This is a genomic window from Micromonospora sp. DT41 (genome assembly GCF_049841715.1).
Classification (GTDB): Bacteria; Actinomycetota; Actinomycetes; order Mycobacteriales; family Micromonosporaceae; genus Micromonospora; species Micromonospora profundi.
Window position 1 is genome coordinate 1 of sequence record NZ_JBNCKU010000010.1, and the last position, 57671, is coordinate 57671.

Genomic DNA, 57671 nt, shown 5'->3' on the forward strand with positions numbered 1-57671 from the left:
ATGCCACCGGCGAAGGCGAGACCGGCAACGGACAGCATGCTCTTACGGATGATCGTGTTCATGGGGGTAGCTCCTTCGGGGGTAGGAAACACCCACACACCCCGGGGGGATCGGTGCGCGGGTGTGAGCACCTCGTCCGGCGCTGCACAAAAACAGGGGGGAAGGTCGTTCACGGCGGCTGGGCGCGGGGGCGCCTCTGGCGGCCGGTCCATGTGTAACCACCCGGCGGCCGGAGCCATTCCCGGGGGACGGGCCATCCATCGGCAGCCTCATCGAGCCGGCGCCACGGTCGTTCGGAGGTCTACAACCACCGGGCCGGGCCAGGCATTCCACCCGCGCCGGCCAGTCGCGCATCCCGCGTCGGGGTCGGGCAGTCGTGCGTCCCTGCGCCGATCGGGCCAGGCAATGCACCTCCACGAGGCGCGCCTGCGGCCGGTGGTACTGCGATCGTCAGGGTATGTAACCCGTCCGAGGCCGCCACGATTCCGGCCTGAGGATGCCACCGGTCACACCCAGAAAACCCCACCAGCGTACATACCACCCAGGCGTCCCGCCGCCGGCCGCCGATGAACGGCCCATCCAGGCGATGATCGACCACCAGACGCACCGCACAGCACCTCCCACCGCCAGCCTCGACCCATATCGCCCTTTTGCACCGGACGGGCCAGCCGAACGCTGAACTCCAAAAAACCGCGATCAGCGCGCGGTGAGCGACACCGACTCCGGTGGGCGATACCCTGACAGCATGCAGGCCGTCTCCCCCACCGCGACCGACGTGGCCTTCCTGGCCCGCCCGGGTCGCCCTGCCGTGGTGGCGCGGACGCTTGCGGAACTGTCCGGCCCGACCCGTGGCGTGGTGGAGCTGCCGGTGCGGTTGATGTGGAACGCCGAGCGCACCTTCGATCTTGGCGACCCGGACCAGCTGCTCTGGATGTACGAGAACGTGCTGCGCGAGACCACCCGCGCCGAGGACCTGCGGGTGCTGATCAACGGGCGGACACTGCGCCGGGTGTGGCGGCTGCTGAACCTGCCCCGGGGCGTACGCCTGGCGTGGGAGAGCCGGCACCGCGGCCTGCGCGCGGCGTGACCGAGCCTCATCTGCACGAGTTCTACCGGGAGGTGGCCCGGGTCGCGTTGACTGCCGCCGGACCGTACCGGTTCGTGTTGGGTGGCGGAGTGGCCTGGGCCGCGCACGGGTTGGTCGCCCGCCCGACGGAGGACGTCGACCTGTTCGCCGACGTGGAGGGCGCTGCCGCGGCTGCCTCCACCGGGGTACGCGTGGCGCTGGAGCGGGCCGGGTTCACCGTCACCGACGCCGACCCGGACAGTGAGCTGGCCGACCTGTTCGACGGGTACGAGCAGGACATGAAGGACTTCGTGGTGAGCCGGGACGGGCGGCAGATCCGGCTCAGCCTGGCCCGGCTCGACCGGCGGCAGAGCCCGGTGGTGATGGACCTCGGCCCGGTGATGGACGTCCGTGACCTGGTCGCCAACAAGATCGCGGCGTTGGTCAACAGGCGGGAGGTCCGTGACTTCATCGACGTGGCGGCAGCCCTGGAGCACTACGACGTGACGGAGTTGCTGGTGCTGGCCCGGCAGGTCGATCCGGCCCTGGATCCGGCCGACGTGCGGGCCGCCGGCCGTTACCTCGACCGGTTGTCCGACAAGCGCTTCGGCCGCTACGGGCTGAGCACTACCGACGTCGCGCAGGTCCGGCGGCGCTTCGCCACCTGGCCACGCTGACACATCCGCCCCAGCACCGCAATGACACGCGAGCGGCACCGACTCAGGCCAGCGCACCACCGAAGAACAACCACACCGAGGACCCAGCCACCGCCGGGTGGGCGACCAGAAGGCGCCCACCCGGCGGCGAATCACTTGGTCGGTCGACCGCCGGTGACACCCAGGATCTCGCCGGTGACGTAGCTGGATTCCTGGGACGCGAAGAAGACGTACGCCGGCGCGAGTTCCGCTGGCTGACCAGGCCGGCCCTGCGGAGTGTCGGTGCCGAACTGCTCGACCTTCTCCTTCGGCATGGTGGCCGGAATCAGGGGCGTCCAGATCGGACCGGGGGCGACCGCGTTGACCCGGATGCCCTGCTCGGCCAGGTCGGCGGCGAGCGCCTTCGTGAAGTTGGCGATGCCCGCCTTTGTGGTGGCGTAGTCCAACAGCTGCGGCGACGGGTCGAACGCCTGGATCGACGCCGTGTTGATGATCGCCGACCCTTCGGGCAGGTGCGGGACGGCGGCCTTGCACAGCCAGAACATCGCGTACAGGTTGGTCTTGAGGACGCGGTCGAACTGCTCGGTGCTGATGCCGAGGATGCCCTTGTCCTGCGACATCTGGTAGGCGGCGTTGTTCACCAGGATGTCGATGCCGCCCAGGTCGCGTACCGTCCGGTCGATCAGTTCCTGGCAGTGCGCCTCGTCGGTGATGTCGCCGCGTACCGCGATGCCCCGCCGGCCGGCGGACTCGACGAGTCGGATGGTCTCCCGGGCGTCGGCGTCCTCCTCCTCGCCCAGGTACGAGATGAGCACGTCGGCGCCTTCGCGGGCGAAGGCGATGGCGACGGCCCGGCCGATCCCCGAGTCACCGCCGGTGATCAGCGCCCGCTTGCCGTCGAGCTTTCCGCTGCCCCGGTACGACTCCTCGCCGTGATCCGGCTTGGGCGTCATCTCGCCGGTCGAGCCGGGCGGCGTCTGCTGCTGGCCGGGCTGGCCGGACTGCTGGCCGTACTGGTTGGTCGGGTCCTGTTGGGTGTGCTGGTCCTTGCTCACCGACATCTCCTCCTGCGGCGCGGCTCCGGTCCCTGACTGCCCTACCCTGCGCTGGCCTGCGGAAACCGCAGGGTAGGTGGGCGGGCATGGCGGCGGCGACCGGCTCTGGTTATGGTGCGCGAGGCGCTCACGAGGCGCATCGACCCCCATGGAAGGGCACGACATGACCTCTCCCTCCGGCCCGTCGCGTCGCCGGGTGCTCGCCGCCGCGGCTGCGGCGGCCAGCGCGCCGCTGATCGCCGCCGCCCCCGCGCAGGCGGCCGGCCCGGCCCGGCCACGTACCTGGGACCTCACACTGCTGGGCACGTCGGACACCCACGGAAACGTCTACAACTGGGACTACTACCGCGACGCCGAGTACGACGACAGCAGGCAGAACGACGTCGGCGTGGCGAAGCTGGCCACCCTCGTCAACCAGATCCGCGCCGAGCGGCGTGGTAAGGCCACGCTGGTGCTGGACGCCGGCGACACCATCCAGGGCACTCCCCTGGCGACGTACTACGCCAAGCAGGAGCCGATCACCGAGACCGGCGAGAAGCATCCGATGGCCCGGGCGATGAACATCATCGACTACGACGCCGTGACGCTTGGCAACCACGAGTTCAACTACGGCCTGCCGCTGCTGGACCTGTGGATCCGCCAGCTCGGGTTCCCAGCACTCGCCGCCAACGCCGTCAACGCGAAGACCGGCAAGCCGGCCTTCCTGCCGTACGTCATCAAGAAGGTCTCCCTCGGCTTCGCCGCGCCGACCCTGCGGGTGGGCATTCTCGGCCTCACCAACCCCGGTGTGGCCATCTGGGACCGGGGCAACGTCGAGGGCAGGTTGCGCTTTGACGACATGATCGCCACCGCGGCGAAGTGGGTGCCGGTCATGCGTGCGCGCGGCGCGGACCTCGTGTTGATCTCCGCGCACGGCGGCGACAGCGGCACCTCAAGCTACGGCCCGGAGCTGCCAAACGAGAACCCGGTGGCCCTGATCGCCCAGCAGGTGCCGGGGATCGACGCGATCCTCTTCGGTCACGCGCACAGCGAGGTGGTGGAACGCTTCGTCACCAACGAGCGGACCGGCGCGCAGGTGCTGCTCTCCGAGCCGTCGAAGTGGGGCCAGCGGCTCACCCGGATGGACTTCACCCTCGCCCGCGAGCGCGGCCGGTGGACGATCACCAAGAAGTCCGCCACCATGCTGAACACCAACACCGTCGTCGAGGACCCGAAGGTCCTCGCCGCTGTGCGCAGGCAACACCAGAAGACCGTGGCGTACGTCAACCAGGTGGTCGCGCAGTCCACAGTGGAGCTGTCGGCGGCGGAGTCACGCTACAGGGACACGCCGATCCTGGACTTCATCAACCACGTGCAGACCGAGGTTGTCGACGCGGCGCTGTCCGGCACCGCGTACGCCGACCTGCCGGTGCTGTCGATCGCGGCGCCGTTCAGCCGTACGGCGGTGTTCCCCGCCGGCGACGTGAAGATCCGCGACGTGGCCGGGTTGTACGTGTACGACAACACCCTCGAGGCGGTGGTGCTCAGCGGCGCCGACGTACGCGCGTACCTGGAGTTCTCGGCGAAGTACTTCCGCACCCTCGCCCCGGGCGCCCCCGTGGACCCGGAGCAGATCAGCGACCCGGCCGTGCCGGACTACAACTACGACGTGATCTCCGGCCTGGACTACGACATCGACATCTCCAAGCCGGTCGGCCAGCGGATCACCCGCTTGGTGCTGCCGGGCACCGACACCCCTGTCGCTGACAACGCGCAGTTCGTGGTGGCGGTGAACAACTACCGACGCAGCGGCGGCGGCAACTTCCCGGGCATCGTGAAGACCCAGGTCTACAACGCGCAGCAGGAGATCCGCCAACTGCTCATCGACTGGGCGCAGGCCAGGGGCACCATCGACCCGGCCGACTTCTTCCAGCCCAACTGGCGGCTGGTACGCGAGGGCGTACCGGTCTTCTGACCGCAGGGCACGACCGGCGGGCCGTGGGTGGCGACACCCCGGCCCGCCACGCGTTTCTCAGCCCTGCACGTTCCAGCGCACCGGATCCTCGGACCCCTGCGGTGAGTCACGCCCGGGATCAGCCTCGGTCAGCGCGACCCGCTCGTCCGGACGGACGGCGGGCGGCAACTCCCCGAAGCGGATGTGGCGCAGGAATGCGTACTCGTCGTCGGTGAACGGCTGCTCGGCCATCGGGCACCTCCCCTGCTCGCCTCATTGTCGGGCGGCTCACCGGCGCGGCGCCAGTGCTCCGGCTCGCGCGCTTCTGCTGGGTGGCTCCGCGCACACCGCGTAAGGCGTCCTAGGATCCTGGGTGTTTGGTGAAGAGCCGACTGAAGAGCCGCCGCTGACCAGGATCAGCTGGACGAGATCAGCCTGGCGCGTCGGCGAGCTGCGCGCGGCGCGGGTCCGGCAGGCGCTCCAGCGCCGTAAGCGCCACCCGGACCGGCCGACGGTCCATCATCTCGTCGAAGCTCGCCCGCCCCTGACAGAACCTGACGAACATCCGCCACCCCGGCGGGGTCGCCAACAGGGCGTGGAACACCGTCGGGCGATCGGTGAACAGGTCGAGCAGCCGGAACCCCGCCCGCATCGACGGCACCAGGCGCTCGGCAACCGCACGCTCATAGCCGGCCAGGTCCCCGTCGGCGACCGCCGCGCCGGCCAGCTCACCGGAGCGCAGCGCGTAGCTGATGCCCTCGCGGCTCCACGGTTCCAGCAGCCCCGCCGCGTCCCCCACCACGAGCACCCGGCCTCTCCGCAACGGCGAGTCCTCCGCACGGCAGCGGGTCAGATGACCCGAGTCGTGCTCCGCCGGAAGCCCGGTCAACCCCAACCTGTCGACGAACTGCCGCAGGTAGGCGCGGGTCCCCTCCCCCGCGCCCCGCCCCGCGATAACGCCGATGGTCAGCCTGTCGCTCTTGGGGAACACCCACGCGTACGAGCCGGGCAGCGCGCCCCAGTCCAGCAACAGCCGGCCCCGCCAGCGCTCCTGTTCGGCGGGCGGCACGGGCACCTCCAACTCCAGCCCCAGATCCACCTGCCGGTACCGCACCCCCACGTGCCGGGCGGTCACCCCCGACGACCCGTCCGCGCCGATCACCGCACTGGACGTGAGCGTCGTACCGTCGGCAAGCCGCAGGCGTACCCCCTCGGGGTCCTGCTCGATGGCGCGGACCGCGACCCGTTCCCGCATCTGCGCGCCGGCGGCGACCGCCGCCGCGCGCAGCCGGTCGTCGAACTCCTCGCGGCGCACCATTGTCAGCACCGGGCTGCCGTTGCGGCGGGTGAACTCCCGCCGGCCGTCGCGGGTGAACGTCACCCGGTCCACCCGGTCGGCCGCCGGCACCTCGATGCGGTCCCGCACCGCCGCCAGGGAGGTGCCGATCAGGCCACCGCCGCACGTCTTGTACCGGGGGTGCGCGGCCCGCTCGACAACAAGGGTACGGAGGCCGGCGCGGGCTGCGGCGTGTGCCGCGGAGAGCCCGGCGGGGCCGGCGCCGACGACGACCAGATCCCAGACGATCACTGATGCAGCCTAGGGCACCACATGCCACCCGACCGGGGTACGGCAGGCCCGCCGACCGCCCGATCGGGTGGGCATCTTCGGCCACCCAGGGGGTAACCGACGCGGCGTAACCGTCCGCGCTGAGGCGGGCGAGCAAAGGAGGCGATCATGCAGCAGGTGCAGCTGTCGGAGATCGAGCAACGGGTGTACCAGGCGGTCACCACCCTCGAAACACGCGGCCAGGTCCCCTATCCGGATCTGATCGCCGAAAGTTGCGGGCTCACCGAGGAGCAGGTGCACGAACCGCTGCACATGCTCACCGAGAAGGGCCTGCTGCACCGCGAGGACTCGCCGATGGCAGGCCTCGACTTCGGCCCCCGGTTCTGCGCCCGCCAGATGGCGTGACCCGTCGCTCCACCCGCGACGGTTCGCCCCCCGCTGACCGGAGAAGCGGTCAGGCAAGCGTGACCGGCCGCCAGCGGTGGGCACGATGAGTGACGCGGTGGACGATCGCAGACGCTGGCAGGCCGTCGGCGTCGGACTCGTCGCCGCGTTCATGACGCTGCTCGACGTGAGCATCGTCAACGTGGCGGTGCCCTCCATCGACCGGGCGCTGCACGCCTCCCCGAGCGACCTCCAGTGGGTCCTGTCCGGGTACGCGCTCACCTTCGGCCTGGTCCTCGTGCCCGCCGGCCGCTTCGGTGACGCCCGGGGCCGGCGCAACGCGTTCGTGCTGGGCATCGGGCTGTTCACCGCCACCAGCGCCCTCGCCGGCCTTGCCACCTCCCCCACCTGGCTGGTCGCCGCCCGACTGTTCCAGGGCGCCGCCGCCGGCGTGGTCAACCCGCAGGTGACAGGGCTCATCCAGGAACTGTTCCGAGGGCCGGAAAGGGCCCGCCCGTTCGGGCTGCTCGGCGCGACGATCGGCATCTCCACCGCCGTCGGGCCGCTACTCGGCGGACTGCTCATCGCCCTCGGCGGCGAGGCACACGGATGGCGGTGGGTCTTCTTCGTCAACGTGCCCGTCGGCATCGCCGCCATGATCCTCGGCTGGCGCCTGCTGCCCGCACGCCCTCTGGGAAAAACCGGCCAACGCCGGCTCGACCCGATCGGGGTGCTGCTGCTCGGCGTGGGAGTGGTACTGATCCTGCTGCCACTCGTGCAGCAGCAGCAGTGGCGGACCCCCTGGAAATGGGCACTCATCCCTGCCGGCCTGGCTGTGCTCGTCGCGTTCGGACTCTGGGAGCGGCGGTACGCGCGACACCACCAACCCCTGTTCGACCTGCGGCTGTTCACCTTCCAGTCGTACACACTGGGATCGATCATCGCGCTGGTTTACTTCGGTGGCTTCACAGCGATCTTCTTCATCTTCACGTTGTTCCTCCAGAACGGCCTCGGCTACAGCGCCCTCGTCGCCGGCATCGCCATCACACCGTTCGCCCTCGGCTCGGCCGCCGCGTCCGCGCTGGGCGGCCGCATCGTCAACCGCTTCGGTCGCCCCCTGGTGGCCATCGGCCTGCTCGCCGTCGTACTCGGGCTGGCCGCCACAGTCCTCGCGCTGCAGCTCTGGCCGCACGCCCCCGCACCCTGGGTCACCGCCGGGCCGCTGCTCGTCGCCGGCATCGGCAGCGGCCTGGTCATCGCCCCCAATCAGACACTCACCCTCGCCCAGGTGCCCGTACCCCAGGCCGGTAGCGGCGCCGGCATGCTCCAAACCGGCCAACGCATCGGCGCGGCCGCCGGCATCGCCGCCGTCGGGTCGATGTTCTTCTCGTCGCTCGCCGGCAGCCGCGGCAACTGGACCACCGCCTTCGAGACGTCCCTCCTGCTCGCCGCCGGAATCATCGCGCTAGCGCTGGTCGCCGCGCTGATCGACATCTTCCGCAGCCACAACCACGCAAAGACCTGACAACCCCAGGTGTACGCCCCCAGCGCCGCCCTCACCTTGCGTGTGCCGCTGCCCGGCATGGCCGATCTTCGGGGTGCGTGTATGCCCTGCCCGGCACCTGATTCGGGGTGCACCGGCCCTCAGTCGTGGCTGTCATGCCGATGGCCGGCACCTTCGGGTTCGAGGCGCCGGCCATCGGTCGTGCATTGTCATGCCGATGGCCGGCACCCCTCTTGTTGGGGGGTGCCGGCCATCAGTCAGTGCGTCATGCGGGTGGGGTCAGCTGTTCCAGTGCTGGGCGACGAGGTCGGCGGCCTGCTGCTCCCACTGGGCGTAGGCGTCCGGGTAGGCCGATACCTGGACGGTCTGCGCGGCCACGGTCAGCGGCATGTCCTGCCAGCCGTCGACCTGCTTCAAACCCTTGAGGAAGGCGGTGGTGGAGTAGTCGGGGTCGGTGATCTGCTCCACGGTGCCCCAGCCGGAGCTCGGGCGCTGCTGGAACAGGCCCTGCGAGTCGTGGTCGTTGCGCTCACCCAGGTGACCCAGGTTCTCCAACTTCGACTCCTGCAAGCTCGTGCCGATGGAGATGACCGCGGCGCGCTCGGGCATGCCGGCCTTCTTCGTGGCGGCGATGATCGCCTTGACGTTGGCGGTCTGCTCGTCGTTGAGGGCGATGTGCGACTGCGCGCCCTGGGTGCCGTGCGGGATCAGCTTGGCGGTGTCGGGCTTGTCGGCCTGCACGACCGCGACGGGCTTGCCATCCACCGGCGCGGCGGAGTGGGCGGCGATGGGGCCGGCGAAGACACCACCGGCGAAGGCGAGACCGGCAACGGACAGCATGCTCTTACGGAAGATCGTGTTCATGGGGGTAGCTCCTTCAGGGGTAGGAAACACCCACACACCGCGATCGGGGGAACAGCGGATGTGGGTGTGAGCACCTCGTCCGGCGCTGCACAAAACAAGAAGGGGGAAGTCGTCGTCCACGGCGGCCGGGCGCGGGGGGCGCCTCTGGCGGCCGGTCCATGTGTAACCACCCGGCGGCCGGAGCCATTCCCGGGGGACGGGCCATCGTTTGCCCGAGCCGATCGGACAAGCCCGCGAGTCAAGCCCGTGGGTCTAGGCCCGGGGGCTAGGCCCGTAGGTCTGGCCCATGTGTCTAGCCCGTGAAGCCGCTGGCGCGGGGCCTTAATCTGCTGCTCACGGACCTCGGGGCATCGCCCGTCCTGCTGCGGTCGGTCAGTGTGTAACCACCGGGCCGGGCCAGGCATTCCATCGGGCCGAGCGGGCGGGCAGTGGTGCATCCCTGCGCCGATCCTGGCCGACCGGCCTGTGGCCGGGCAGTGCATCCCGGCGAGGGGATCGCCTGCGGCCGGTGGTACTGCGACCGTCAGGGTATGTAACCCGGCCGGGGCCGCCACGATTCCGGCCTGAGGATGCCACCGGTCACACCCCGAAAACCTCACCAACGGACATATCGTCCACGCCCCGCCTCCAGGCGCCGCCGAACCGGGCAGCCGGGCGGTGATCGACTCGGGTTCCTTGAAACCGGGGCATCCATCGCAGTCGGACACACCGATTACAAGGAACCCGAGTCGATCAACCACCAGAGGCGCCGAGCAACACAGACTTAACTGCATACCTCGACCCATATCGCCGGTTACGGCCATTTTGCCAACGCCCCTTTGCCGGCGCGCACGCCAGCCCCGCTCAGGGAAGCGATGGGCGGCTTGGTAGAGGTGGTCGCCGTCGGCGAGGGCTACTCGGGGGGCCTCGTCCGCTCACCAGCACACGAACGCGCACCATCGGGGCGGGATCTCGTACCCCGTGCAGGGATCCAAGCCCGACCACCCGAAGCCGGACTCGGCGTGTCCGGACGGGTTGTCCGGGACACGGCGGGCCCCCGCCCCGAACACCCGCCACATCACGTCAACCACCTACGGGAACGACGCGCCACCCCCAGACACCGCACAAGGTTGGCGCCCGCCGAAACACCCCGCGCGCACCAACCTGACGCGCAACCCAGACGCCGCACAGGGCTGGGGTCCGCCGGAACACTTCGACGCAGCACCAACCTGCCGCGCAACCCAGACACGGCACAGGGCTGGCGCCCGCCGGAACACTCCGACGGGCGCCAACCTGACGTGCGATCCGGGCACTGCCCGGTGGGTCATGCGGATCAGTGCGCGGCTCCACCGAAGCGCTGGCGGCGACGCCAGGCCAGGGTCAGCAGCAGCATGATCGCGCCGGCGCCGACGAGGCCGCCACCGAGCTTCATGGGCGTACCCATGCTGTCACCGGTGACGGGCAGCGGCTGCTTCTTGTGCAGCACCCGCAGCTCGGCGGTGGCGGTGCGGCCGGACTCCCGGCCGGTGGCGGTGAAGGTCAGCAGACCGGTCACCGACGGCCGGTAGGACCTGGTGAACCGACCCTGGGCGTTGGTACGCGCCGTGAAGTTGAGCGGTGCGCTCGCCTGGTAGGCGACCGGGGCCATGGCCACGGTGCTGCCGTCGCTGCGGCGGGCCGGCGCCTGGCCGGGAGCCGGGGCCGCCAGCGGGGTGACGGTCACCGAGATGTCGACGGTCTCGTTCGGACCGAAGTTGGTGCCGGTGAGGACGACCGTCTCGCCCAGGTAGATCGTCGGACGGTTGACTGTCAGCGACGCGAGCTGCGGCGTGTACGGCGGCGGCTGGGTCGGGTCCGTGGTCGCGGACGGCGTCGGCTGCGGCTGTGCCGCCCCCGCTGCGGTCGGCACGGCCACCACGGCCAGACCGACCGTGAGCGCCATGATGATGCGGGATAGCCGCATGATTGGTTCCCTCCTACTGGTCACATCGTGGTGCGGAATGAACTTGGGTGGTCCATGGGCTGGCGGTCGGGGTCAGCCACAGCTCGGCCTGTCCGACGCTGGTTTTGGCGGTCAGGACCGTCATCTCCAGCGTCCGTTCGGCGCCGGGGCCGACCTCGACGTTGGCCGTGGCGACCTGGCGGCGTCGTTCGGTGCCGCTGCCGACAGCCGTTTCCGAGCCGTCGAGCCGGGCCTCGAGGACCGCGCCCCCTGCCGGGCTGAAGACCGACACCAACGTGCGAGCGGTGTACGGGTCGCCAGCCATTCCGAGGCCGAGGACGGACTCGCTGAGTCCTGACTTCGGCGCCGTGGAGCGCAGGGTCACCCGCAGCCGGAGCTCGCGGCGGCCGTCGGGCCGGCATTCGCCGACCGTCAGGTTCGCCGTCGGCCGCAGGTAGTAGCCGAGCTTCGCGCCGCTGCCGTCGTTGAGGAAGACGCCGACCGTCGGCACGGTGTCCTGTTCCGGGAGCGTCCCGGCCATCCGGCTGTCGCTGAATGTCCGCTGTTCTTCCGGTCGAGCACTCCAGAACAATATCCGGCGTTCCGTGATAGCACGGTCGAATGCGGACAACAACACCCGTGGGTTGACATTCTTCGTGAAGAAGGCGTCAAACACGGCTGCGGCGGAGGCGGCGAAGAACTTGTCCTGCTGCTTGATGTCCAGCCGCTGATAGCTCTCATTGAGCAGTGTCTGCACGACCTTTTCGCTGGCCAGCGGGACGCCGCCGGGCACCGTGACCGGGCCGGTGGCCTTGAGCAGGTACGACAGCACCACCGGGTCGACGGCGAGCACGCCGTCGACGGTGGTGCCGGTCCTGCGCCGGAACATCTCCCGGTACAGGGATGCGGCGGTCGGGAAGTGCGGGGTGAGGTTGACGTCGGCCGGGTACATGCCGGGCAGGTCGGTCCAGAGGGCCCGGGTCTCGGCGGGCAGCTTCAGCGGCGGAACGAACCTGTCGAAGGAGGCGCTGCTGCCCTGGCGGCCCATCCGGACCGAACCCTTGTCGGCCTCGATCAGCGCGTACGCGCCGAACATGCCGCCGGTGGCGCGCAGCTCGGCCAGGTTCTGCGAGACCAGCAGGTAGCGCCGCGAGCCGTTCGCGCCGAGCAGCGGCGGCAGCAGTCGGGCGCCCTGGTCGGCGGCGGCGGTGAGGCTTGCCAGGCGGTCGATCTCACCGCGCAGGTCGGTGAGCGCTTGCCGGATCTGGCTGACAAGCCGGTCGGCGGGCACGGCGGCCAGGTCACGGCGGGTGCTCTGCACGGCCTCGTCGGCCTGGGACAGCTCGGCGGAGACCGCTGTGAGTTTCGCCAGGTCCAGCCGGCCGCCGGAGGGCACCAGGCTGGTCAGGTCGGCGCGCAGCAGCGTGGGGAACGCGTGCCGGGCCAGGTCGTCGATGGCGGCGGCGATCCGCCGGATGGCGTCGACGTCGTCGCCGGCGAACGGGGTCCGCCGTGCGACGTGCCAACTCGGGTCAGTCGTGGCGGATCGGGCGGCGCCGGCCTGCTCCTGGAGGGCGGCCAGGGTGCGCTGGGCACGATCGGTGTCCCCGCCCACCACCTGCGCGCTCAACTCCCGGGCCAGACCTGCGGCGTTGAGCAGATGGGCGCGCGCCTGCCAGCCCCGGAAGCCCACCCACCCGCCGCTGGCAAGCAGTAGCGAGCCGACCACCAGGCCAGCGAGCAGCGCCCGGCGCACTCGCGCCCGGCGGCGACGCCGGGATCGGCTTCGCCGTCGACGTGGCCGTTCGGTCTCCGTCACACCACACTCCATTCCACGGAATCGGACAGTAGGTCTGATTCCCTGACGTTCTTAACACGCGCAAGGCAGCTTCGTACGCTTATAGGGATTTTGGTCCGTTACGCGAAGTCTTCTCGCGGATGCCCCACTGCCTGCGGGGCCTGGCCGGCCGCCTCGTGCAGCAGACCCTCGATCCGGTCAACCCCGGCCGGCAGGGACATCTCCCGCAGGTACGCCTCCCGGCCCCGGCGCCCCATCTCGGTACGCGCCGGCGGCGGGATGGTCGCGGCCAGCCAGAACCGGTCGGCCAGCGCCGCCCAGTCCTCCGGCGGGCAGGACAGACCTGCTCGCATGCGTTCGACAAGCTCGGCGGTGTCGCCACCGGCCGAGGCGACCACCGGCACGGCGCAGGAGAGCGCGGCCTGGAGCTTTGCCGGCACCGTGCCGCGAAGCTCCGGAAGGTCGCGCAGCATGACCAGTTGGTAGTCGGCGGCGGCGTACAACTCGGGCATGTCGACAGGCGACCGCCGCTCCAGGAATCGGACGTTCTCCGCGCTCAGCTCGGCGGCGAGCCCCCGCACCCGCCGCTCGTCAGCGCCCGAACCGACAAGGACCAGATCCATCGTGCGGTCCAGGGCCGCGGCGGCCCGTACCGCCGTCTCCAGACCCTGCCGGGCGCCGATGGTCCCGGCGTGCATGACCACGCACCGGTCGTCGCGGCGGACCATCTGGCGGGCCGCCGCGCTTGGCGTCGCCGGGTGGAAGATCCGCTCGTCGGTCCAGTTCAACACCAGCCGGACCCGCCCCGGGTCGGCACCGGCGGCCACCACCAGGTCCCGCATCGACGGCGCGGTCACCGCGACCCGCGCGGCGGACCGGTAGATCCGGGTCATCGCGGCGCCCAGCCGCGCCGACCAGCGGTCGTCACCCGCCTCGTCCGCGCCGTCGCGCGCCCAGACGTCCTGGACGTGCAGCACCGCCGGCACCTTCGGCAGCAGCCGGAGCACGGCGGCGGTGGCGAACGTGGTGGCCGGCAACTGGAAGACGTAGAGCACGTCCACGTCGCCCAGGAACCGACGGGCGGCGAGCGAGGCGCTGCCGGCGAAGGAGAGGTAGCTGGCCATCCGCGCGCCGGTGGAGCCGGCACGGCCGGAGTAGCGCGGCACGCGGCGGACGGCCAGCCGCTGGCTGTGCGTCTCGTGGTGCCAGCGCTGCCGCCAGCCCGGGTAGACGTGGCCGCCCGGATAGTCCGGGAAGCCGGTGAGCACCCGGACGTCGTGGCCCCGCGCGGACAACTCCTCGGCGAGGCTGCCCGGGATGAAGGCCGGCTCGGGCGGGAAGTGGTACGACAGGATGCCGACCTTCACGGCGCCACCGCCGTGGGCTCCGGATCGACGCCGGTCGGCGCGGCACCGCGGCCGGAGGGCACCCGGCCCGCGTACGATGCCGACAACCCCTCACCGCGCGGCCACCGACGTCGACGCATCACCCTCGCGGTGCGGCGACAGGCGTCCGCACCGACGAGAGGGCTCCCGATGGTCGACCGCGTGCTGTTCGTCTGCCACGCCAACCTGTGCCGCTCACCGATGGCCGAGTACGTGGCCCGTCGGCTGCTCGCCGACCGGCCGGTGCTGGTGTCCAGCGCCGGCACCGACGCGATGGACGGCATGGCAATGCATCCGTACGCCATGGAGGTCCTGGCCGAGCACGGTGCGGACCCGGCGGCGTTCGCCAGCCGGACGCTGCGCCCCGAGTACCTGACCGAGGCGACGCTCGTGCTGACCGCGACCCGGCGCCAGCGTTCGGTCTGCACCGCGCTGGCGCCCGGCGCCCTGCACCGGACGTTCACGCTGCGCCAGTTCGGGCGGCTGGCCTCGGCGGCCGAGCCCCCCGCCGAGCCGTCCGTCGACCCGCTGCGGGCCGCGATCGCCGCCGCCGCCGAGGCCCGGGGGCGGCTGCAACCCGCCGCCCCCGACGCCGATGACCTGCGGGACCCGATCGGCGGTACGACCGCCGACTTCCGACGCTGCGCCGAGGAGATCGAACGTTCGCTGCGACCCCTCGCCGCGCTCATCGGGGCAACCGGGTGAGTTCCTGGGTGCGGTCGCTGACGCCGTTGACTCCGGCGTCCTCGCTGTGCCGGGCGGACGTGGCCCGGTCGGTCGGCACCGACGGCGTCGCCGTGGAGGCGACCACCCGGTAGGCCTCGTACTGGTAGGCCTCGGCCTTGGGCACCTTGGCCATGTTCAGCACGCAGCCGAGCAGCCGCACCGACACCGAGTGCAGCGAGCGGGCAGCCGCGGCGACCTGGGTCCGTGACGTACGGCCCTGCTGGCTCACCAGCAGCGCGCCGTCGGCCTGGACGGCCACCACCACACCGTCGGTCACCGCGAGCAGCGGCGCGGTGTCGATGATCACGATGTCGGCCGACTCGCGCAGGGCAAGCAGGAGGTCCGCCATCGCCTTGGAGCCGAGCAGTTCACTCGGGTTCGGCGGGGCCGAGCCGCTGGGCAACACGAGGAGGGACTTGTCGCCCCAGCGTTGCACCACGTCCCCGACCTGCACGTCGCCGACCAGCACGTCGGTGAGGCCGACCCCGGCGTCCAGGCCGAGATAGTCGTCGACCTTGGGGCGGCGCAGGTCCGCGTCGACAAGCAGCACCCTCCAGCCCGCCTCGGCCAGCGCGATGGCCAGGTTGCAGGAGAGCGTGGTCTTGCCCTCGCCCTGCAACGCGCTTGTCACGGCGATGACCCGGGCCGGTTCGTGTACGTCCACGAAACGCAGGTTGGTGCGCAACTTGCGGACCGCCTCGGCCCGCGCGGAGGTCGCTGCCTCACCGACGATCAGTGGAGCGGTGCGGGCCGTGGCCTCGAACGGGATCTCGCCGAGCAGTGGGCTTCCGGTGGCGCGTTGCAGACCGGCGGAGTCCCGCAGCCGGATGTCGGCGACGCCCCGCAGGATCGCCAGGCCGACGCCGAGCAGCAGACCGAGCAGTCCACCCAGGACGAGGTTGCGCACCGGCTGTGGGGACACGGGGCTCGCGCTGACCCGGGGGCCGCTCACCACCTCGATCTTGATCGGCGTCTTGCCGTCGGGCGGGGTCTCTACCTTCTGCACGAGGTCGACGAACCTCGCGGCAAGGGTCTCGGTGATCCGCAACGCGCGGGTCTGGTCGGTGTCGGTGACCGAGGCGCGCAGCAGGACAGTGCCGGCTTCGGTGGAGGTGCTCACCCGGCGCTGCACCTCGTCCGCGGTGAGCCCGACGGGAGTCTCGGCCACCACGCTCTGCGCCAGGCGGTCGCTGCTGAGCAGGTCGGCGTAGGACTTGACGCGCTGCTGCAGAAAGAGGCCACCCTGGTAGGCCTCACTGACGCCCTGGTTGGGGGTGGTGACGAAGAAGGTCACCGAGGCGACGTACCGGGGCTGGGCCCGTACGGTCAGGAACGCCGAGACGCCCAGGGCCACCATGACCGTGACCAGTACGACCCACCAGTGCCGACGCACGTGGCGCAATTGGCGGAGCAGGTCCATCAGGAGCGCCTCCGTGCCGGTCCGGTTACGCCAAAGAACTTCACGAAAACCCCCAAGGTCGTTTGTTAACTCGTGAAACCATTAAAGCCGCTCATACGCCTTATGTCCGGAGTTATGTATTTTCGGCGACGACAAGCGCGCCCGCATGCCCAACCCGGCAAACGGCCATTCGGCAGCGGTGACAACGCGGAAAAGTCCACAAACGATCGGGCGGCAACCGATCGGCTCGGGTGCCGGACCGCCGTCGGATCGAGCTGCAACGACACGTCGCCCCGCGGTCGCCGCCCCGCCGACGACACGGATAGGGTCGACAGCGGTGTGCCGGGAAGTCTGGTCGGCGAGTGGATCCCTGCCGTCCCGATGACCCGAGGTGACACCGCCCGATGCACGACCACACCCCGCCGCGCCGCCGGCTGCTGACACGATCGTCGTGGCCCGAGGCCCGACACGTGGCCGACGTGCTGCGTACCGAGACCGTCGGCGGCGCCCTGCTGCTGGTAGGCGCCGTCCTCGCGCTCGTCTGGGCGAACTCGCCGTGGGTCGAGTCGTACACCCGGCTCTCCGCCTGGGTGCCCTGGCCCGGCGGCGCGCGCTGGCACCTCGACCTGTCAATTGCCACCTGGGCCGCCGACGGCTTGCTTGCCATCTTCTTCTTCGTGGTCGGGCTGGAACTCAAGCGTGAGTTCGTCGCCGGCGACCTGCGCGATCCGCGACGCGCGGCGCTGCCGGTGGTCGCCGCGCTCGGCGGAATGGCGCTGCCCGCCCTGATCTACGTGGCGGTCGTCCTGACCGCGGGCGGCGACGGTCTACGCGGCTGGGCGATCCCCACCGCCACCGACATCGCGTTCGCCCTCGCCGTGCTCGCGGTGATCAGCTCGCACCTGCCCCAGGGGCTGCGCGCCTTCCTGCTCACCCTCGCCGTGGTCGACGACCTGTTCGCGATCACCATCATCGCCATCTTCTACACCGCCGACTTCCACCCGCTGCCGCTGCTCGCGGCGCTCGCACCCATCGGGCTCTTCGCGTGGCTCGTACAACGCGGCCGGACCTGGTGGTGGGCGCTCATCCCCCTCGCGCTGGCCACCTGGGCGCTGGTGCACGCCTCCGGGGTGCACGCCACTGTCGCCGGCGTCCTGCTCGGGTTCACCGTTCCGGTGCTGGCCCGCCGACGCGCCGGCGCAGCGCCCGCCGACACCAGCGAGCAGGTCGGCGGGCTCGCCGCGCACCTGGAACACCTCTGGCGACCGGTGTCCGCCGGCATCGCCGTACCGGTCTTCGCCCTGTTCGCCGCCGGCGTGACACTGCGCGGCACCGACCTGGGCGCCCTGCTGACCGACCCGGTGGTGATCGCCATCGTCGCCGGCCTCGTGCTCGGCAAGGGCCTCGGCATCTTCGGTTCCACCTACCTGCTGGCCCGGTTCACCCGCGCCCAACTGGACGAGGACATCACCTGGTCCGACCTGCTCGGCATCGCGCTGCTGGCCGGCGTCGGGTTCACCGTGTCGCTGCTCATCGGCGACCTTGCCTTCGGCTCCGGCAGCGTTGCCGACGACCGGGTCAAGGCGGCAGTGCTCATCGGCTCGGTGATCTCCGCCGGCCTGGCCGCCGCCGTGCTGGTCCGCCGCAACGCCGCGTACCGGCGGGTGGCACTGCGAGAACAGGTGGACGCCGACGGAGACGGGGTGCCCGACGTGTTCCAGGAACCGCGCCGGGACTGACCGCCGCCGCACCGGCGAGGCCGGCCGTCACGCCCCGTGCTGCGCCTCGGCCACCTGCTGCTGCTCCTGTCGGATCTCCCGGCCCAGGAAATAGTTCAGCGCCGTCCGGATCGCGGCGATCGCCGCCAACTGGCCGATCTGGGCGAACGACGGCGACACGGCGGTCCGCAGCACGTCCGCCGCCAGCTGGAACTCCAGGCCAAGGGTCAGGAACCGGCCCAGGGACAGCCGGATCGGAGTGAACACGGCGGCGGTGCGGTGTCGCAGCCCTTCGACCACGAACCGCACCGCCGCCCAGATGGCACCCACGAAGATCACCAGGGCTCCGGCGACCTCCACCACGGCGACCAGCACCTCATCGCCCTGGCGTAGCAGCTCCGCCGGCTCCACAGGGTGCCGTTACCCGCCGCCGGGGCGGGTAGTCGACGCTCAGGTCAGGTCCTTCACCGCCTCCAGGACCAGCCAGAGGCCCGAGATGGCGAAGAGCACCGCCGCGACGTACTTGATGGTCTTCTCCGGTAGCCGGCGGCCCAGCATCCGGCCCGCGAGGATGGCCAGCGCGTCCGCGGCCACCATGCCGATCGTCGAGCCCAGCCAGGTGCCGAACCAGCCGTACTGGGTGGCCAGGGTGATCGTCGCCAACATTGTCTTGTCGCCCAGCTCGGCCAGGAAGAACGCCACCGAAACCGCAACGATGGCGGTCTTGTCGGTCTTTTCGGCCTTTTGCTTCTCCTGCTCGGTGAGCTTGTCGCCGCGCAACGTCCACGCGCCGAAGCCGAGGAACGCCACACCGGCGACCAGGGAGATCCACTCCGTGGGCAGCACGGCGCCCAGACCCGACCCGATGGCGACCGACGCCAGGTGCACCACCGCCGTGGCGATGGTGATGCCGATCAGCACCGGAATGGGCTTGAACCGCGTGGCGAAGGTCAACGCCATCAGCTGGGACTTGTCTCCCAGCTCGGCGACGAAGATGACGCCGAAACTGACGACGAGCGCGACGAGGAAACCCTCCATGACGTCCTTCCCGATCACACCGGGAGGAGGTACAGGGGCGCCCTCGACCCGGCTGCAACAGCCTGAGTCGAAGGTCTCGCCCGCCTCGGAAACCGAGGCCGCGTGGCCGGATGCGAAACGCACCAGTATGTCGACCACGACATTGGGGGCTACTCCCCTTCGCGCGTCCAGCCTAGCCGATCACCGTCGGACCCGACGAGACGGGTGACCCGCCTCAGCTCGCCCGGGCGAGGGTCACCCCGAACAGCCCCTCCGGGTCGGTCCAGAACTCCGACGCGACGAAGCCGGCCGCCTCCAGCTCGGCGGCGATCCCCTCCCGGCGGAACTTCGCCGACACCTCGGTACGCAACTCCTCCCCCTCGGCGAACTCCACTGTCAGGTCCAGCACCCGCACGCGCATCGGTCGCGTCGCCCGCAGCCGCATCTCGATCCACTCGTGGCTCGGATCCCAGCGCGCCACGTGCGCGAACGCCTCCGGGTCGAAATCAGCGCCCAACTCCCTGTTGATCACGTGCAGGACATTGCGGTTGAACTCGGCTGTCACCCCGGCCGCGTCGTCGTACGCGGGCACGATCACCGCCGGATCCTTCACCAGGTCGGTGCCGAGCAACAGCCAGTCGCCGGCCTCCAACGCCTCGCGCATCGCGGCCAGGAACCCGGCCCGCTCGGCCGGCAGCAGGTTGCCGATGGTGCCACCGAGAAACACCACGAGCCGCCGACCGCCGGTGGGCAGCCGGTCGAGTTGCCGGGTGAAGTCACCGACGATGCCCCGGACCCGCAGCCCCGGATAGTCGGCGGCGATCTGCGCTGTCGACCCCGCCAGCGCGCTCACCGACACGTCGAGCGGGACGAACGTGCCCAGCCCACCCTGGCGGGTGAACGCGTCCAACAGCAGCCGGGTCTTCTCCGACGAACCCGAGCCGAGCTCGATCAGGGTCTTGGCACCGGTCACCGCAGCGATGTCGTCGGCGCGCTCCGCCAACACCACCCGCTCGGCCCGCGTCGGGTAGTACTCGGGCAACCCGGTGATCTCCTCGAACAACTCGCTGCCCCGGGAGTCGTAGAACCACTTCGGTGGCAGCCACTTCGCCTCCGCGGTCAGCCCGGCCCGGACGTCCTCGCGCAGGCCACGCTCCAGATCCTGCTGCTCAAGGTAGATCTCCAACGGCTCAGCGGTCATCGGTCCTGCCTCTCTGCTCGTCAACACGTCGCGTGCCCTCCCGGCCGGCTCACCGGGCCGGCAACGGGCGTACCCGCACCTCGTCCACGGTGGCGACGACCAACTGCCCGTCGGGCACCGGTTGCCACAGCGGGTCGTCGTCGTGTGGCTCGGAGGCGAGCAGCACCGAACCCGGCTGCGCGCGCACCGACAGCGCGTGCCCGGACACACTCGCCACCACCTGCCGCCCGTCGGTGAGCAGCAGGTTCAACCGCGACCCCGGAGCCGCCGCGGCGACGTCGGCCACCGTCCGGGCCACCGCCTCCGCCGGATCGTCACCGGCACGCAGCCGATGGCGCACCAGCGCCCACAGCAGCGCCGAGTCGGTGGCCGCGTCCAAGGTCAACAGGTCACGCACCGGCAGGCCCTCGGCGAGCGGCACCACAGCGTCCGGCCAGCCCCGGACCACACCGTTGTGGCTGAACAACCACCGCCCCTCGGCGAACGGCGCGGCAGCCCCGTCGAGCACCGCCATCCCGACCGTTGCCGAACGGACAGCGGCCAGCACCGCGCTGGCGCGCGTCACCGCCGCGAGGTCGGCGATCGTCGGGTCACTCCAGATCGGCTGGGCACGCCGGTACCGCACCGGATCACCATCGCCCGGGTACCAGCCGACACCGAACCCGTCGGCGTTGATCGTGCCGCCACCCCGCATGTCGCGCGGCGCCCACGACTGGCGCACCAGCGAATACGGCGGGTCGAACAACACCTCGGCCAACGTGACCGGCGGACCCAGGTAGGCCAGATGACGACACATCAGCGCGGCCCGCCCGCCCGGCGACCGCTCACCGGCCCGACTCGTCCGGGCCGGCGTCACGGGCGCAGCGGAAACCGCTGAAGATCTGCCGCCGAATCGGATAGTCCCAGTTACGGAACGTGCCCCGGCAGGCGGACCGGTCGGTGCCGAACGAGCCACCACGCAACACCCGGTAGTCGTCGCCGAAGAAGACCTCCGAATACTCCCGGTAGGGAAACACGGTGAAGCCCGGATGCCCACCGAACGTGCTCGACGTCCACTCCCAGACGTCCCCGATGAGCTGGTGCACACCCAACGGCGACGCCCCCGCCGGGTACGCGCCCACCGGCGCCGGCCGCAGATGACGCTGATCCAGATTGGCGTACGCCTCGGTCGGGTCCTCGTCGCCCCACGGGTAACGCCGCGACCGCCCGGTCGCCGGATCCCACCGGGCAGCCTTCTCCCACTCCGCCTCCGTCGGCAGACGCTTACCAGCCCAGGCGGCGTACGCCTGCGCCTCGTACCAGCACACGTGCACCACCGGCTCGTCGGCGCGGACCGGCTCCCACCTGCCGAACCGCCGGTACGCCCAGCCGGCCCCGTCCCGACGCCAGTGCATCGGCGCCACGAGCTGCTCCCGGACCCGGTGCTCCCAGCCGGCCGCGCTCCACCAGCGCGGATCGGAGTAGCCGCCGTCGTCGATGAAAGCCTGATACGCGCCGTTCGTGACCGGTGCCGCGTCGATGACGTACGCGGGCAGGTCGACACGGTGCGCGGGCCGCTCGTTGTCCAACGCCCACGGGTCCGTGTCGGTGCCCATTGTGAACTCACCGGCCGGCACCAGCACCTCCCCGCCGACAGCCAAACGCGGCTCGGGCGGCGGCGGGGCGTGCAGCACCGCCGGCCCCGAACGCAGCTGATGGGTGGCGAGCATCGTCTCGTCGTGCTGCTGCTCGTGCTGGACGATCATGCCGAAGGCGAACCCGTCGGCCACCAGCGGCCGATCGGTGAAACGCACAGTGTCGAGCAGGTCGTGCACCTTGTCGCGGACCGTGCTCAGATAGGCGCGCGCCTCTGCCGGCGGCAGCAACGGCAGCGCCGGACGATCCCGGCGGGGCTGCTTGAACGCGTCGTACAACTCGTCGATGTCACACCGGACCGGCTCCCGACCACCGACATCACGGACCAGCCACAGCTCCTCCTGGTTACCGACATGCGCCAGATCCCAGACCAGCGGCGACATCAGCGGGGAATGCTGACGCATCAGGTCATCGTCGTCCACCGCCTCCGTCAACAGAGCCGTGCGGGACCGGGCGCGCGCCAACTCCGCAGCGATCCGCCCCCGCAACTGCTCACCCTCCACCACACCCGCACCCGACTGCGGGGCTCGCAACCCCGGCTCACTCCTCGCGGTCACCGCACCGCCCTCCGCACCCGACTGCGGGGCTCGCAACCCCGGCTCACTCCTCGCGGTCACCGGACTCCCCTTTCTATGGCGGCCGACCGCCGCCTTACTTCTGCACGGATCTCGTCGTGGATGCCGCTCGGCAGCTCCAGCCAGGGCAGGGCGGACAGGGCCAGGTCGAGCAGCGCCGCCGCCGCGGCGGCCAGCTCGCTGTCGGCCAGGCCGTGCCGGGCCGCGGCCGACCACCGGTGCGCCGTCGGGGCGCCGATCGCGTACGCCGCGCGGACAGTCCCGGGATCGGCGAACAGGGCGCTCAGCACCGCAAGCGGCAGACGCCAGGACCCACCCGGCTGGGCGTCCAGATACCGCAACTCCAGGTAGCCGCGCGGACGCACAGGCGGAAAGAGGGTGCTGACGTGGTAGTCGAGGTCATCGGTGGTCGGCGGGCCGGGCAACGCCCCGTCGATCCAGTCGGCGAACGTCACGCCTGGCGGCGGCGCCCAGTCGGCGCCCGGACGGCGCAGGCACAGCAGCGGCGCCGCCAGCACGTACCGGATCCAGGTGGCCGTCGGATCGTCGTCGGCCTGGCCCGGCACCCAGACCGGGCGGGTGCGGGCCGGATCGATCGCCAACCAGGCGGCCATCCGCGCTGAGGCCCAGCCGGTGCGTCGGCCCGCGTGGCGGTCGGCCGAGGCGAACACCGCAAGCAGCGGCGGGCCCACCGCGTGGGCAGCCGCCCACCGTGCCGCCACCTGGTCGGGCTCGCCGGCGTCGAGACAGATCTGCAGGCCGGCGGTGCTGTACATCATCGTCCGGCCGGCCGGGCCACGCCTGTCGAAGGCACCGCGCATAGCGCGGTAGCGGGGAGTTTCCACCACCGGGCAGGGCCTGCGGTGCGGGTCGATGCCACTGCGGCCGAGGACCAGACCGGCGGCGGCCAACAGGTCGGTGACCTGGGCGATGTCGGCCTCGGTGGCGCGGATCAGCGCGTCGATCGAGGAACGCGGCGGGGTGGAGATCTCCAGTTGGCCACCCGGCTCCAGGGTCACCAGGCCGCCGTGTCGCAGCGGCACGGCGGGGCTCGTGGCGTCGAGCGTGACGGGGCTGTGTCGGCCCAGCGCCGCCCGCAGGCGCGTCAGGTCGACCGGCCGAGCGGGATCGTCGGCGTCGTGCACGGTCCATTCCAGTTCGACACCAGTATGCGTCGGCGGACCGGTCTTGAAGCAGATCCGGGCGAGGTGCCGGCCTGCGGCAGCGGACTCACTCAGGATCGCGCTGCGGTCCAACTCGGGCGATGTCACCACCGGTGGTGCCTCCTCTGCGTGCGCCACATCCGAAACACTCTGCCACCGTAAACCCACCCTGTGACACCGTCGCGGCGTCGGCGACGCCACCAACCCCTGTCTAACAGACGAGTTTCCCGGTGCAGGGCGGAACGAACCGTGCCGGCCGCCGCTCAGGCCGGACCGGGCTCCGCCGACCGCGACGGCTTGACCTTCGCCGATTCCGGCGGCGTCGACGGGCCGGGCGGCGTGGGCTTGCCGGGCTTCGCCTCCGGCACCAACCGCTGGCAGTACGCCTCGACCTCGGCAGCCCCGCCGGCGGCGGTCACCAGCCGCTGGAAGGACGGCGTCCGCAGGGCTTTCTCCCGCTGCGCGGGCTTCTTGGCCTGCCAGGCGCGGCACAACCCGTGCAGGTGGCTGTTCGGCGACGCCCCGGCCGGCGGTGTGGGCGGGGCGGGCTGCGTGCCGCGCCGCGTGGTCGACGGCACCGGCCGGCTCGGTGCGACGGAGGGGGTCGCCCCGGTGCCGCCGGAGGTGGACGGCGCGCTGGTGGGTGCCGGCGGCTCCGGATCCGGCGTCAGGTCCAGGCCGGCCGCGGCGAATGCGGCGCCCGCCGTGGCGGTCGCGGCCACCGCGCCGATCCAGGCCAGCGCGCCGGTGGTCAACCGGCGGCCATGCGGCCGGCGGGCCACCGGCGGCGCAGCGGTGACCCCCTCGGCGGCGCGGGCGGCCCGGAACGCGGCGACGGCGGCCTCCGCACCGGCCAACTCCCCCGGTCGGGCCGGTGCGGCGGCGGCGGCGAGCAGCCGGGCCACCGGGTCGGTCGAGGCAGTCTCGGCCGTCGCCTCGGCATGGGCCGCGTCGAGCAGCCGTTCGGTCTCGGCGCGGTCGGCACGCCGATCCGGCCGGTCCGGGTTCATCGGGATTCCCCTCACGTCAGCCGTCCGCCTGCTCGGCCTGCGCCGTCGGGCGGGAGCCGCCGGTCCGCGTGCGGGGTGCCGGCACTGCCTCGACCGTCTCCGGCGCGGCACCGTCGGCGGCCGGCATGGTCGTGGCGTCGGCTGCCGAGGGGCACACCGTCGGTGGGAGCGCGACGGTGGCGGGCGACGGTGTGGCCGTCGCCGACTGGTCCAGCAGGGTGGCGAGCCGTCGCAGACCACGGTGCGCAGCGGTGCGGACGGCACCGGCCCGCCGGCCCAGCACCCGACCGGCGGACTCCGCGTCCAGCCCGATCACGGCCCGTAGCAGAACGGCTTCGGCCTCGCGGGGCGGCAGGGTGGCGATCAGCGCCAGGGCCGCCTCGGTGCCGATCGTCTCGCCCGCCCGTTCGGCGGTGTCGGCGTCGCCGGCCAACTCGGTGAGCGCCTGCACCGGAACCGGCAGCGATGGCCTTCGGCGCAGCCGGCGCAGGTGGTCCATTGCCCGGTTGCGGGCGATCGTGACCGTCCAGGCGCGGAACTCGCCGCCGGTGAAGCTGGGCAGGTCGCGCGAGATCTGCAACCAGGTCTCCGAGGCGACGTCCTCGGCGTCCGCGCCCACCAGGGCGGTCAGATAGCGCAGCAGGCCCGGCTGGAGGGTCCGGTAGAGGAGGCGGAAGGCATCCTCGTCCCCGGCCTGCGCGGCGGTGACCGTCTGGGACAGCTCCCGCACCCGCACCGCCCTCCGCCGAAGTCCGATCCTGCCCGCCTCCGGGCCGGCCGGGCGGGGTGTCGGGGCCAGCGCCACGGTGGTCAGCTCTCGACGCGCTGCCCGCCGGGCGGCCCGAGCCGGGCTAACGGTAGGAGGGGACCACCGGGGCGACAAGTTGGGGCCGTGTCACGGATGAGTGACAATTCTCAAGCCGCGCGGTCGGCGTGCCGCCGTAACAGACGGTACGGACCGGACGCTTCGCGCCGTCGCGGGCACCGAGCGGTGGCGATCGGTCGACCGTACGCAGGACTGTGTCGCACATTCTCACGGGATGCTGTCGTGGCGTCACACACCGACCGCGTCCACAGAGGTCCGGACGTCGCTGGCGGTGAGTACGGCCACCTGGCCGACCGGTCGCGGCGCGCCGTTCCGCGCCACTCTGGGTACGGTAAGGCTGTGTTGTCATCGGAGGTTGTGCTCAGCGGGCGGTACCGCCTGGACGAACGTGTCGCCACCGGCGGCATGGGTGACGTCTGGCGTGCCACCGACCTGGTCCTCGGCCGACAGGTCGCGGTCAAGGTCCTGCTGCCGGCGCTTGTCTCCGACCCCGATTTCATCGCCCGCTTCCGTGCCGAGGCACGGATCATGGCGGCGCTGCGGCACCCCGGCATCGTCCAGGTGTACGACGTCGGCGAGGACGACCTGCCCTCCGGCGGCCGGGCGGACTATCTCGTCATGGAGTTCGTCGACGGCGAGCCGCTGTCCAAGCGGATCGAGGCGGCCGGCCGGCTGGACGTGGCCGAGACGATGTCGATCGTGGCCCAGGCGGCCCACGCCCTGAGCGCGGCGCACCGGGGCGGCATCGTGCACCGCGACGTCAAGCCCAGCAACCTGCTTGTCCAGGAGGACGGCACTGTCGTCCTTGTCGACTTCGGCGTGGCCCGTTCGACAAACGTGACAAGCATCACCAGCACCAACGCGGTGCCGGGCACGGCTCTCTACATGGCGCCCGAGCAGGCCGCGGGCCGCCCGGTCAGCGGCGCCACCGACATCTACGCGCTCGGCGCTGTCGCGTACTGCTGCCTCACCGGCGGTCCGCCGTTCACCGGCGACAACCCCCTCCAGGTGGCGGTCCGGCACCTGGACGACGAGCCGCCGGAGTTGCCGCACGACATCCCGGAGGCGGTTCGCGCCCTGGTGTCGCGGGCGCTGGCGAAGGACCCGGCCGACCGGTTCAGCAGCGGCTCGGCTATGGCCGAGGCAGCCCGTACGGCGGTGACCGGCGGCGAGCCGCCGACGGCGATGGCGTCGGCGGTCCCGCTGCGCGGAGCCGGGCCAGGCACCAGCACCGACGCGCCGCTCGGCGCGGCGGTGGCGACCGAAGCGGAGTCCCGGCGGCGTCGTCGTCGCGGGCCGCTTGTCGGTGCGGCCGGAGCGGTGCTTGTCGCGCTCGTCGGTCTCGGGGCGGCGTTGAGCGCGGTGGGCAACGCCGGCGACGAGCCGGCGGTCAACCTACCGACCAACGCACCGTCGCAGAGGCCGACCGAGCAGGTGGAGGTGCCGGCGGCCAACGAGCAGATCACCGAGGATCCGGGCCGCCCGAGCCGGCCGAACACTCCGGATCCCACCTCGTCGACCTCGATCACCCCGACGCCGAGCACGCAGCCCAGCGAGCCGGCCACCAGCCCGTCGCCGACGGCGAGTCCCCCCGGCACGCCGCCGACCACGCCGAGCGTCCCGCCACCGCCGACGCAGACGCAGGCCCCGCCCGACCCGGTGCCCACCACGACCGCGCCGACGGATCCGGACGCCCCTCCGGCCGGTCTGTGATTCCCACGGGCACCACTATCCCCAAAACGGACTTACGTCGCCGTTCTTCTCTCTAGGCTCTGAGCAGGTCATTTCCACCTGCTGCGGGAGCCTGCGTGAGCGCTGAGAAGTTGGTCGTGATCGGCCAGGGGTACGTCGGACTGCCGTTGGCGATGCGCGCCGTCGAAGCCGGGCTCGACGTGGTCGGCCTCGACGTCGACGCGGACCGTGTGAAGCGGCTCGCGTCGGGCGAGTCGTTCGTCGAGGACATCCACACCGATCGGCTGGGCCGGGCACTGGGCAGCGGCCGATACCACCCCAGCACCGAGTACATCGACGCTGAGGGCTTCGACATCTGCGTCATCACCGTCCCCACGCCGCTACGCGACGGCACCCCGGACCTGAGCTTCGTCGAGCAGGCCGGCGTCGGCATCGGCCCGTACGTGTGGCCGGGCTGCACGGTGATCCTGGAGTCGACCACGTACCCGGGCACCACTGAGGAGTTGCTGCGCCCACTGCTGGAGGCGGCCAGTGGGCTGACCAGCCCCGGCGACTTCCACCTCGGCTACAGCCCGGAACGGATCGACCCGGGCAACCCGACCTGGCGTCTGGAGAACACCCCGAAGGTGGTCTCCGGGGTGGACCCGGCATCGCTGGCCCGGGTGGACGGCTTCTACAAGCGCCTGGTGGAGCACACGGTGCCTGTGGACTCCACAAAGGTCGCCGAGCTGACCAAGCTGATCGAGAACACGTTTCGCCAGGTCAACATCGCGCTGATCAACGAGTTGACCATGCTCTCCCACCACCTGGACATCGACGTGTGGCAGGCGATCGAGGCCGCCGAGACCAAGCCGTTCGGCTTCCTGCCGTTCCGGCCGGGCCCGGGTGTCGGCGGGCACTGCCTGCCGATCGACCCGTGCTACCTGTCGTGGCAGGTCAAGCGACGCCTGGGCCGGCAGTTCCGGTTCATCGAGCTGGCCAACGACGTCAACCACGAGATGCCCGAGCACGTCACGCAGCGGATCACGGCGGGTCTGAACCGGGACGGTCGGGCGGTGAAGGGCGCCCGACTGCTGCTGCTCGGGCTGGCGTACAAGAAGAACACCGGGGACATGCGCGACTCCCCCGCGGTCGACGTGGCCCTCCGCCTCCAGGCGCTCGGCGCCGAGGTCCACGCCGTCGAGCCGTACGCCGAGGCGCACCACATCCCGGCCGGCATCACAGTGGTCGGGTTGACCGAACGGGAGGTGCGGGACGCGGACGCGGTGGTGGTGGTCACCGACCACGACAGCTTCGACTACGACCTGGTGGTCGAGCACGCCCGGTACGTCTTCGACGCCCGCAACCGGTGCGTCGGCCCGATGGTCGAGCGCCTCTAGACCCGGCACCGCTGGCCGGTCCCGCCGCCGGGGAAGACGGCGGGACCGGCCGGTGGATGTCGACACGGGCCGACGGGGCCCGCTGAGGCGCCGGTCACTGCTCGCCGAGCGCCTCGACCACGGGTCGGGAGAGCGCCCGGCGTGCCGGCAGCACCGAGGCGAGCAGGGCGGCCAGCACCGCGACGCCGAGGATCAGCCCGAGCTGCCCCAGCGGCAGCACCACGTGGAAGTCGCCACCGAGGCGGGCGAGCACGGCCATCGCCGCGGCGCTGACCCCGGTGCCCAACCCGATGCCGAGCACCGCGCCGACAAGCGCCATCAGCACCGCCTCCACGGCGAGCATTGCCCGCATCCGGCTCCGGGTCATCCCGATCGCCCGCAGCACGCCGTTCTCCCGGGTGCGCTCCACCACCGAGAGACTCAACGTGTTCGCCACGCCCACCAGGGCGATGACCACGGCGAGGCCGAGCAGCGCGGTGACGAACGCCAGCAGCATGTCGACAGTGCCGGTGAGCATCTTCTTGTACGCGCCCTGGTCCAACAGGTTGACCGTCGGGTAACGGGCCAGCACCGCCTCGATCGCGTCGCGGGCCTGTTCGACGCTCACTCCCTGGGCGGGGTCGATCTCGGCCAGGAAGCCCCGCTGGTCGGGAAAGAGAGCTGTGAAGTCCGCTCCGGTCAGGTAGATGACGTGCCCTGCGGGCACGGCACCGGCGACCGGCGTGCTCCCGTCGTCGACGACCACGGCGCCCACCCGCAACGACCGTCCCGCGATGGTGAGCGGGGAACCCGGCCGCCAGCCGCGCGCCTGCGCCAACTCTCTGTGTACAAGCGCCCGCCCCGGCCCGAGCCGCCCGACGTCGCCGCTGAGGGTCCGGCCGACAAGCGCCGGGTGGGCGGTGCGGATCCGGACGCCGCCGCTGATCATGGTGCGCTGCTCGTGGACCACGCCCAGTTCCGGCCGCGCCGCCAGCTCTCCGGCGAGTGGCGCGGGCAGGTCCTGCCCGATGCCGGTGACCACGAAGTCCGTCCCGATCTGCGCGTCCACGCTGCGCTCGATGCCGTCCTTGGTGCTGCGCGCCCCGACCACGAACGCCGACACCAGCCCGATCCCGATGACAAGTGCCGTAGCGGTCGCGGCGACTCGGCGCGGATTGCGGACCGCGTTCTCGACAGCAAGCCCGGCGGTCGTTCCGACCAGCCGGCGGACGGGCCAGCCGATCACCCGGACCAGCGCCGGTACGAGCACCGGCCCGAACAGCACGATGCCGAGGAACGCGAGCACTCCGCCCAGGGCCACCAGCAGCACCTGCCCAACGCTTGCGGCGCCGACAAGTGTCGCGATGCCGAGGCCGAGCACCACCGCGCCGAGGGCCAGTCGCAGCAGGCCGGCGCCACGGCTGGGCTGCACCGCGGCGTCGGTGAGCGCGGCCACCGGCGCTACCCGGGTGCCCCGCCAGGCCGGCAGCAGCGCGGCGGCCACTGTGAGCGCGGTGCCGAGGAGCAGGCTTGTCAGCACTGTCGAACCGGCCACTGTCAGCCCGCCGCTGAACGGCACGTCCAGCCGGGACATCAGCAGCCGCATCACGGCGGCGAGGCCCACACCGAGCAGCACACCGAGTGCGGAGGCGACAAACCCGACCAACGCCGACTCCAGCAGGGCGGCCCGGAAGACCTGCCCCCGGGTGGCGCCGACAAGGCGCAGCAGCGCGGTCCGCCGGGTGCGCTGGGCCAGCACGATGGCGAAGGTGTTGGCGATCACGAAGCCGGCCACCACCACTGCGACACCGACGAAGGTGAGCAGCAGCATTGTGAACTGGTTCAGGTCGCGGACCGCGTCGTCGACGGCGTCGTCGAGGATCTGCTGGCGACCCTTCACCTCGACGTCGGCGCCGACTGCCGCGCGTACCCGCTCGGCCAACGCCGCGCCGGAGGTCCCGGTCCGCGCCGCCACCATGATGCGGCCGTAGCCGCGCCCGTCGATGACCGCGAGGGCGTCCGACCCGACCAGACCGATGAACGGTCCGCCGACGTCGCGGATGGTGCCGGCCACGTCGACGGTCCCGACCAGGGTGTACGGGCGGGCGGCGCCGCCGGTACCACCGATCTGGACCGGGGCGCCGAGGGTGAAGCCCTCATCGGCGACTGTCGGCGCGTCGAGCACAACCTCCCCGGCGCTGTCGGGCAGCCGGCCGGCGACCACGTCGTACGAGCGTAGGGCTGGTTCGGTGGGGATGGCGGCGAGCACGGCGAACCCGAGCACCGGACGGCCGTCGACGCCGAGAATCCCGGCTGTGCCGGTCAACTCCCCGGCTGCGGCGGCCACCCCGTCGACGGTCCGGACCCGCTCGACAAGGCTGGCCGGCAGCGGCGTGTCGCCGCGCGGGTAGACACCGAGGTCGGTGTGCCTGTCGAACACGCCGGCCCGGTCGTACGCGCCGGCACGCATCCCGTCGGCGAAGATCAGGGTGCCGGCGATGAACGCGACGCCGAGCACGACGGCCAGCGCGGAGAGCAGCATGCGCAGGGCTTCGGCGCGCAGCGAGCGCAGCGTCATTCGGATCATGGGGAGGCTCCCGGTGCAGGCGTGAATCAGTCCCCCCGACGCTATGGCCGGTGCGGTCCGATCGTTCTCCACCTGCGCGCTCGACCCGCGTACGCCCGGAGTAGCCCTCGGCCCTCCGGCCGTACGACCCGGGTCGTACGGCGGGTCACCTGCCGGGGGTGACCAGTCCGCTCTCGTAGGCAAGCACCACTGCCTGGACGCGGTCACGGAGCTGGAGTTTCGCCAGGATCCGACCGACGTGGGTCTTCACCGTCGCCTCGGCCACGTGCACCTTCGCGGCGATCTCGGCGTTGGACAACCCCTGGGCGACGAGCAACAGCACCTCCCGCTCCCGGTCGGTGAGTTGCGCCAGCCGGGGGTCGGCGGTGGGGCCGGCGTCGAACTGGCCGGCGAACCGGTCCAGCAGCCGACGGGTGATCGACGGCGCGACCACCGAGTCGCCCTGGGCCACCACCCGGATCGCGGCAAGCAACTCCTCCGGCGGGACGTTCTTGAGCAGGAAGCCGCTCGCCCCTGCCTGGAGGGCGGCGAACGCGTCCGCCTCGGTGTCGAAGGTGGTCAGCACCAGCACCCGGGGCGGGCCGGTGGGGCGCTCGGCGCAGATCCGGCGGGTCGCCTCCACCCCGTCCATCGTGGGCATCCGGATGTCCATCACGACCACGTCGGCGTCGGTGCGGGCGAGCACGCGCAGCGCGTCGGCGCCGTCGATGGCCTCTCCGACCACCTCCAGGTCGGGCTGGGAGTCCAGCACCATCCGGAACCCGGCGCGTACCAGCGCCTGGTCGTCCACGATCACCACCCGGACCGTCATGCCGCGATCACCTCCGTTGCGGGTTCCGACCGTAGCGGTAGCCGGGCCTCCAGCTGCCAGCCCCCGGCCGGTCGGGGGCCTGCGGTGAGGGTGCCGTCGTACACCGTCACCCGCTCGCGCATGCCGAGCAGGCCGTGCCCGCCGGACGGCGCCGGGCTCACCACCGGGCGGCCCTGGCCGTCGTCGACGACCCGGACCACGACGGCGTCGTCGGTGTAGGCAAGGGTCACCTCGACGTCGGCGTCGACTCCCGCGTGTTTGAGCGCGTTGGTGAGCGCCTCCTGCACCACCCGGTAGACGGTCAGCTCCAGGCCGGGAGGCATCGCCGGCGCGGCGCCGGTGACGGTGTCCCGCACGCGCAGCCCGGCGTCGCGGAACCGGGCCAGCAGATCGGGCAGTTCGGCCAGGGCGAGGCGGCGGTGTTCCGGGTCGGCCACCACCGCCGATCCGCCTGCGTCGGACGGACCCGCGTCGCGCAGCACCCCGACCAGCCGCCGCATCTCCTCCAGCGCCGCCCGACCGGTGTCGGCGACCACCTTCACGGCGGTGCGCGCCTGCTCGGGGTCGCGGTCGAGCATGAACCGCGCCCCGTCCGCCTGCACGATCATCACGGCCATGCTGTGCGCCACCACGTCGTGCAGCTCGCGGGCGATCCGGGTGCGTTCCTCGGCGACTGCCGCCCGGGACTCGGCCTCCCGCTCGCGTTCCAGGGTGCTGGCGCGTTCCTCCAGGCTCAGCACGTACAGCCGGCGGGTGCGCACGTTCAGCGCGACCAGCCACACCGCTCCGGTGACGAGCGCGTACCACATCGCGGTGCCCCACCAGCTGATGCCGGCGGGGGTCTGCGCGGCGGCGAGCAGCACGCCCACGGCAGCGACCGCACCGGCCAGGACGCCGTCGCGCAGGCGTCTGCCGTACTTCACCACGCTGTAGAGCGCGATCAGGACGGCGACGTCGAAGGCGAGCGGGCCCCACCCGGCGATCACCTGCAACAGGGCGAGCGTCCCGACCACCACTGTCACAGCGCTCGGGTGCAGACGGCGGAACAGCAGCGCCACGGCCATCGCCGCTCCGACGCCGCTGGCGGCCCAGCCGCCCGGCTGGTTGGTCGCCCCGGCAAGACCGAAGAGCAGCACCCCGGCCGAGACGGCAACGTCGAACGCGACCCCGCGCAGCGGGCGACCGAACAGCGTGCGGCTCACGGTCACCCAGCGTACGCGCCGGTTGGCCGCCCTTTCGCTCAGCCGGCGAGGGCCTGGCGCATGCGGTCGATCTCGACGGTCTGTTCGGTGGCGACGGAGTTGGCGAACTCGCCGAGCGTCAGGTCGGAGCCGACCTTGAGCAGGTTGGTGGCCATCTCGATGGCACCCTCGTGGTGTTCGGTCATCATCCGGACGAAGAGCCTGTCGAACTCGGCTCCGCGGGCGGCGGCCAGTTGCCGCAACGCCTCCGGTGACTGCATTCCGCGCATGGTGCCGTGGTCGTGCCCCGGGGCGTCCTCCGGGAGGCCACGGGTCTGTAGCCAGCCGCGCATCAGGCCCATCTCCGGGCCCTGGCTCGCCCGGATCCGGTCGGCGAGGGCGCGGACTGCCGGGTTGGCGGCGCGGTCGGGCGCCAGTTGCGCCATCTCCAGGGCCTGCGCGTGATGCGGGATCATCATCCGGACGAACCAGACGTCGAACGAGTTGTGCGGGGCGGCGCCGGCGTCGCGGACCTCGTGGGCCGGCCGGGTGGCCGCGGGCTCGCCGGGCCGACCGGGTGCGATGACCGTGAGGTCGGTGGGTACCGGGCTGACGGTCGGCGCGGCCGTGCTCGGCGCGGAGACCGGCTGCGCGGCGGGCGTCCCTGAGGTGGTGTCCCGTGCGCGGAGGACGACGAACGCCACTATCGGCAGCAGGAGCACCAGTGTGACAATCGCCAGCAACCGTGCGCGCCGACTCGTCATGGGCCACTCCCTGGGGTCGAGGTAGTCGCGATGCTATCCATTGACAAAGCGCTTGGCATGTGACGCAGCTCACATCGACACCTGTCTTCCGGCGGTAATGTGCGCACCATCGTCTCCCCGTGCGAAGGGCCCCGCCGATGATCAGACTCCACAAACCACAGTTACGACAGATTCGGATCGTGGCGCTCGCCGCCACCGGCCTCCTCGTCGCCAGCGTCCTCACCGCACCGGCAAGCAGCGCCCAGGTCGTTCCACAGTCGGCCCCGGTGCCCGCTGCCGCCAACACGATCCCCGGCGTCGACGAGATCGTGAGCAGCCCCAACCTCCGCCAGATCGCCAACGTCCCGAAGGTCGCGCCCCTCGACGGCACCAACAGCGACCTCGCCTTCCAGGGCAAGTACGCCTTCGCGGGCAACTACAACGGCTTCGTCATCTACGACATCTCGCGGCCCAGCGCGCCGAAGGTCACGTCGCGGGTGTTGTGCCCGGGGTCGCAGAACGACATCTCCGTCCACGGTGACCTGCTCTTCCTCTCCACCGACTCGTCCCGCAGCGACGACTCCTGCAACAGCACCACGCAGCCGGCGTCGGTGAAGGAGTCGTGGGAGGGCATCAAGATCTTCGACATCAAGAACAAGGCCAACCCGCAGTACATCAAGTCCGTCGAGACGGCCTGCGGATCGCACACCCACACGCTGGTGCCGGGCAAGGACCGCAAGGCGGTCTACCTGTACGTCTCGTCGTACAGCCCGCGGGCCGAGTTCCCGGACTGCCAGCCGCCGCACGACTCCATCTCCATCGTCAAGGTGCCGCTGAAGAAGCCCACCGACGCTGCCGTGGTCTCGACGCCGAACCTGTTCCCGGATGGCGGTTTCCCGGGCAGCACGAGCGGCTCGGCGACCACCGGTTGCCACGACATCACCGCCTACCCGGAGAAGGACCTGGCCGCCGGCGCCTGCATGGGTGACGGCATCCTGATGGACATCCGCAACCGGGAGGCGCCTCGGGTGATCGACCGGGTGCGGGACACGACGAACTTCGCGTTCTGGCACTCGGCCACGTTCAACAACTCCGGCACCAAGGTGATCTTCACCGACGAGCTGGGTGGCGGCGGCGCGGCGACCTGCAACGAAGCCATCGGCCCGAACCGGGGCGCGGACGCCATCTACGACGTCACCGGTCGCGGTGACGCCCGGAAGATGAACTTCCGCAGCTACTACAAGATCCCCCGCAACAACGCGGACACCGAGAACTGCGTGGCGCACAACGGCTCGCTGATCCCGGTGCTCGGGCGGGACATCATGGTCCAGGCGTGGTACCAGGGCGGCATCTCGGTCTGGGACTTCACCGACTCGGCCAAGCCGAAGGAGATCGCCTTCTGGGAGCGCGGTCCGCTCTCGGCCGACACGTTGGTCGGCGGTGGCACCTGGTCGGCGTACTACTACAACGGCTACATCTACTCGAACGACATGGTGAAGGGCCTGGACGTCCTGGAGCTGAACGACTGGCGCACCTGGACGGCCAAGCTGGTCAAGTACAAGGAGCTCAACGTGCAGACCCAGCCCAGCTACCTGAGCTGGTAGGCGTCACGCACCCATCTGGCAGGCACCGCGCATGACGCCGGGCCCGGTCCCCGAACCTCGGGGGCCGGGCCCGGCCACGTTCCAGAGCCACGGGGGTCAGCTCATCGGCAGCGGCCGGCAGAGTCCTCCGCACATCCGTCTGACGCTCTGGGGCCGATCGACGGTTACCGACCGAAACGGTGCGTCTGTCGGGGTCCGTCGCGGCGGTCCAGCGCGACGGGTCGGAGCGCGCGGTTCCCGCGCTGGTGGGACTGGTCACCACGACGGGCGGCGGGCCGGCGTTGATGCGAACGTGGTCAGACGTGAAGTCTGTCGCCGTCGCCGACGCGCCGCTCTCCCCGCCCGAGCCGACCCGGCGCTGGCGTCCCCATCCGCTCGACCTGGTGGCTGTCGTCCTCGCCGTGGCCGGCGCGGCCTGCGCGCTCGGCGGGCTGCTCCCCCGCGCGGAAACCGCCGCCACAGTGCACCGCGTCCTGCCGCTGCTGCTGTTCCTCGGCACGGTGATCGTGCTCGCCGAGTTGACCGCCGTGGCCGGCGTCTTCGACGTGCTGGCCAGCCGGCTGGCCGGCGCCTCCCGGGGCAGTTGGGCGGCACTGTTCCTGCTCTGCGGCGGCCTCGCCACGGCGACCACCCTCGTGCTCAACCTGGACACCACTGCCGTTCTGCTGACCCCGGTGCTGCTCGCGCTGGCCCGCAGCCTGCGCGTCCCGGCCGGCCCGCTCGCCGTCACCACGGTCTGGCTGGCGAACACCGCCAGCCTGCTGCTGCCGGTGTCCAACCTGACCAACCTGCTGGCCGCCGACCGCGTGGGGCTACCCCCGCTGGCGTACGCGGCGCGGATGGCGCTGCCGCAGGCCGCCGCCGTGGCGGTCACCATGACGCTGCTCTGGTACGCCTGGTGGCGGCGGGAACGGCCGGACGGCGGGCGCTTCGTCCCACCCGCCCGGCACGTACCCGCCGACCCGGTGCTGTACCGAACCGCCCTCGCGGGCTGCCTGCTGTTCGTTGCCGGCATCCTCGCCGGTGTGGAGATCGGTGTCGCCTCCACCGTCGCGCTCGCGCTGGTGCTTGTCGGGTTCCTCGTCCGCTCCCCCGCCACGCTCCGTCCCGCCCTGGTGCCCGTACGCCTGCTGCTGCTCGTCACCGGCCTGTTCCTGGTGGTGCAGACCCTCGGCCGCTACGGGCTGGACGACCTTGTCGCCCGGCTACTCGGCACCGACGGCGGGACGGCCGGTGCGCTGCGCGCCGGAGGCACCGGGGCGCTGCTGGCCAACGCGGTAAACAACCTGCCGGCGTACCTGGCCGGCGAGTCGGTGCTGCCGGCCGGCGACGGGACCCGCCTGCTGGCCCTGCTCATCGGCACCAACATCGGCCCGCTGGCCGCGCCCTGGGCGTCGCTGGCCACCCTGCTGTGGTTCGAGCGGTGCCGGGCGGCCGGGGTGACAGTGCCGATGCGCCGGTTCGTGCTGAGCAGCGCGCTGCTGGCCGGCACCGGCACCTTCGCCGCGGTCGGCGCGCTGCTGCTGGTGAGCTGAGCGGAGGCGCCCGCGCCGCTGCCCGGCCGGGCGCCCGCACCACGAGGGAAGAGATCAGCCGGTGTCCCGTCAGCCCCGGTACACGGCGAGCTGAAGTTCGGTGATGCCCTTCTCCGGGGTGTCCTGGCAGTACTCCAGGTACACCTCGCGGGCGAAGCCGTCGGTGCGGTAGCCGTTCTCCTCGATCCACCGGGCGAGGGCCTGCATGCTGGGCTCGACGTCGTCCATCGCGCCGTGGTGGATGATCGTCGCGGCGCTGCGCAGCTCCGGCAGGTCACGCACCGCGACGTCGGCACCCGTGGACACCTCGGCATCGACGATCACCCCGGCGTGTACGACGACCTCGTCACCGTCCGGGTTGGCGGGCTCGTACCAGGCGATGGCCGGCCCGGTCGGGGTGACACCGGCGGCCGACAACCGGCCGAACAGCTCGGGGTAGAGCGGCTGGATCACCGGGCCGATGTCCTCGGCCTGGTAGCTCGGCGCGACGGCGGTCAGCTCCGCGAGGCGCACCGGCGCGATCTCCTTGAGTACGACGTCCTGGGTGGTCATCCGACCCTCCGATTCGATCATCCGGAGCCTCGCCTCGACGGCCCTCAACCGGGCGGTGTCGGCGGCCAACTGTTCGGCAAGCTGGCTGCGGCGCAGCCGCAACATGCCGCGCAGCTCGGCCACGTCGACGGCGTCGTCGACGATCGTGCGTACCTGCTCGAGGGTGAGGCCCAGCTCCTTGAGGGCGATCACCCGGTTGAGCCGCCGCAGCTGGTCCGCGCGGTAGAACCGGTATCCGGTGTGCGGGTCGACGCTTGCCGCCCGCAGCAGGCCGATGCTGTCGTAGTGGCGCAGCATCCGCACCGACACCCGGCCGAGTCTGGCGAAGTCTCCGATGGTGAACATGGTCCCCCCACACTCGCCCCTGACATCGTGTCAGAGTCAAGCGTGGCCCCGCAGTGATGTCAGCGGCGGGGTGGGCGCGGGCCGACGAGCCGGCGGACCATCGGCGCGGCGTTCCACTTGGCCGCGCCGACCAGGTCGCGGGCATGTTCCAGGACCGTGTAGTCGGGCCGGTTCATCCCGTCGGCGATGGCCCGGTCCAGGTCGTTGCCGCACCGGCTCAGCACGGTGTCGAAGTCCCGGCGGACCGGTTCCAGCAGGTCGTAGCCGAACGCCCGGTGCATCCGGGCGAACAGCGGCTTGTACAGCCGGACCCGCTCGTGCAGCCCCGACGAGTACGACATCGGGTTCTTCGGCCGCCGCAACACGTAGTCGGGCAGGGCGTCGGCGAACGCCCGCCGGACGATCCACTTCTCCTGACCGTCGCGCAGCTTCAGGTCCAGCGGCAGCCGCATCGCCAACTCCACGACGCTGAGGTCGAGAAACGGCACCCGGGCCTCCACGCCGTGGCCCATGGCCGCGCGGTCGACCCGCTGCAACTCGGTACGGCACAGGTTGCGGATGCGGTGCAGGAACAGCCTGCGGGACGCGACCGGGTCGACCTGGTGGTACATGGAGTACCCACCGAACAGCTCGTCGGAGCCGTCGCCGGTGAGCACCACCTTGACGCCGAGATCCCGCAGCCGCCGGAAGATCGGCACCGATACGACAGCGTTGATGATGTCGCCGTACTCGGTCAGCTCGGAGATCCGGATTGCCTCGCGCACGTCGGCCAGCCGGATGTCCCGCGGTTTCAGTTCGACAACGACGTGCGGCACGTCGAGGTCGGCGGCGAGCCGCCGGGCGTACGTCACGTCGGGGCTGTCCGGCACACCGACGGTCACCGCCACACAGTCCGGGTGGATGTCGCGCACCTGCCGCAGCGTGAGCGAGCTGTCCAGCCCGCCGGACAGCACCACCCCGACTGTCAGATCGGTGTCCACCCGCATCCGGATGGCGTCGCTCAACGCGGCGCGGACGAGCACCGTGGCCTCGTCCGGGTCGTCGATCACCGGTAGGCCCTCACCGATGGTGAGCAGGTCGACGTACGGGCGCAGGCGCACCTGCCCGTCGGGCTCGGCCCAGCCGTGCTGCCCCGGCGGCACCTCGACGATCGGGGCGCGATGCCCGACGAGCGCCTTGACCTCGGACGCGAGGTGCAGACAGCCGGGTCGCCGCGACCAGTACAGGGGCTTCACCCCGAGCGGGTCGCGGGCCAGGTACACCCGGCCGGTGGCCCGCTCGACGATGGCGAACGCGTACTCGCCGCGCAGGCGGGTCACCGCCGCCTCGCCCCACTGCTGGAACGCGGCGAGCAGCACCTCGGTGTCGCTGTGCGTGCGGAACACCTGCCCGAGGTTGGTGAGCTGTGCGCGCAACTGGAGATGATTGAAGATCTCGCCGTTGAAGCAGAGCAACAAGCGCTCGTCAGTGGAGGTCCAGGGCTGCACGGCCCGGTCCCGGTCCACGATCCGCAGCCGGCGGGTGCCGGCGAGCAGCCCGTTCTCGGAACGGGTCTCGGTGACCTCGCCTCGGGCGGCGAGGGCGGCGAGCATCCGCCGGAAGGTGGCCGGGTCGGCCTCGGGGCCGATACTCAACGCGATGCCACACACGGGCTCAGACCCCCAACTCGGCCTCGTACGCCCGGCGCAGGCGGCGCCGGGCGGTGGGTGCCAGGCACAGGTGCCAGGCTTGTCCCTCGTCGATCACGTTCAGCTCGCCGGCCTCCTGCCGGGCCAGCAGCAACTCGGCGAGGGCCTCCCGGGCGCCGAACCGTTCGAACCAGGCCAGTTCGACGTCGACGGAGTAGCCGAGGCAGTGTCCGCTGGGCAGCATCGCCGCGTAGCCGAGGCGGCGCAGGCGGTACTGATGCTCCGTACTGCGGACAAGGCTTGTCACCCACAGTGGCGGCGTGGCCGGGGGCGCGGTGGCGGCGAACTCCCGCCCGAGGTCGTTGAGCAGCGCCACGACCTCCCGCCGGGCGCGCCGGAACAGCAGTCCGGCGGTACGCGGTGTCGCGTCCGGCCGCAGTCGGCGGCGTAGCCCGCGCGCCGCGCGGCCCAGCACTGTGGCGGGCTGCTCCTGGTAGCGGAAGCTCAGCAGGTCGCGGCGGCGCAGCCACTCCAGATCGACAAGGTCGGCACTGCCGTTCACCTGGTCGTCGGTGACGAACACCGGCGCGTCCTGCCACCACAGCACGTCGATGCGGGAGAGCAGGTAGATGCGGACCAGCGCGGTGAGGTCCCGAGCCGAGGTGCGGTCGTTCGGCTGGTAGCGGGCCATCTCCAGCAGCAGCGTCTCGCGCGCGCCGAGGAGACCCTGCGGGGTGGCGTCGAGCACCGCCGCCAGGGCGGGCTCGCGCAGCCGCTGGTCGATGAGCACCTGCCGGGCCCGGGTGCTGGCCGCGTCGGCAAGGGCGCCCACCTCGACAAGCAGTTCGGCCACTGCCGCCCGGTAGGCGGCGAGGTCGGGTGCGGTGGCGGCGAGCCGTCGAGGGCTGCTGCCGAAAGGCTGGCGACGGGCCGGTGCGGTGGGCGACGCGGGCGTGCCGGGCTGCTGTCCCGGGCTACGACTGGGCACTCGCATGACGGGGTCCCTTCTCCGGTCACGGCACTGGCAGATCGCCCTGAAACACACCGTAATCATCGGGACCGGCATGTACCGAACAATCCTCCTATCTGCCCCGAACGGGAGCGGGTGGGGCGAGGCGCCGTAGGCACGACACACGGGAGCGGGTCAGGCGACTGAAGGCGACGGGCCGCGCCGTCAGGCACCGGCCGCCGTCGCCAGGCCCTGCACTTCGGCGTACGACGGCAGGCCCGCCGGGTCGACGACCCCGTCGGAGCGCACCACGTCGGCGGTGTCGAGCGCGGCGGCCAACGCGGCGCGGAACAGCAGGGAGCCGGTGCTGACCCGGGCGACCCCGGCGCTGCCCAGCTCGGCCACGCTCGGCCCGCCCGGTTGGTACAGCGCGTTCACCGGCGCGTCGATCCGCCCGGTGAGGACACGCAGCGTCACCTCGTCGACGACGCCGGGCACGAAGATCCCGTCCGCTCCGGCGGACCGGTAGATCCGGGCGCGGGCCAGACCCTGCGGCAACGGGTCGGCCACGCCCAGCCACCACGTGTCGGTACGGGCGTTGACGAACAGGTCCGGTACGGCCGCCTTCACTGCCGCGATGGTGTCGGCCGTGCCGTCGGGGTCGGCGAGGGTGCCGTCGGGGCGTCCGTCCTCCAGGTTGATCCCGACCACGCCGAGCCCGGCCAGCTCCGACACGTACCCGGCGACGGTCGCGGGGTCGTCGCCGAACCCGGCCTCCACGTCGACGGTGAGCAGCACCGGCAGCCGGGCGACCCGGCGGGCCAGAGCCAGCGTCTCGACGGAGGTGGCCGCGACGCCGTCGGGTCGGCCGGCGGCCGCGGCGACGCCGAGGCTTGTGGTGCCGATCGCCGGATGGCCGCGCGCCGCGAGGGCCGCCGCCGAGGCGTGGTCCCAGGCGTTGGGCAGCAGCAGCGGCCGGCCGGACCGGCCGGCGTCGTGCAGGGCGTGGAACGCCGCACGCCGCGCGGTGTGGACAGAGGTGCCGGTCATCGGAGCGTCACCTCCAGCGCCGTCGGCACGCGCAGTGTGGGGTGCGGCTCATGCCGCAGCGCGGCATCGGTACGCCGGCACCGCTTCCGCAGCACGTCGAACACCCCGGCCGCGAGGGCGACGGCGTGCCTGTCACCCGGGCAGCCGCGCTCCCCCGCGCCGAAGGTCACCATCCGCGCTCCGGGCCGACCCGGCCGGAATGCCTCCGGGTCGGTGAACTCCTGCGGGTCGCGGTTGGCGGCGTCGAAGCGCAGTAGCACCGGGCTGCCCGGCGGAAGGTGACGACCGCCCAGGCGTACCCCGGTGACCGTCACCCGGCGGGTGGCCCGCACCGGCGGGTCGAGCCGGAGCACCTCGGACAGCATCTCGGTGGTTTCCGCCGCCCAGGGCGGTCGGGGCGCGGCCGGTGCCAGCAGGTGGTGGGTGGCGGCGCCGATCAGACCGGCGGTGGCGTCGCACGCCTGGACGAGCAGGCCGATCAGGTTCGCCCGCACCTGCGGCGGGCCAGCCGGTGCCAGCATCAGCAACGTCGCCACCGCCCGGTCGGCCCGCTCCACAAGCGACGGGCCGGCCCCCGGGTGGTACGCGGCGGCGACGACCTCCACCGCCGACGCGGCGGCGACCGGATCGGCGTAGTCGAGCCGCCGTGCCAGCACCCGCAGCGGCACCGCCCTGGCCAGGTGACGCATCACGTCGAGGCGGTCACCGGCGGCGTCCAGGACACCTGTGGTGAGGTGGCCCGCCTCGTGTCGCAGGTCGTCCGGATCAAGGGCGGCCAACGCGTCCACTCCGATCGCCCGCCGCCCGGCGTGCCGCTGTGGCGGGCTGAACCTGCTGACCTCGGAGCGCAGCCAGGCGAGTGTGCCGGCCGGACCGGTGTCGACGGCCGGCACCTGGAAGGCCGGATCGGTGAGCGCCACCCGGACGTCGGCGTGGCGGGTCACCCACCAGCCACGGGCGGGCTCGAACGAGGGTGGGCCACATGCCGGGGTTGCGGCGGCGGGCGCGATGACGGGCCAGGTGTCGGTCACCGCCCGACCGTAGGACCCGAACCGTTCGCCCCCGACCGAACAGTCCGCCCCTGCGCCCGCATGATCGTGCTCGATCCAGGATCCGGTGGCCTCGACCGCGAGCGATACCAACTGGATCCTGGATCTTGTGCCCACTTTCGGGCGGGGGAACGCCCCCGTGGCGCGAACGGGTGCCGTTCGGGTCGGGGCGGTTACTTGACTCGCGCCGGCGCGTTGAGTAGTGCGGCGGTCTGGTGGTTGGGGCTGGTGCCGGCTGCCGGAGATCGACATCCAGCCCGGGTGCAGGTTCGGGGGAACCAGTTGTGACGGTGGCGGTGTGGGCGGGTCTGACGATTCAGGCGGCGGCCCTGATCTGGGTGCACACAGTGGTCCGAGGTGAATGGGGGCGCAGGCCGGGGGCGTTGATGCTGGCCGCTGCCGTGGTCTTCCACGGCGTCACAGAGGTCATGCAGGCGATGTGGCCGGGGCGCAACTTCTTCCGCACGTACGTCGATCAGCAGTTGATCGACAATTGGATACTGCTCGTCTCCGTCGCCATCGCCTGCTACGCCGTCACCTACGGGTCGGTCGTGATGCACTCGCGTCGCCGCAAGCCGGCCGCCCACGCCCACGACGAGGCCGGTCTCGCACGGCTGCGCCTACCGTGGCTGCTCCTTCTGGTCCTGCCGCTCCTCGTGGCGACCGGTCAGGGCAAGGGTGCGCTGCAACCGCTGGCACCGGTGGCCGCCGATAGCGACATCCCCGAGCGTGGCGGGGTGCTCGTCGATCTGGCCGGTGAGTTCCTGGTGCCGGTGGTCGGCATCATCGGAGCGGTCATCCTGGTGCGCTGGGGGATGCGGTGGCTCGTGCCCGTCCTGGCGGTGCAGGGCGTGCTGCTCGCGCTGGCGGGCACCCGGGCAATGATCGTCTTCGCGGCGGTCCTCACCCTGATCGGCGCAGCGTTGCACGGCCTCCGACCGTCTCGACGGCAGGTGGCCCTCATGGTGGTGATCGTCGCCGCGTTCACCGCGTTGATCTCCTCCACCCGCGCGGTCGCCGGCCGGGAGGTCTTCGACGCAGGTGCCGGTAGCGGGCAACGCGTCGAGGCGCTGCTGGACGGCGCGACGTCGATCCACACCGCGCAGAGCCGGGAAGCGATCACCAACGACGTCATCTACAGGTTCGACGGAAACACCTTCGGGGCTCTCGTGTTCGACAGCCTTCGCGGCGCGGGCCAGCCCGTCGGCTCGGAAACGATTGGCAACAACCTGGCGATGCTCGTTCCCAGTTTCCTCTCCCCGCAGAAACTGCAGAACCGCAGCTTGGAGCAGCGCAGTGAAGAGGCGTACATCGACTCGGCACACGGGCTGAGTCAGTACGTCGACTGGTTGCCCACCATCCTCGGGTCGGTGGTCGCCTACTACGGGCCGGTGGGGCTGCTGCTCATCGCCCTGCTGCTCGGGTTGGGCTTCGGGGCTGCGGAGGCGTTCGCGCTCCGCTCGATGAGCACCGTACGGGTGGTGTTCGCGATGGGGCTCGGGCAATGCGCCCTGCAGTACGGGTCGGGCCCGCAGACCGTCATCACCACGCTGCGGATGGTTGTCGTGCTCGTGCTGCTGATGGCGGCGGTGGCGTGGCTGCGCCGGCACCAGGCGGCACGGACCACCGTGCCTGGCCGGATCGGTGGTGGCGTTGGCGGGCGCCAGCGGCCGAGGCACAGGGCCGCGCCAGGGCGCCGGATGCAGGGCCGGCCGCTGGTGCGGGTGGGGGAACCGGCCCGGCCACGCTGGACCGGGTGAGCCCGGCCGGTCAGGTCGCCAGTCACGCGGGCGCGCGCGACGCCATCCGGCATCAGGCCCGGCCGCTGGCCAATGGTGGAGAGCCGGCGGGAGCAAGGGACTCGTCGCTGACGTCGAGGGTTTCGGCCAGGGCCGTGCGGCCGACCGACGTCAGCCGGACCGCGCGGCCGGCGCCGGGAGTGGTCCAGTCCAGTTCGGCGAAGCGTCGGCAGAGTGCCGCGCCGAGAGCGCCGGCCAGGTGGGGGCGGCGCTCGGTCCAGTCAAGGCAGTCGCGGACCACGGGACGCCGCCCGGCGCGCAGCACATCCACAGGTACGCCCAGCCCGGCGGCCCAGGCCCACCCATCGGGCGTCAGCGCCAGCCCACTGGTCCGGTCCAGTTTCCCGCCGGCCAGCAGCGCGTCGTACATCAGCACGCCCAGCCGCCCGGCCAGGTGGTCGTAGCAGGTCCGGGCGTACGCCATCGCGGTTGCGGCCGTGGCCGCACGCAGCGACGTGGCCGGACGGGGTGCGGCGGGTGCGTGGCCGGCCAGCGCCTCGATCAGTTGGGCCACGGACGGCCCGGCGAGCCGCAGGTACCGGTGTCTGCCCTGCCGCTCTTCGACAAGCAGTCCACCCCTGACGAGACGGGTGAGGTGGTCGCTTGCCGTCGACGGGGCGACGCCGGCCCGACGGGCCAACTCGCCGGCGGTCCAGGCGCGGCCGTCGAGCAGCGCCACGCAGATGTCGGCGCGGGTGCCGTCGGCCAGCAGCGTGGCCAGCTCGGCCATCGGCCGTCCCTCGGTGCCACCACTCATGCCCCCATCATCGCTGCGACCGCGTCGCACCGTTCGGGCGGATCCCGCTCGTGCACATCCGGCGGGCAGGCCCCGCCCTTTACAACGTTGTATCCATCGTTGTAGAAACGAGGGCGCACACCGTCCCCTGTCGCCACACCGCCACCCACTCTCGCGAAGGTAGGCCCCATGCGACATTTCCGCCGCGGCGGCGCGCTCGCCACCGTGCTCCTTCTGATCCTGGCCGCGACCCCGTCCACGTCCGTCGCCGGCTCACCTGGCCCGTCGCGCTACCGCAACCCGGTCTCCGCCGCCGTCGGCGACACCTTCGCCGACCCGGTCATCGTCCGCGGCGACGACGGCTTCTGGTACGCCTACGGCACCACCGACCCGCTGCGCGAGGGCGAACACGAGTTCCACCGGGTGCCAACGGCCCGCTCGGCCGACCTTGTCGACTGGACGTACGTCGGCGACGCGTTCGGCCCGGACCAGCGCCCGCCCTACGCCGCAGCCGGTGCGGCGTTCTGGGCACCTGACGTGCGCCGGATCGGCGACCGGTGGGTCATGTACGTGACGGTCACCGACACGACCGTCTCGGCCGAGGGCAGCGACTACGCCATCGGCGCGGCCACCGCGCCCAGCCCGACCGGGCCGTGGACCTTCGCCGCGCAGCCCGTCGTCGCGCCGCGCCCCGGCGGCGGTGGCGGCTACCTGTGGACCATCGATCCCAGCCAGTTCACCGACGTCGACGGGCGCCACTACCTCTACTACGGCAGCTACTACGGTGGCATCTCGGTCACCGAGTTGAGCCCGGACGGGCTGCGGGCGGTCGGCGCCCCGACGCTGGTGGCCGTCGACAACAAGTTCGAGGGCAGCTACGTGCTGCGCCACGACGGCTGGTACTACCTGTTCGCGTCCACGGCGAACTGCTGCGCAGGCCCGGCCACCGGCTACTCCGTCCAGGTCGGACGCGCGCGCAGCCCGCGCGGCCCGTTCACCGACCGCGACGGCGTCACGCTGACCGCGTCCCGGGCCGGCGGCACCCCGGTCCTCACCCAGAACGGCAACCGGTGGATCGGCGCCGGACACAACGGGTTCGTCACCGACCTGTCGGGCCAGGACTGGATCGTCTACCACGCAATCGACCGCGCCGACCCGTACCTCGACGAACCGTTCGGCATCAACGAACGCCCGATGCTGCTGGACCGGCTCGACTGGATCGACGGCTGGCCGACTGTCAACGCGGGCGCCGGCCCGTCCGACGGGCTCCGACCCGCGCCGGTCACGACCGGACGGGTCGACGAACGGTTCGACACCGCCGACCTGGCCCACTGGCGACGCGCCGGCCAGTGGCGGGTCGCCGACGGCCGGCTCACCGGCAGTGGCGCGCTGACCAGCCGTACCACAGTCGGCGGCGACGTGCGCGCGGAGGCCGACCTGCGGTTGTCCGGCGCGACAAGCGCCGGCATCACCCTGGGCGACCGGGTCGCGGTCCGGGTGGACGGCGGCCGTCTGGTCGCCACCGACGGCCGCAGGACCGCCACCGCGCCGCTGCCCGCCGGCTTCGCACCGGCCGACCAGCACAACCTGGCCATCGAGGTACGCGGGCGGCAGCTCGTCGCCGAACTGAGCCCGGCCCGACTGGGTGACCAACTCGCCGTGGTGTCGTTGCGGCTGGACCGTCCGGCGGCAGGGCCGGTCGGGTTGACGGCCACCGGCGGCCCGGCCGAGTTCGACAACGTAAGCGTGGCCCGGCTGTACCAGCCGGCGAAGCGGGCGGTGCCCGAACCCCGCGTGACCGGTGCGCCGCTGCGGGCGTACTCCGACGAGTTCGACGACGGGCTCGACGGCGACTGGCGGTGGGTACGCGAGGACCCGGCGGCCACCGTCTCCGGCGGGGCGCTGCGCTGGCCGGTGCAGGCCGCCGACCTGACCGGCACCGGCAACACGGCGGGTGTGCTGCTGCGCGACGCGCCCACCGGCGACTACGTCGTCGAGACAAAGGTGACCCTGGACCTGGGCGAGGAGACCGTCCGCAACTACCAGCAGGCCGGCCTGGTCGCCTACGTGGACGACGACCGGTTCGCCCGCCTCGCCCAGGTGGCGATCTGGAACACCCGCCAGGTCGAGTACGGCTACGAGCTGCCGTACGCCGGCCAGCCGGTCTACGGCGGCAGCATCGTCGGCACCCCGGCCACCACCACCTGGCTACGGCTGGCGCACCACGTCGACCGGGCAACCGGTGAACACGAGTTCCGGGCCGGCTCCAGCCGGGACGGGCGTACCTGGACCTGGGGTGCGGTGTGGACCTTCCCGGCTGACACCACCCCCGGATCGGGCTCGTCGCGCACGGCGGCGCCGAACCGTCGGTCACCGCCGAGTTCGACTACCTGCGCTTCTACCGCTAGGACGTCGACGTCCGGACGGCCCTTGTGCACCCGGGCCGTCCGGGCCGACGCGGCGCGCTATCGCAGCCGGGTCAGCGGCGTCACCGTCCGGTCCGTGCTGTCGTAGCTGCGGGCGGACGCGAACGTGCCCGTCGGGCGCTGCCCACCGGTGACGGCACGGGCCAGCCGCAGGTCCGCGTCGCGGAACCGCAGGGCAAGGCTCAGGTGCGGCACCCACGCCCCCGGCGCGTGCCACGGGCGGTGCCCGTCGGCGTCGGCGAGAACGTCCCAGACGGCGGCGTGGAGCGCGGTCAACGCCGGAGTGGGGCGTACGAGCCAGACCAACGGCGCGCTGCCGTCGAGGACCACGACCCGGTCGAGCGTGACCGGCAGCGGAAGCGCGGCGTCCAGCAGGTCGGCGATGCGGTGCTCCGCCCCGGGTGGGAACTCGTCCACGGCGGCGACTGTCAGGTGCGGCCGGTTGGTGGGGTGGGTGTTGCGGGCCAGGCTGGGCAGCCCGACCTGCGCCAACCGGTCCCACACCGCCCGCACCGCACCGTCCAACCCGTTCGAACAAACCAACTCCACCGTCCGCACCCCCAAAAGCTATCCCCCACCCCCACCCCGCGCCCCGTGCCCCACCCGCGCCCTCACCCCCCACCCCCCACCCTTCGGGTCGATCATGAGGTTGACGGAGGGAAATGCCGGCCGGGACCCCGTCAACCTCATGATCACCGGGGACGGGCGGCTGGGGACAGGCGGCTGGGACGGGCGGGCGGAGGTGGGCTGCGGGATGGGTTAGAGCCAGCCGTTGTTTCGGGCGGTGCGGAGCGCCTCGGCCCGGTCTGCCGCGCCGAGCTTCTGCACGGCGGCGGAGAGGTGGTTGCGCACCGTGCCGGTGGACAGGTGCACCCGGCGGGCGATCACCGCGACCGGGGCGCCGAACTCGGCCAGCCGCAGTGTCTCCAGCTCGCGGGGTGTCAACGGGCAGGCGGGAAGGGTCAACGCGTCGGCGGCCAGCGACGGGTCGACGTACCGGCCGCCGGCGTGCACACGGCGGATCACGTCGGCGAGCGCGCTGCCGGGGGCGCCCTTGGGCAGGAACCCCCGGGCCCCGGCGGTCAACGCCTGGCGCAGGTGACCCGGACGGCCGTGCCCGGTGAGGACGACCACCGCGCAGTCAGGGCGGGCGCGGGTCAGCTCGGCGGCGACCGCGATGCCGTCCAGGCCGGGCATCTCCAGGTCCACGACGGCCACGTCGGGGCGGTGTGCGAGTGCCGCGGTGACCGCCGCCGGGCCGTCGGCGGCGTGTCCCACCACCTCGATGTCCGGCTCCAGAGCGAGCAGCGCGCCGACGGCGACCCGGATCAGGTCCTCGTCGTCGGCGAGCAGGACGCGGATCACGAGGTCACCGGCACGGCGGCCTCGATGGTGAACACCGCGTCGTCCCGGCGTACCCGCAGTTCGCCGCCGACGGCGGTGAGCCTGTCGCCCAGCCCACGCAGCCCGTGGCTGTGCCCGTCGGGCCCTCGGTCGTCGGCGCCGTCGTTTGCCACGGTCATCCTGACCACGTCGTCCTCCCGTTGAAACTGGATCCGGCACCAGTCGGCGCGGCTGTGCCGCAGCACGTTCGTCCCCGCCTCCCGCAGCACGGCCGCCAGCTCGGTGGCGACACGCTGGGGCAGGTCGGCCGGTGGTGAAACGACAGTGCAGCGCACACCGCAGGAGCGCAGGACGCCCACCACGGCTTCCAACTGCTCGCCGAGGTCGACGGCCCGGTAGCCGTGCACCGTCTCCCGTACCTCGGTCAGGGCGGACGCGGCGAGCCGTTGCACCTCGGTGGCCTCCCGGCCGGCCCGCTCCGGGTCCACAGTGGCCAGCCGCGCGGCGAGTTCGGCCTTCAACGCGATCACCGTGAGGCTGTGCCCGAGGACGTCGTGCACGTCGCGGGCGAAACGCAACCGCTCCTCGGCGGCGGCCAGTCGGGCCTGTGCTGCCTGCCCCTGCCGGGCGTCCACGAGCAGATCCCAGAACCAGACCTGGAATCCGTTGACGGCGGCGACGCCGACGCCGACTCCGCCGGTCACAGCGAGGTGACGCGCGACGGAACCTCCCGTCCACGCGGCGACAGCCGCCGTCACCAGCACGACGCCGGCCGCCATCACCAGTGCCGCCCGCAGTCGGAGCAGCAGCGGCGCCATGCCGATCAGTGCCGCGCCCAACCAGGCCCAGGTCGGCCAGGCGCCTGCCGCCACCGGCCCCACGAACGGGACGGTAAGGACCGCCGCCCCGACCAGGCTCAGCTGGGCACGGCGACGCCACAGTGGGTCGAGCCAGGGCGTCACTGCCGCGTACAGCACGGCGGTCTGGGCGATCATGAAGGCGAGGATGCCGGCCGCGCCGAGCGCCACCCGGCGTGGGTCGGGCTCGCGGGTCAGACCGACCGCCGGCAGCAGGACACTCGCCCAGACACCGGTAGCAAGTGACAGCAGTGTCGCCTGCCGGGCCCGGTGCAGCCGGCGGTCCGCCCGGGGGATCACCGCCTCGATCGCCACGCACCGATCCTAGGACCGGCCCGCGCCCGGTCCACCCCTGCGAGATGTCACTGTCGACCCGTGCGGTCCGCACGGTTTTCCGGTGACGGACGCGCCTGCCCACCGCGCGGCGGCGCCGGCAGTGTGAACGTCATGGGACAGACAGAGACACACGCCGACACTCCCGTCGCACCGCCGACCGGACCGCAGCCGCCGACGACACCGCCGAACTACGCGCCGCCGGACAACCCACCGTCGGACAACGCGCCTCCGGACAGCGCGCCGACGGACGCCGCGCCTCCGGGCAGGGTCCCGCCGGCCGGCGGCACCAGGCGCCTGCTGTGGCACCTCGGTGAGATGGCGATCGCCATGATCGCCGGGATGCTGCTGCTCGGCCCGGTGTGGGAGACGGCCGGCGCGCTGCTCGGCGTCGCCGGGGCGCTGGGCAGCCCGGAGGTGGCCGCGCTCACGATGGCCACCAACATGACAATCGGCATGACCGTCTGGATGCGGTACCGGGCGCACGGATGGGACGCGGTCGGCGAGATGGCCGCCGCGATGTACGTCCCGTTCCTGCTGCTGTTCGTGCCGATGTGGGCCGGTCTGCTGGACGCCGACGCGATGCTGCTCGGCGGCCACCTGCTGATGGTGCCGGCGATGGTGCTGGTGGCGCTGCGGCACCGGCACGCGGCACCGGTGGCGGTACGCCGGCACCCGGCCGTCGTGGCGCTCGCCCGCCGCTGGCCGACCGGGTTGGCCCTGCTGATGACCGTGGACATGTGGGTCGACCCGGCTCTGCTCAGCCCGTGGACGATGCTGGTGCTGCCCGGGGCGTACCTGCTGATCGGTCTGGCACGGCGGACGTTGCGCGGGCCCGGGGTGCTCACCACGCAGTTCCTCGGTCTGGCCGGCTGGGTCGGCCTGGCGCTGGTCGCGGTGGCGGCCGGTGGGCGGACCGCCGGTTGGCTGGTCGCCTTCGGTTGGTTGGCGCACGCCGTCTGGGATCTTGCGCATCACCGCACCGGGCGGGTGGTGCCACGCGCCTTCTCCGAGTGGTGCGGGGTGCTGGACGCGGCCATCGCCGCCACGATGATCTTCGCGCTCCTGAGCGTCGGCGGCTGATCCGGCCGCCCGCCGACACCGGACGGCGGCTGATCCGGCCGCCCGCCGACACCGGACGGCGGCTGATCCGGCCGCCCGCCGACACGGGGCGGCGGGCGGCCCTGGCGTCGGTCCGGAGCGGTGTCGCACGGCAACGGCCACTGATGTTGTGCCGGGCGGCGCAGCGGGCGCGACGGGGTGATGAAAAACTTGACGCATGAGTTCCGCACCTGCACAGCACGACGCCCCGACCGACAACGCCCCCGACGCCACCGACGAGGCGAACGCCTTCACGGAGCTGGGGCTGCGCTCCGAGCTGCTGGGCGCGTTGGCAGCCCTCGGCTACGAGGAGCCGACTCCCATCCAGCGGGAGGCCATCCCGCCCCTGCTGGAGGGTCGGGACCTGCTGGGGCAGGCAGCCACCGGCACCGGCAAGACGGCAGCGTTCGCGCTGCCGCTGCTGAACCTCATGACGCCGCACCGCCAGGGCGGCGACCCGGTGGCGCTGGTGCTGGTGCCGACGCGGGAGCTGGCGGTGCAGGTGTCCGAGGCGTTCCACCGCTACGGCAAGGACCTGGGCGCGCGGGTGCTGCCGATCTACGGTGGGCAGCCGATCGGGAGGCAGTTGCGGGCGCTGGACAGCGGGGTTGACGTGGTGGTGGCCACCCCCGGGCGGGCACTGGACCACATCGCCCGGGGCACCCTGCGCCTCGGCGGCCTGGCCACGGTGGTGCTCGACGAGGCCGACGAGATGCTCGACATGGGCTTCGCCGAGGACATCGAGGCGATCCTGGAGCACGCTCCGGCGCAGCGCCAGACCGTGCTCTTCTCGGCCACCATGCCGTCGCGCATCGACGGGATGGCCCGCCAGCACCTGCGCGAGCCGGTCCGCATCGAGATCGGCCGGGAGCAGCAGGTCGCGGGTGAGGCGCCCCGGGTGCGGCAGAGCGCGTACATCGTGACGCGGGCGCACAAGCCTGCCGCGCTGGGTCGGGTGCTTGACGTGGAGTCGCCGACGGCCGCCATCGTGTTCTGCCGCAGCCGCGAGGAGGTCGACCGGCTGACCGAGACGATGAACGGCCGGGGCTACCGCTCCGAGGCGCTGCACGGCGGGATGAGCCAGGAACAGCGGGACCGGGTGATGGGGCGCCTGCGGGCCGGCACGGCCGACCTGCTGGTGGCCACCGACGTGGCGGCGCGAGGGCTGGACGTCGAGCAGCTCACCCACGTGGTCAACTACGACGTGCCGTCGGCGCCGGAGTCGTACGTGCACCGGATCGGGCGGGTGGGTCGGGCCGGGCGTGAGGGCGTGGCGATCACCCTCGCCGAGCCGCGCGAGCACCGGATGCTCAAGACGATCGAGCGGGTGACCGGCCAGCGGATCACCATCGACAAGATCCCCACGGTTGCGGACATGCGTACCCGCCGGTTGGAGCTGACGCAGGCGGCGCTGCGGGAGAGCCTGCTGGAGGACGACCTCGACCCGTACCGGGTGATCGTGGAGACGCTTACCGACGAGTTCGACCTGATGGAGGTCGCCCTCGCCGCCGTGAAGCTCGCGCACGAGGTGACCTCGCCGGGCTCCGACGACGAGGAGGAGATCCCGCAGGTGCCGGTGCGCGGCCCGCGTGAGGGTCGCCCGGAGGCCGGTGGCCGGGGCGGCGATCGTCGTGGCGGGGGCCGGCCTCGTTCGGGCGGCGGCAACACCGTCCAGGTCTTCGTGGGCCTGGGTCGGCGTGCCGGCGTACGCCCGCAGGATCTGGTGGGCGCGATCACCGGGGAGACCGGTATCCGTGGCCGGGACATCGGCTCGATCGAGATCGCCGACCGGTTCTCGCTGGTGGAGGTGCCGCAGGGGGTTGCCGACGAGGTCATCTCGGGGCTGCGCCAGAGCACGATCAAGGGCCGCAAGGCCACAGTCCGTCGAGACCGTGGAGGCGACGAGCGCTGAGCACGCCGCCGGCGCGGATCAGAGGGAGTACGGGCCGAAGCGACCCCACGCCACGACGGCGGCGAGGACGAGCAGCACCACGCAGGTGACGGCGCCCTGGATCTCCGTGCGGCGCCGGTCGGCGGTGTCCTGCTTCTTCATGTCGCGCAGGTGCACCAGGATGGCGCCGATCATGACGATGACCAGCCCGAGGGCTGCCAGCGGGGTGAGGACGGTGGCGATACCGGTGAGGGCGGGCAGCACGAGGCCGAAGGCGGCAAGCACCTCGACGGCCCCGAGCGCCTTGACCTGGCTGGGCGGGACGGGGTCGACCCAGCCCATCCGGTCGCGCAGCTTCTCCTTCGGCTGGGTCAGTTTGGCCAGGCCGGCGCCGGCGAAGATGGCGGCGAGCAGGATCTGGATGACCCAGAGCACGGTGTTCACGGGGGTTCCTCCGGGGGCGCCGCCTCGCGGCGGTGAGGGTTGTTGAGAGCTCGACCGAGACAGTAGTACGCAAACGGCCCCCACCGTCTACACGAGACGGTGGGGGCCGTTGCGGTGGAGCGTCAGGCCGCGGCGAGCGCCGGACCGTCCAGCGCTTCGACGTCGGCCGGACGCAACGCCAGGGCGAGTACGTCGGCCACGTCGGCCAGGGTGTGCACTGTCAGCGCCTCGCGTACCTCGGCCGGCAGGTCGTCCAGGTCCGGCTCGTTGCGGGCCGGGATGATGACCTCGGTGAGGCCGGCCCGGTGCGCGGCGAGCAGTTTCTGCTTCACCCCGCCGATCGGCAGCACCCGCCCGGAGAGCGTCACCTCGCCTGTCATCCCGAACTCGGGGCGGACCGGCCGGCCGGTGACAAGCGACGCCAGGGCCGTCACCATTGTGATGCCGGCGCTCGGGCCGTCCTTGGGCACCGCGCCCGCCGGGAAGTGGACGTGGATCCGGCGTCCGGCCAGGACGTTCGGGTCGATGCCGAACCGCCGCCCGTTGGAGCGCAGGTACGACAGCGCGATGTGCGCCGACTCCTTCATCACGTCACCGAGCTGACCGGTAAGGGTCAGCCCCGGCTCGCCCTCCATGCTGGTCGCCTCGATGAAGAGCACGTCCCCACCCGCGCCGGTGACGGCGAGCCCGGTCGCCACGCCGGGCACAGCGGTGCGCTCTGCCGACTCCGGAGTGAACTTCGGCCGTCCCAGGTAGGTGGCGAGGTTGCCGGTGTCGACGCGTACCGGCGACGGGTCGGTCGCCAGCGTCACCGCCACCTTGCGCAGGATCTTGGCCAGGCCACGTTCGAGCTGCCGGACGCCTGCCTCCCGGGTGTACTCCCCCGCGACCAGTGCCAGCGCCTCGTCGGCGATCTGCACCTCGTCGGCGGTCAGACCGGCCCGTTCCCGCTGCCGGGGCAGCAGGTGGTCCCGGGCGATGGCGACCTTCTCGTCCTCGGTGTAGCCATCGAGCATGACCAGCTCCATCCGGTCCAGCAGCGGGCCGGGGATGGACTCCACCACGTTGGCGGTGGCCAGGAAGAGCACGTCGGACAGGTCGAGGTCGACCTCCAGGTAGTGATCGCGGAAGGTGTGGTTCTGCGCCGGGTCGAGCACCTCCAGCAGGGCGGCGGCCGGGTCACCGGCATAGCCTGCGGCCAGCTTGTCCACCTCGTCGAGGAGCACGACCGGGTTCATCGAACCGGCCTCGCGCAGGGCGCGGACGATCCGACCCGGCAGCGCGCCGACGTACGTGCGCCGGTGACCGCGGATCTCGGCCTCGTCGCGCACACCGCCGAGGGAGACCCGGACGAAGTTACGCCCGAGCGACCTGGCCACCGACTCGCCGAGGCTGGTCTTGCCGACACCGGGAGGACCGGCGAGGGCCAGCACCGCGCCGGAGCCGCGCCCGCCGACCACGCCGAGGTTGCGCTCGGCCCGGCGGTTGCGCACCGCGAGGTACTCCAGGATGCGGTCCTTCACGTCGGCCAGGCCGGCGTGGTCGGCGTCGAGCACCTCCCGGGCCGCGGCCAGGTCGGTGTTGTCCTGGGTACGCGTGCCCCACGGCATTTCGAGAACGGTGTCCAGCCAGGTACGGATCCAGCCGGCCTCCGGGGAGGCGTCACTGGACCGCTCCAGCTTGCCCACCTCGCGCAGAGCGGCCTCACGGACCTTCTCCGGCAGGTCGGCGCTCTCGACGCGGGACCGGTAGTCGGCCGAACCGTCGGGCTCGTCCTCGCCCAGTTCCTTGCGGATCGCGGCGAGCTGTTGGCGCAGCAGGAACTCCCGCTGCGACTTCTCCAGCCCTTCGCGGACGTCGCTGTTGATCTGCTCGGTGACCTCCTGCTCGGCCAGGTAGTCCTTCACCCAGCCGACGAGCAGTTCCAGCCGGGCGGTGACGTCCGGCGCGGCGAGCAGTTCGTTCTTCTGGTCCACTGTCAGCCAGGGCGCGTACCCGGCCGAGTCGGCCAGCTCGGAGAGGTCGGTCATCCGCTCCACCGCGTCGATGACCTGCCAGGCGCCCCGCTGCTGGAGCACTGAGGTCACCAGGGCGCGGTACTCGCGGGCGAGTTCCCGGGCCCGGCCGGCGGGTGCCGGCTCGTCGAGTTCGGCCGCCTCGACCCAGAGCGCCGCGCCGGGGCCCGGCACACCAGAGCCGATACGGGCCCGGGACAGGCCACGGATGACGGCGGCGGGCTCACCCTCGGGCAGCCGGCCGACCTTCTCGATGGTGGCGACCACGCCGACGGGGCCGTACTCGCCGTCGATGCGCGGGACGGCCAGCAGCTTGCGGTCGCCGGTCGCCCGCGCCGCGTCGATGGCGGCCTGGGTGGTCGGGTCGAGGGTCACCGGGATGACCATGCCGGGAAGGAGAACGGCGTCGGTCAGGGGAAGTACCGGAAGAGTTGCCATCGAACACCTGCTATCACGTTGACTTGAGCGTGTACCACTCAAGTAACAAAACGTTCCCCTTGTTCCATCATGTGACCCAGACCACTTCCAGCGGCACGGCCGGACGCGGGCTGACACCCGCCGTCGGGCCGCACGGGAACCCGGGCGACCCGACGGGACGGCATCAGGTGAGCTTGCTCTTGACCGTGTTCACCACCCGCCGACCACGCCCGGATTGGTGCCGTACAGCCGCGGGTCACCCGGGGCCAACGCCGGCTCCGGGGCGTTCGCGACCGGGTTGTCGTCGTACCGGAACTCGCCCTTGCCGTCCGGCGTGGGCCCGGACGCCCACCGCCCCTGCGCGGCGTCGGTGCCTGCGGAGAAGCCCAGGTAGGTGTAGCTGAACTCGTCGGAGAACTCGCCCGAATCCGGAAACGCCTCGGGCACCGGCATGTCCTCCAGGCCGTCCTCCTTCAACTGCTCGATGGCCGCCAGCCACATGTTCTGGTGCATCGTGTCGCGGGCCAGCAGGAAGCGCAGCATCTGCTTGACGCCCGGGTCGTCGGTCATGTTGAACAGGCGGGCGACCTGGAGTCGACCCTGGGCCTCGGCGGTCACGTTGAGCTGGAAGTCAGCCATCAGGTTGCCGCTGGCGGTGATGAACGCGCCGTTCCAGGGCACACCGTTGGAGTCGGCGGGCAACGCCCCGCCACCGCCGTGGATGAAGTGCGCCGGGTTCGACCCGGCGTAGGTCGCCGCGCCCCCGGGGTTGTCCGCGACGCCCTCCGACAGCGACAGCGGCGCGTTGTCAAGCAATCGGGTGATCATGGTGACGATCATCTCGACGTGACCGACCTCCTCGGTGCCGACGTCGAGCAGCAGATCCTTGTACTTGCCGGGCAGCCGGCAGTTCCACCCCTGGAAGAGGTACTGGTTGGCGACTGTCATCTCGCCCCACTTGCCGCCCAGGACCTCCTGGAGCCGGCGGGCGAAGGCGGCGTCCGGACCATCCGGCTTGGCCTCGAACTGTAGATCCTTGATGTGGCTGAACATCGATCCTCCTCAGTGCCGGGAATGCTGGCACCGATGCGGTTCCCCGACCGGTGACCCTGCCGGGCCAATCCGCGTCCCGACGGGGTCAGCGTGGCGGGGCGGCAGCCGGAAGCAGCACCTCCAGCGCCACGCCACGAGGGCGCAGCCGGAACACCCGCAGCGTTCCCCCGTCGACGGCCACCAGTTGCCGCACGATCCACAGGCCGAGCCCGGACATCCCGACCGCCGGCGCCGGGCGGCGCAGCGCCAGCAGCAGATCCTCACTCACCCGCCCCTGGTCGGTCACCACGATGCTCAGGCCGGAGCCGCGCAGCGCCGCGTAGATCCCGACGTGCCCCCCGGTCGGCCCGTGTCGCAGCGCGTTCTCCACGAGGTTCACCAACACCTGCCGCGTTCGACCGGCCGGCACCGGGCAGGTGGCCGCCCGGCGCGTGGCCCGGGCCCGCCGCCGCGACGGTGGCACCAGCGCGGCCGCCTCGCGCAGGATGCCGACCAGGGGCACTGTGGTGTCCGCCTGGGCTGTCGGCGTCAGCGCGCCGGTGCCCGCGGTCGCGTCCCGCAGCAGGCTCTGGAGGTGCAGTGCCTGGTCGCGGGCCAACTCGGTGATCGCCTGACGGTCGGCGTCGGTGAGCGCCCGACGCTCGTCGGCCAGCGCCCGGGTCAACGACGTCAACGTGCTGACCGGCGTACGGAACTCGTGGCAGAGCACCCGCAGCAGCAGATCCGAGTGGCCCGGTGTCGCGTCGACCGGTCCGGGCGCGGGCCGGC

Annotated in this window: 48 protein-coding genes (1 of these 48 running past the window's edge); 15 read left to right on the forward strand and 33 right to left on the reverse strand. The window is 72.0% G+C overall.

Annotated elements, in window-relative coordinates; all coding sequences use genetic code 11:
* The first annotated feature begins 745 nt into the window (after window positions 1-745).
* On the forward strand, window positions 746-1087 hold the full coding sequence (locus ACLQ23_RS19390; protein WP_355596445.1) for a hypothetical protein: 342 nt from the start codon (window positions 746-748) through the stop codon (window positions 1085-1087).
* The gene (locus tag ACLQ23_RS19395) at window positions 1084-1743 is read left to right on the forward strand and encodes a nucleotidyl transferase AbiEii/AbiGii toxin family protein (protein WP_355596443.1); all 660 of its coding nucleotides are present in this window, start codon (window positions 1084-1086) and stop codon (window positions 1741-1743) included. Before ACLQ23_RS19390 ends, ACLQ23_RS19395 begins: the two co-directional genes overlap by 4 nt.
* A 131-nt stretch (window positions 1744-1874) precedes the next feature.
* On the opposite strand, the gene ACLQ23_RS19400 is transcribed toward ACLQ23_RS19395, so the two are convergent.
* Entirely contained in the window at window positions 1875-2777 is a 903-nt protein-coding gene (locus ACLQ23_RS19400; protein ID WP_425880895.1) for an SDR family oxidoreductase, read from the reverse strand.
* A gap of 163 nt (window positions 2778-2940) precedes the next feature.
* On the opposite strand from ACLQ23_RS19400, the gene ACLQ23_RS19405 reads away from it, so the two are divergent.
* Complete coding sequence (locus ACLQ23_RS19405; RefSeq protein WP_425880896.1) at window positions 2941-4731, forward strand: bifunctional metallophosphatase/5'-nucleotidase; 1791 nt, start codon at window positions 2941-2943, stop codon at window positions 4729-4731.
* A 57-nt stretch (window positions 4732-4788) separates the two neighbouring features.
* On the opposite strand, the gene ACLQ23_RS19410 is transcribed toward ACLQ23_RS19405, so the two are convergent.
* Entirely contained in the window at window positions 4789-4962 is a 174-nt protein-coding gene (locus ACLQ23_RS19410; RefSeq protein ID WP_355596437.1) for a hypothetical protein, read from the reverse strand.
* Between the two features lie 178 nt (window positions 4963-5140).
* Window positions 5141-6298, reverse strand: coding sequence for a geranylgeranyl reductase family protein (locus ACLQ23_RS19415; protein ID WP_355596435.1), 1158 nt, complete (start codon window positions 6296-6298; stop codon window positions 5141-5143).
* Window positions 6299-6445: 147 nt separating this feature from the next.
* Here ACLQ23_RS19415 and ACLQ23_RS19420 point away from each other — a divergent pair, with 147 nt between their 5' ends.
* Together ACLQ23_RS19420 and ACLQ23_RS19425 are read left to right on the forward strand one after the other, a co-directional pair.
* Window positions 6446-6682, forward strand: coding sequence for a hypothetical protein (locus tag ACLQ23_RS19420; protein ID WP_355596433.1), 237 nt, complete (start codon window positions 6446-6448; stop codon window positions 6680-6682).
* Window positions 6683-6767: 85 nt separating this feature from the next.
* Complete coding sequence (locus ACLQ23_RS19425; protein WP_355596431.1) at window positions 6768-8186, forward strand: MFS transporter; 1419 nt, start codon at window positions 6768-6770, stop codon at window positions 8184-8186.
* A 258-nt stretch (window positions 8187-8444) separates the two neighbouring features.
* On the opposite strand, the gene ACLQ23_RS19430 is transcribed toward ACLQ23_RS19425, so the two are convergent.
* The 4 genes from ACLQ23_RS19430 to ACLQ23_RS19445 form a co-directional block, all read right to left on the reverse strand.
* Complete coding sequence (locus ACLQ23_RS19430; protein ID WP_425880897.1) at window positions 8445-9029, reverse strand: hypothetical protein; 585 nt, start codon at window positions 9027-9029, stop codon at window positions 8445-8447.
* A gap of 1312 nt (window positions 9030-10341) precedes the next feature.
* The gene (locus tag ACLQ23_RS19435) at window positions 10342-10971 is read right to left on the reverse strand and encodes a hypothetical protein (protein ID WP_355589408.1); all 630 of its coding nucleotides are present in this window, start codon (window positions 10969-10971) and stop codon (window positions 10342-10344) included.
* Between the two features lie 13 nt (window positions 10972-10984).
* Complete coding sequence (locus tag ACLQ23_RS19440; protein ID WP_355632208.1) at window positions 10985-12769, reverse strand: DUF4012 domain-containing protein; 1785 nt, start codon at window positions 12767-12769, stop codon at window positions 10985-10987.
* A 98-nt stretch (window positions 12770-12867) separates the two neighbouring features.
* Window positions 12868-14115 carry a glycosyltransferase family 4 protein gene (locus ACLQ23_RS19445; RefSeq protein ID WP_425880898.1) on the reverse strand — a complete coding sequence of 416 codons (1248 nt, stop codon included), beginning with the start codon at window positions 14113-14115 and terminating at the stop codon, window positions 12868-12870.
* A 168-nt stretch (window positions 14116-14283) separates the two neighbouring features.
* On the opposite strand from ACLQ23_RS19445, the gene ACLQ23_RS19450 reads away from it, so the two are divergent.
* Window positions 14284-14838, forward strand: a complete 555-nt coding sequence (locus ACLQ23_RS19450; protein WP_355589402.1) for a low molecular weight phosphatase family protein — start codon at window positions 14284-14286, stop codon at window positions 14836-14838.
* Here the strand turns inward: ACLQ23_RS19450 and ACLQ23_RS19455 are convergent.
* Window positions 14819-16279 (reverse strand): polysaccharide biosynthesis tyrosine autokinase, encoded by a 1461-nt coding sequence (locus tag ACLQ23_RS19455; protein WP_167943898.1) that lies wholly within the window; start codon window positions 16277-16279, stop codon window positions 14819-14821. The genes ACLQ23_RS19450 and ACLQ23_RS19455 overlap by 20 nt on opposite strands.
* A gap of 383 nt (window positions 16280-16662) precedes the next feature.
* Between ACLQ23_RS19455 and nhaA the strand changes: the two genes are divergently transcribed.
* Complete coding sequence (gene nhaA, locus ACLQ23_RS19460; RefSeq protein ID WP_425880899.1) at window positions 16663-17997, forward strand: Na+/H+ antiporter NhaA; 1335 nt, start codon at window positions 16663-16665, stop codon at window positions 17995-17997.
* A 27-nt stretch (window positions 17998-18024) separates the two neighbouring features.
* Here nhaA and ACLQ23_RS19465 read toward each other — a convergent pair whose 3' ends face one another.
* From ACLQ23_RS19465 to ACLQ23_RS19500, 8 genes are all read right to left on the reverse strand, one after another.
* On the reverse strand, window positions 18025-18387 hold the full coding sequence (locus tag ACLQ23_RS19465; RefSeq protein ID WP_355589398.1) for a DUF1622 domain-containing protein: 363 nt from the start codon (window positions 18385-18387) through the stop codon (window positions 18025-18027).
* Between the two features lie 39 nt (window positions 18388-18426).
* Window positions 18427-19014, reverse strand: coding sequence for a TMEM165/GDT1 family protein (locus ACLQ23_RS19470; RefSeq protein ID WP_355632227.1), 588 nt, complete (start codon window positions 19012-19014; stop codon window positions 18427-18429).
* Between the two features lie 214 nt (window positions 19015-19228).
* Window positions 19229-20194, reverse strand: coding sequence for an L-histidine N(alpha)-methyltransferase (egtD, locus tag ACLQ23_RS19475; protein ID WP_355632216.1), 966 nt, complete (start codon window positions 20192-20194; stop codon window positions 19229-19231).
* A 49-nt stretch (window positions 20195-20243) separates the two neighbouring features.
* Window positions 20244-20990, reverse strand: a complete 747-nt coding sequence (gene egtC / locus ACLQ23_RS19480; protein WP_425880963.1) for an ergothioneine biosynthesis protein EgtC — start codon at window positions 20988-20990, stop codon at window positions 20244-20246.
* Window positions 20991-21018: 28 nt separating this feature from the next.
* The gene (gene egtB, locus ACLQ23_RS19485; RefSeq protein ID WP_425880964.1) at window positions 21019-22335 is read right to left on the reverse strand and encodes an ergothioneine biosynthesis protein EgtB; all 1317 of its coding nucleotides are present in this window, start codon (window positions 22333-22335) and stop codon (window positions 21019-21021) included.
* Between the two features lie 107 nt (window positions 22336-22442).
* Entirely contained in the window at window positions 22443-23678 is a 1236-nt protein-coding gene (gene egtA / locus ACLQ23_RS19490; protein WP_425880900.1) for an ergothioneine biosynthesis glutamate--cysteine ligase EgtA, read from the reverse strand.
* A gap of 152 nt (window positions 23679-23830) precedes the next feature.
* Window positions 23831-24577, reverse strand: coding sequence for a hypothetical protein (locus tag ACLQ23_RS19495; RefSeq protein WP_355589392.1), 747 nt, complete (start codon window positions 24575-24577; stop codon window positions 23831-23833).
* Between the two features lie 16 nt (window positions 24578-24593).
* The gene (locus tag ACLQ23_RS19500) at window positions 24594-25382 is read right to left on the reverse strand and encodes an RNA polymerase sigma factor (protein ID WP_355632221.1); all 789 of its coding nucleotides are present in this window, start codon (window positions 25380-25382) and stop codon (window positions 24594-24596) included.
* 360 nt (window positions 25383-25742) lie between these two features.
* On the opposite strand from ACLQ23_RS19500, the gene ACLQ23_RS19505 reads away from it, so the two are divergent.
* Entirely contained in the window at window positions 25743-27116 is a 1374-nt protein-coding gene (locus ACLQ23_RS19505) for a protein kinase domain-containing protein (RefSeq protein WP_425880901.1), read from the forward strand.
* 95 nt (window positions 27117-27211) lie between these two features.
* Window positions 27212-28474 (forward strand): nucleotide sugar dehydrogenase, encoded by a 1263-nt coding sequence (locus ACLQ23_RS19510; RefSeq protein WP_425880902.1) that lies wholly within the window; start codon window positions 27212-27214, stop codon window positions 28472-28474.
* Window positions 28475-28568: 94 nt separating this feature from the next.
* Here ACLQ23_RS19510 and ACLQ23_RS19515 read toward each other — a convergent pair whose 3' ends face one another.
* The 4 genes from ACLQ23_RS19515 to ACLQ23_RS19530 all read right to left on the reverse strand — a co-directional run bounded on the left by ACLQ23_RS19515 (window position 28569) and on the right by ACLQ23_RS19530 (window position 33796).
* Window positions 28569-31040, reverse strand: coding sequence for an ABC transporter permease (locus tag ACLQ23_RS19515; protein WP_355589384.1), 2472 nt, complete (start codon window positions 31038-31040; stop codon window positions 28569-28571).
* 145 nt (window positions 31041-31185) lie between these two features.
* On the reverse strand, window positions 31186-31851 hold the full coding sequence (locus ACLQ23_RS19520; protein WP_355589382.1) for a response regulator transcription factor: 666 nt from the start codon (window positions 31849-31851) through the stop codon (window positions 31186-31188).
* Window positions 31848-33059: a sensor histidine kinase gene (locus ACLQ23_RS19525; protein ID WP_355589380.1), complete on the reverse strand. Its 1212-nt coding sequence runs from the start codon at window positions 33057-33059 to the stop codon at window positions 31848-31850. The genes ACLQ23_RS19520 and ACLQ23_RS19525 overlap by 4 nt, the downstream gene beginning before the upstream one ends.
* 32 nt (window positions 33060-33091) lie before the next feature.
* Complete coding sequence (locus ACLQ23_RS19530) at window positions 33092-33796, reverse strand: DUF305 domain-containing protein (protein WP_355589378.1); 705 nt, start codon at window positions 33794-33796, stop codon at window positions 33092-33094.
* 137 nt (window positions 33797-33933) lie between these two features.
* Between ACLQ23_RS19530 and ACLQ23_RS19535 the strand changes: the two genes are divergently transcribed.
* Window positions 33934-35379, forward strand: a complete 1446-nt coding sequence (locus ACLQ23_RS19535) for an LVIVD repeat-containing protein (RefSeq protein ID WP_355631766.1) — start codon at window positions 33934-33936, stop codon at window positions 35377-35379.
* A 302-nt stretch (window positions 35380-35681) separates the two neighbouring features.
* On the forward strand, window positions 35682-36914 hold the full coding sequence (locus ACLQ23_RS19540; RefSeq protein WP_355631769.1) for an SLC13 family permease: 1233 nt from the start codon (window positions 35682-35684) through the stop codon (window positions 36912-36914).
* 69 nt (window positions 36915-36983) lie between these two features.
* Here ACLQ23_RS19540 and ACLQ23_RS19545 read toward each other — a convergent pair whose 3' ends face one another.
* The 5 genes from ACLQ23_RS19545 to ACLQ23_RS19565 form a co-directional block, all read right to left on the reverse strand.
* A complete protein-coding gene (locus ACLQ23_RS19545) occupies window positions 36984-37811 on the reverse strand; it encodes a MerR family transcriptional regulator (protein ID WP_355589372.1) in 828 nt (275 codons plus the stop codon).
* A gap of 59 nt (window positions 37812-37870) precedes the next feature.
* Window positions 37871-39460, reverse strand: coding sequence for an asparagine synthetase B family protein (locus tag ACLQ23_RS19550; RefSeq protein WP_355589370.1), 1590 nt, complete (start codon window positions 39458-39460; stop codon window positions 37871-37873).
* 4 nt (window positions 39461-39464) lie between these two features.
* Entirely contained in the window at window positions 39465-40433 is a 969-nt protein-coding gene (locus ACLQ23_RS19555; RefSeq protein ID WP_355589368.1) for a DUF5715 family protein, read from the reverse strand.
* Window positions 40434-40613: 180 nt separating this feature from the next.
* Window positions 40614-41438 carry an isocitrate lyase/PEP mutase family protein gene (locus ACLQ23_RS19560; protein WP_355589366.1) on the reverse strand — a complete coding sequence of 275 codons (825 nt, stop codon included), beginning with the start codon at window positions 41436-41438 and terminating at the stop codon, window positions 40614-40616.
* Window positions 41435-42469, reverse strand: a complete 1035-nt coding sequence (locus ACLQ23_RS19565; RefSeq protein WP_355589365.1) for a cytochrome P450 — start codon at window positions 42467-42469, stop codon at window positions 41435-41437. Before ACLQ23_RS19565 ends, ACLQ23_RS19560 begins: the two co-directional genes overlap by 4 nt.
* A 302-nt stretch (window positions 42470-42771) precedes the next feature.
* On the opposite strand from ACLQ23_RS19565, the gene ACLQ23_RS19570 reads away from it, so the two are divergent.
* Entirely contained in the window at window positions 42772-44247 is a 1476-nt protein-coding gene (locus ACLQ23_RS19570) for a hypothetical protein (protein ID WP_425735163.1), read from the forward strand.
* A gap of 52 nt (window positions 44248-44299) precedes the next feature.
* Here the strand turns inward: ACLQ23_RS19570 and ACLQ23_RS19575 are convergent, their stop codons facing one another.
* On the reverse strand, window positions 44300-45043 hold the full coding sequence (locus ACLQ23_RS19575) for an ArsR/SmtB family transcription factor (protein ID WP_425880903.1): 744 nt from the start codon (window positions 45041-45043) through the stop codon (window positions 44300-44302).
* A gap of 168 nt (window positions 45044-45211) precedes the next feature.
* On the opposite strand from ACLQ23_RS19575, the gene ACLQ23_RS19580 reads away from it, so the two are divergent.
* The gene (locus ACLQ23_RS19580) at window positions 45212-47536 is read left to right on the forward strand and encodes a family 43 glycosylhydrolase (RefSeq protein ID WP_425880904.1); all 2325 of its coding nucleotides are present in this window, start codon (window positions 45212-45214) and stop codon (window positions 47534-47536) included.
* Here the strand turns inward: ACLQ23_RS19580 and ACLQ23_RS19585 are convergent.
* The 3 genes from ACLQ23_RS19585 to ACLQ23_RS19595 all read right to left on the reverse strand — a co-directional run bounded on the left by ACLQ23_RS19585 (window position 47488) and on the right by ACLQ23_RS19595 (window position 49964).
* Window positions 47488-48006: a 2'-5' RNA ligase family protein gene (locus ACLQ23_RS19585; RefSeq protein ID WP_425735165.1), complete on the reverse strand. Its 519-nt coding sequence runs from the start codon at window positions 48004-48006 to the stop codon at window positions 47488-47490. The genes ACLQ23_RS19580 and ACLQ23_RS19585 overlap by 49 nt on opposite strands.
* A 201-nt stretch (window positions 48007-48207) precedes the next feature.
* Complete coding sequence (locus ACLQ23_RS19590) at window positions 48208-48813, reverse strand: response regulator transcription factor (protein ID WP_355589355.1); 606 nt, start codon at window positions 48811-48813, stop codon at window positions 48208-48210.
* Window positions 48810-49964 (reverse strand): sensor histidine kinase, encoded by a 1155-nt coding sequence (locus ACLQ23_RS19595; RefSeq protein ID WP_425735166.1) that lies wholly within the window; start codon window positions 49962-49964, stop codon window positions 48810-48812. Before ACLQ23_RS19595 ends, ACLQ23_RS19590 begins: the two co-directional genes overlap by 4 nt.
* Before the next feature lie 132 nt (window positions 49965-50096).
* On the opposite strand from ACLQ23_RS19595, the gene ACLQ23_RS19600 reads away from it, so the two are divergent.
* Window positions 50097-51065, forward strand: a complete 969-nt coding sequence (locus ACLQ23_RS19600) for a hypothetical protein (protein ID WP_425735167.1) — start codon at window positions 50097-50099, stop codon at window positions 51063-51065.
* Window positions 51066-51261: 196 nt separating this feature from the next.
* Complete coding sequence (locus tag ACLQ23_RS19605) at window positions 51262-52995, forward strand: DEAD/DEAH box helicase (protein ID WP_425735168.1); 1734 nt, start codon at window positions 51262-51264, stop codon at window positions 52993-52995.
* Between the two features lie 18 nt (window positions 52996-53013).
* On the opposite strand, the gene ACLQ23_RS19610 is transcribed toward ACLQ23_RS19605, so the two are convergent.
* From ACLQ23_RS19610 to ACLQ23_RS19625, 4 genes are all read right to left on the reverse strand, one after another.
* Window positions 53014-53418 carry a DoxX family protein gene (locus tag ACLQ23_RS19610; RefSeq protein ID WP_425735169.1) on the reverse strand — a complete coding sequence of 135 codons (405 nt, stop codon included), beginning with the start codon at window positions 53416-53418 and terminating at the stop codon, window positions 53014-53016.
* 122 nt (window positions 53419-53540) lie between these two features.
* Window positions 53541-55871, reverse strand: coding sequence for an endopeptidase La (lon, locus tag ACLQ23_RS19615; protein WP_355589345.1), 2331 nt, complete (start codon window positions 55869-55871; stop codon window positions 53541-53543).
* A gap of 189 nt (window positions 55872-56060) precedes the next feature.
* Window positions 56061-56903, reverse strand: coding sequence for a manganese catalase family protein (locus tag ACLQ23_RS19620; RefSeq protein WP_425735170.1), 843 nt, complete (start codon window positions 56901-56903; stop codon window positions 56061-56063).
* Window positions 56904-56988: 85 nt separating this feature from the next.
* Window positions 56989-57671: the 3' portion of a sensor histidine kinase gene (locus tag ACLQ23_RS19625; protein WP_355589342.1), read on the reverse strand. The gene runs 43 nt beyond the window's last position; the window shows 683 of its 726 coding nt (coding positions 44-726); its start codon lies off the right edge, out of view; it ends in the stop codon at window positions 56989-56991.

Coding starts and splice junctions, on each gene's coding strand:
- ACLQ23_RS19390 (WP_355596445.1), top strand. CDS start 746: ATGCAGGCCGTCTCCCCCACCGCGACCGACGTGGCCTTCCTGGCCCGC.
- ACLQ23_RS19405 (WP_425880896.1), top strand. CDS start 2,941: ATGACCTCTCCCTCCGGCCCGTCGCGTCGCCGGGTGCTCGCCGCCGCG.
- ACLQ23_RS19410 (WP_355596437.1), bottom strand. CDS start 4,962: ATGGCCGAGCAGCCGTTCACCGACGACGAGTACGCATTCCTGCGCCAC.
- ACLQ23_RS19420 (WP_355596433.1), top strand. CDS start 6,446: ATGCAGCAGGTGCAGCTGTCGGAGATCGAGCAACGGGTGTACCAGGCG.
- ACLQ23_RS19425 (WP_355596431.1), top strand. CDS start 6,768: ATGAGTGACGCGGTGGACGATCGCAGACGCTGGCAGGCCGTCGGCGTC.
- ACLQ23_RS19430 (WP_425880897.1), bottom strand. CDS start 9,029: ATGAACACGATCTTCCGTAAGAGCATGCTGTCCGTTGCCGGTCTCGCC.
- ACLQ23_RS19435 (WP_355589408.1), bottom strand. CDS start 10,971: ATGCGGCTATCCCGCATCATCATGGCGCTCACGGTCGGTCTGGCCGTG.
- ACLQ23_RS19450 (WP_355589402.1), top strand. CDS start 14,284: ATGGTCGACCGCGTGCTGTTCGTCTGCCACGCCAACCTGTGCCGCTCA.
- ACLQ23_RS19455 (WP_167943898.1), bottom strand. CDS start 16,279: ATGGACCTGCTCCGCCAATTGCGCCACGTGCGTCGGCACTGGTGGGTC.
- nhaA (WP_425880899.1), top strand. CDS start 16,663: ATGCACGACCACACCCCGCCGCGCCGCCGGCTGCTGACACGATCGTCG.
- ACLQ23_RS19470 (WP_355632227.1), bottom strand. CDS start 19,014: ATGGAGGGTTTCCTCGTCGCGCTCGTCGTCAGTTTCGGCGTCATCTTC.
- egtD (WP_355632216.1), bottom strand. CDS start 20,194: ATGACCGCTGAGCCGTTGGAGATCTACCTTGAGCAGCAGGATCTGGAG.
- egtC (WP_425880963.1), bottom strand. CDS start 20,990: ATGTGTCGTCATCTGGCCTACCTGGGTCCGCCGGTCACGTTGGCCGAG.
- ACLQ23_RS19495 (WP_355589392.1), bottom strand. CDS start 24,577: ATGAACCCGGACCGGCCGGATCGGCGTGCCGACCGCGCCGAGACCGAA.
- ACLQ23_RS19515 (WP_355589384.1), bottom strand. CDS start 31,040: ATGATCCGAATGACGCTGCGCTCGCTGCGCGCCGAAGCCCTGCGCATG.
- ACLQ23_RS19520 (WP_355589382.1), bottom strand. CDS start 31,851: ATGACGGTCCGGGTGGTGATCGTGGACGACCAGGCGCTGGTACGCGCC.
- ACLQ23_RS19530 (WP_355589378.1), bottom strand. CDS start 33,796: ATGACGAGTCGGCGCGCACGGTTGCTGGCGATTGTCACACTGGTGCTC.
- ACLQ23_RS19535 (WP_355631766.1), top strand. CDS start 33,934: ATGATCAGACTCCACAAACCACAGTTACGACAGATTCGGATCGTGGCG.
- ACLQ23_RS19545 (WP_355589372.1), bottom strand. CDS start 37,811: ATGTTCACCATCGGAGACTTCGCCAGACTCGGCCGGGTGTCGGTGCGG.
- ACLQ23_RS19555 (WP_355589368.1), bottom strand. CDS start 40,433: ATGCGAGTGCCCAGTCGTAGCCCGGGACAGCAGCCCGGCACGCCCGCG.
- ACLQ23_RS19560 (WP_355589366.1), bottom strand. CDS start 41,438: ATGACCGGCACCTCTGTCCACACCGCGCGGCGTGCGGCGTTCCACGCC.
- ACLQ23_RS19575 (WP_425880903.1), bottom strand. CDS start 45,043: ATGAGTGGTGGCACCGAGGGACGGCCGATGGCCGAGCTGGCCACGCTG.
- ACLQ23_RS19580 (WP_425880904.1), top strand. CDS start 45,212: ATGCGACATTTCCGCCGCGGCGGCGCGCTCGCCACCGTGCTCCTTCTG.
- ACLQ23_RS19600 (WP_425735167.1), top strand. CDS start 50,097: ATGGGACAGACAGAGACACACGCCGACACTCCCGTCGCACCGCCGACC.
- ACLQ23_RS19605 (WP_425735168.1), top strand. CDS start 51,262: ATGAGTTCCGCACCTGCACAGCACGACGCCCCGACCGACAACGCCCCC.
- lon (WP_355589345.1), bottom strand. CDS start 55,871: ATGGCAACTCTTCCGGTACTTCCCCTGACCGACGCCGTTCTCCTTCCC.
- ACLQ23_RS19620 (WP_425735170.1), bottom strand. CDS start 56,903: ATGTTCAGCCACATCAAGGATCTACAGTTCGAGGCCAAGCCGGATGGT.